Annotated in this window: 38 protein-coding genes and 3 pseudogenes (1 of these 41 cut by a window edge); 15 read left to right on the top strand and 26 right to left on the bottom strand. The window is 65.3% G+C overall.

Annotated elements, in window-relative coordinates; translation table 11 throughout:
- Window positions 1-155 precede the first annotated feature (155 nt).
- From AB4Z48_RS28030 to AB4Z48_RS28020, 3 genes are all read left to right on the top strand, one after another.
- Window positions 156-1,073, top strand: coding sequence for a tyrosine-type recombinase/integrase (locus tag AB4Z48_RS28030; RefSeq protein ID WP_441620016.1), 918 nt, complete (start codon window positions 156-158; stop codon window positions 1,071-1,073).
- 96 nt (window positions 1,074-1,169) lie between these two features.
- Window positions 1,170-1,610 carry an HU family DNA-binding protein gene (locus tag AB4Z48_RS28025; RefSeq protein WP_441620014.1) on the top strand — a complete coding sequence of 147 codons (441 nt, stop codon included), beginning with the start codon at window positions 1,170-1,172 and terminating at the stop codon, window positions 1,608-1,610.
- A 448-nt stretch (window positions 1,611-2,058) separates the two neighbouring features.
- Window positions 2,059-2,724: a hypothetical protein gene (locus AB4Z48_RS28020; protein ID WP_441620012.1), complete on the top strand. Its 666-nt coding sequence runs from the start codon at window positions 2,059-2,061 to the stop codon at window positions 2,722-2,724.
- 576 nt (window positions 2,725-3,300) lie between these two features.
- Here the strand turns inward: AB4Z48_RS28020 and AB4Z48_RS28015 are convergent.
- The 12 genes from AB4Z48_RS28015 to AB4Z48_RS27960 all read right to left on the bottom strand — a co-directional run bounded on the left by AB4Z48_RS28015 (window position 3,301) and on the right by AB4Z48_RS27960 (window position 28,636).
- Window positions 3,301-4,320 carry an IS30 family transposase gene (locus AB4Z48_RS28015; RefSeq protein ID WP_441620010.1) on the bottom strand — a complete coding sequence of 340 codons (1,020 nt, stop codon included), beginning with the start codon at window positions 4,318-4,320 and terminating at the stop codon, window positions 3,301-3,303.
- Window positions 4,321-4,505: 185 nt separating this feature from the next.
- Window positions 4,506-18,203 carry a filamentous haemagglutinin family protein gene (locus AB4Z48_RS28010; protein WP_441620008.1) on the bottom strand — a complete coding sequence of 4,566 codons (13,698 nt, stop codon included), beginning with the start codon at window positions 18,201-18,203 and terminating at the stop codon, window positions 4,506-4,508.
- Between the two features lie 185 nt (window positions 18,204-18,388).
- Window positions 18,389-19,372 (bottom strand): FecR family protein, encoded by a 984-nt coding sequence (locus AB4Z48_RS28005; protein WP_441620006.1) that lies wholly within the window; start codon window positions 19,370-19,372, stop codon window positions 18,389-18,391.
- A gap of 91 nt (window positions 19,373-19,463) precedes the next feature.
- Window positions 19,464-19,976 carry an RNA polymerase sigma factor gene (locus AB4Z48_RS28000; protein WP_441620004.1) on the bottom strand — a complete coding sequence of 171 codons (513 nt, stop codon included), beginning with the start codon at window positions 19,974-19,976 and terminating at the stop codon, window positions 19,464-19,466.
- The gene (locus tag AB4Z48_RS27995) at window positions 19,973-20,557 is read right to left on the bottom strand and encodes a secretin and TonB N-terminal domain-containing protein (RefSeq protein WP_441620002.1); all 585 of its coding nucleotides are present in this window, start codon (window positions 20,555-20,557) and stop codon (window positions 19,973-19,975) included. The genes AB4Z48_RS28000 and AB4Z48_RS27995 overlap by 4 nt, the downstream gene beginning before the upstream one ends.
- Window positions 20,558-20,887: 330 nt before the next feature.
- Window positions 20,888-21,466 (bottom strand): YbjN domain-containing protein, encoded by a 579-nt coding sequence (locus tag AB4Z48_RS27990; RefSeq protein ID WP_441620000.1) that lies wholly within the window; start codon window positions 21,464-21,466, stop codon window positions 20,888-20,890.
- Between the two features lie 40 nt (window positions 21,467-21,506).
- Window positions 21,507-22,247 (bottom strand): hypothetical protein, encoded by a 741-nt coding sequence (locus AB4Z48_RS27985; protein ID WP_441619998.1) that lies wholly within the window; start codon window positions 22,245-22,247, stop codon window positions 21,507-21,509.
- A gap of 10 nt (window positions 22,248-22,257) precedes the next feature.
- The gene (locus tag AB4Z48_RS27980; protein WP_441619996.1) at window positions 22,258-24,027 is read right to left on the bottom strand and encodes a putative porin; all 1,770 of its coding nucleotides are present in this window, start codon (window positions 24,025-24,027) and stop codon (window positions 22,258-22,260) included.
- A 41-nt stretch (window positions 24,028-24,068) separates the two neighbouring features.
- Window positions 24,069-24,779 (bottom strand): energy transducer TonB family protein, encoded by a 711-nt coding sequence (locus AB4Z48_RS27975; RefSeq protein WP_441619994.1) that lies wholly within the window; start codon window positions 24,777-24,779, stop codon window positions 24,069-24,071.
- Between the two features lie 6 nt (window positions 24,780-24,785).
- Entirely contained in the window at window positions 24,786-25,196 is a 411-nt protein-coding gene (locus tag AB4Z48_RS27970; RefSeq protein WP_441619992.1) for an ExbD/TolR family protein, read from the bottom strand.
- A gap of 15 nt (window positions 25,197-25,211) precedes the next feature.
- Window positions 25,212-26,981: a DUF2341 domain-containing protein gene (locus AB4Z48_RS27965; RefSeq protein ID WP_441619990.1), complete on the bottom strand. Its 1,770-nt coding sequence runs from the start codon at window positions 26,979-26,981 to the stop codon at window positions 25,212-25,214.
- Between the two features lie 86 nt (window positions 26,982-27,067).
- Complete coding sequence (locus tag AB4Z48_RS27960; RefSeq protein WP_441619988.1) at window positions 27,068-28,636, bottom strand: ShlB/FhaC/HecB family hemolysin secretion/activation protein; 1,569 nt, start codon at window positions 28,634-28,636, stop codon at window positions 27,068-27,070.
- A 330-nt stretch (window positions 28,637-28,966) separates the two neighbouring features.
- On the opposite strand from AB4Z48_RS27960, the gene AB4Z48_RS27955 reads away from it, so the two are divergent.
- Entirely contained in the window at window positions 28,967-29,323 is a 357-nt protein-coding gene (locus tag AB4Z48_RS27955) for a hypothetical protein (protein ID WP_441619986.1), read from the top strand.
- A gap of 128 nt (window positions 29,324-29,451) precedes the next feature.
- Here the strand turns inward: AB4Z48_RS27955 and AB4Z48_RS27950 are convergent, their stop codons facing one another.
- Window positions 29,452-30,627 carry a M20 aminoacylase family protein gene (locus AB4Z48_RS27950; RefSeq protein ID WP_441619984.1) on the bottom strand — a complete coding sequence of 392 codons (1,176 nt, stop codon included), beginning with the start codon at window positions 30,625-30,627 and terminating at the stop codon, window positions 29,452-29,454.
- A 178-nt stretch (window positions 30,628-30,805) separates the two neighbouring features.
- On the opposite strand from AB4Z48_RS27950, the gene AB4Z48_RS27945 reads away from it, so the two are divergent.
- Window positions 30,806-31,276, top strand: a complete 471-nt coding sequence (locus AB4Z48_RS27945) for an Lrp/AsnC family transcriptional regulator (RefSeq protein WP_441619982.1) — start codon at window positions 30,806-30,808, stop codon at window positions 31,274-31,276.
- Between the two features lie 30 nt (window positions 31,277-31,306).
- Here AB4Z48_RS27945 and AB4Z48_RS27940 read toward each other — a convergent pair.
- The 3 genes and pseudogenes from AB4Z48_RS27940 to AB4Z48_RS27930 form a co-directional block, all read right to left on the bottom strand.
- Window positions 31,307-32,751, bottom strand: a pseudogene (locus AB4Z48_RS27940) (APC family permease).
- A gap of 104 nt (window positions 32,752-32,855) precedes the next feature.
- On the bottom strand, window positions 32,856-34,079 hold the full coding sequence (locus tag AB4Z48_RS27935) for a diaminopropionate ammonia-lyase (protein ID WP_441619980.1): 1,224 nt from the start codon (window positions 34,077-34,079) through the stop codon (window positions 32,856-32,858).
- 23 nt (window positions 34,080-34,102) lie between these two features.
- Entirely contained in the window at window positions 34,103-35,377 is a 1,275-nt protein-coding gene (locus AB4Z48_RS27930) for a Zn-dependent hydrolase (protein ID WP_441619978.1), read from the bottom strand.
- Between the two features lie 336 nt (window positions 35,378-35,713).
- Between AB4Z48_RS27930 and AB4Z48_RS27925 the strand changes: the two genes are divergently transcribed.
- The 3 genes from AB4Z48_RS27925 to AB4Z48_RS27915 are packed head-to-tail and all read left to right on the top strand — an operon-like array spanning window position 35,714 to window position 37,951.
- Window positions 35,714-36,859 carry a cupin domain-containing protein gene (locus AB4Z48_RS27925; protein ID WP_441619976.1) on the top strand — a complete coding sequence of 382 codons (1,146 nt, stop codon included), beginning with the start codon at window positions 35,714-35,716 and terminating at the stop codon, window positions 36,857-36,859.
- A 2-nt stretch (window positions 36,860-36,861) separates the two neighbouring features.
- Window positions 36,862-37,413, top strand: a complete 552-nt coding sequence (locus tag AB4Z48_RS27920) for a hypothetical protein (RefSeq protein ID WP_441619974.1) — start codon at window positions 36,862-36,864, stop codon at window positions 37,411-37,413.
- Window positions 37,364-37,951, top strand: coding sequence for an FAD-dependent monooxygenase (locus tag AB4Z48_RS27915; RefSeq protein ID WP_441619973.1), 588 nt, complete (start codon window positions 37,364-37,366; stop codon window positions 37,949-37,951). Before AB4Z48_RS27920 ends, AB4Z48_RS27915 begins: the two co-directional genes overlap by 50 nt.
- A gap of 275 nt (window positions 37,952-38,226) precedes the next feature.
- Here the strand turns inward: AB4Z48_RS27915 and AB4Z48_RS27910 are convergent, their stop codons facing one another.
- From AB4Z48_RS27910 to AB4Z48_RS27890, 5 genes are all read right to left on the bottom strand, one after another.
- Window positions 38,227-39,180: a tripartite tricarboxylate transporter substrate binding protein gene (locus AB4Z48_RS27910; RefSeq protein WP_441619971.1), complete on the bottom strand. Its 954-nt coding sequence runs from the start codon at window positions 39,178-39,180 to the stop codon at window positions 38,227-38,229.
- Window positions 39,181-39,240: 60 nt separating this feature from the next.
- On the bottom strand, window positions 39,241-40,143 hold the full coding sequence (locus AB4Z48_RS27905; protein ID WP_441619970.1) for an amidohydrolase family protein: 903 nt from the start codon (window positions 40,141-40,143) through the stop codon (window positions 39,241-39,243).
- Window positions 40,144-40,153: 10 nt separating this feature from the next.
- The gene (locus AB4Z48_RS27900) at window positions 40,154-41,122 is read right to left on the bottom strand and encodes a Bug family tripartite tricarboxylate transporter substrate binding protein (protein ID WP_441619968.1); all 969 of its coding nucleotides are present in this window, start codon (window positions 41,120-41,122) and stop codon (window positions 40,154-40,156) included.
- Window positions 41,123-41,183: 61 nt separating this feature from the next.
- Window positions 41,184-42,071 (bottom strand): isocitrate lyase/PEP mutase family protein, encoded by an 888-nt coding sequence (locus AB4Z48_RS27895; protein ID WP_441619966.1) that lies wholly within the window; start codon window positions 42,069-42,071, stop codon window positions 41,184-41,186.
- A complete protein-coding gene (locus AB4Z48_RS27890) occupies window positions 42,068-43,240 on the bottom strand; it encodes a TauD/TfdA family dioxygenase (RefSeq protein ID WP_441619964.1) in 1,173 nt (390 codons plus the stop codon). The genes AB4Z48_RS27895 and AB4Z48_RS27890 overlap by 4 nt, the downstream gene beginning before the upstream one ends.
- A 106-nt stretch (window positions 43,241-43,346) precedes the next feature.
- On the opposite strand from AB4Z48_RS27890, the gene AB4Z48_RS27885 reads away from it, so the two are divergent.
- A complete protein-coding gene (locus AB4Z48_RS27885; protein WP_441619962.1) occupies window positions 43,347-44,246 on the top strand; it encodes a LysR family transcriptional regulator in 900 nt (299 codons plus the stop codon).
- Window positions 44,247-44,413: 167 nt separating this feature from the next.
- Here AB4Z48_RS27885 and AB4Z48_RS27880 read toward each other — a convergent pair whose 3' ends face one another.
- The gene (locus tag AB4Z48_RS27880) at window positions 44,414-44,845 is read right to left on the bottom strand and encodes a hypothetical protein (protein ID WP_441619961.1); all 432 of its coding nucleotides are present in this window, start codon (window positions 44,843-44,845) and stop codon (window positions 44,414-44,416) included.
- A gap of 179 nt (window positions 44,846-45,024) precedes the next feature.
- Between AB4Z48_RS27880 and AB4Z48_RS27875 the strand changes: the two are divergent.
- A pseudogene (locus tag AB4Z48_RS27875) lies at window positions 45,025-45,273 on the top strand (transposase); the annotation flags it as partial.
- A 241-nt stretch (window positions 45,274-45,514) separates the two neighbouring features.
- Here AB4Z48_RS27875 and AB4Z48_RS27870 read toward each other — a convergent pair.
- A complete protein-coding gene (locus tag AB4Z48_RS27870) occupies window positions 45,515-45,637 on the bottom strand; it encodes a hypothetical protein (RefSeq protein WP_441619959.1) in 123 nt (40 codons plus the stop codon).
- A gap of 66 nt (window positions 45,638-45,703) precedes the next feature.
- On the opposite strand from AB4Z48_RS27870, the pseudogene AB4Z48_RS27865 reads away from it, so the two are divergent.
- From AB4Z48_RS27865 to AB4Z48_RS27855, 3 genes and pseudogenes are all read left to right on the top strand, one after another.
- Window positions 45,704-45,886, top strand: a pseudogene (locus tag AB4Z48_RS27865) (LysR family transcriptional regulator); the annotation flags it as partial.
- A 903-nt stretch (window positions 45,887-46,789) separates the two neighbouring features.
- Window positions 46,790-47,074, top strand: coding sequence for a type II toxin-antitoxin system Phd/YefM family antitoxin (locus AB4Z48_RS27860; protein WP_029049528.1), 285 nt, complete (start codon window positions 46,790-46,792; stop codon window positions 47,072-47,074).
- Complete coding sequence (locus tag AB4Z48_RS27855; protein ID WP_441619957.1) at window positions 47,074-47,409, top strand: type II toxin-antitoxin system RelE/ParE family toxin; 336 nt, start codon at window positions 47,074-47,076, stop codon at window positions 47,407-47,409. The genes AB4Z48_RS27860 and AB4Z48_RS27855 overlap by 1 nt, the downstream gene beginning before the upstream one ends.
- Before the next feature lie 118 nt (window positions 47,410-47,527).
- Here the strand turns inward: AB4Z48_RS27855 and AB4Z48_RS27850 are convergent, their stop codons facing one another.
- The 3 genes from AB4Z48_RS27850 to AB4Z48_RS27840 all read right to left on the bottom strand — a co-directional run bounded on the left by AB4Z48_RS27850 (window position 47,528) and on the right by AB4Z48_RS27840 (window position 49,419).
- The gene (locus AB4Z48_RS27850; RefSeq protein ID WP_441619955.1) at window positions 47,528-47,863 is read right to left on the bottom strand and encodes a hypothetical protein; all 336 of its coding nucleotides are present in this window, start codon (window positions 47,861-47,863) and stop codon (window positions 47,528-47,530) included.
- A 396-nt stretch (window positions 47,864-48,259) separates the two neighbouring features.
- Window positions 48,260-48,382: a hypothetical protein gene (locus AB4Z48_RS27845; RefSeq protein WP_441619953.1), complete on the bottom strand. Its 123-nt coding sequence runs from the start codon at window positions 48,380-48,382 to the stop codon at window positions 48,260-48,262.
- Between the two features lie 134 nt (window positions 48,383-48,516).
- Window positions 48,517-49,419 carry a LysR family transcriptional regulator gene (locus tag AB4Z48_RS27840; protein WP_441619951.1) on the bottom strand — a complete coding sequence of 301 codons (903 nt, stop codon included), beginning with the start codon at window positions 49,417-49,419 and terminating at the stop codon, window positions 48,517-48,519.
- A gap of 122 nt (window positions 49,420-49,541) precedes the next feature.
- Between AB4Z48_RS27840 and AB4Z48_RS27835 the strand changes: the two genes are divergently transcribed.
- Entirely contained in the window at window positions 49,542-50,810 is a 1,269-nt protein-coding gene (locus tag AB4Z48_RS27835; protein WP_441619949.1) for an alpha-hydroxy acid oxidase, read from the top strand.
- A 40-nt stretch (window positions 50,811-50,850) separates the two neighbouring features.
- On the top strand, window positions 50,851-51,049 hold the start of the coding sequence (locus tag AB4Z48_RS27830) for an RraA family protein (RefSeq protein WP_441619947.1). Its footprint extends 479 nt past the window's final position; 199 of the gene's 678 nt are visible here — the first part of the coding sequence; it begins with the start codon at window positions 50,851-50,853; its stop codon lies off the right edge, out of view.

Below are 51,049 nucleotides of genomic sequence, written 5' to 3'. Positions count from 1 at the left end.
GGCCCATACGCTCCCCTACCGACGCTTCGCCTACCACCTCGCGGTGGCCTGCGCACGGCTCGGGGCCGATGTGGCTCGCTATTCCTTCATCGTAGTGGACTTGCACCACCAACTCCTTGCCGGTCTCCCGGCGCACTCAGTATATAAATGCGGTCATGACACCCGTCGACAGCCTCTGGCTCACCAATCCCACCCTCGCCTACGCCGATTGGCAGCGCCGCGAGGCGTCGGGCGCGGACCGGCGCCCTTTCGCGGCCCGCTCGATCATCCAGCATCAGGCCATGTTCGAGCATTTTCGGCGCCATCTGCTCGACGTCGACACCACCGTGGCCACGTTCGGCCCAGACCATATCGATACCTTCTGGCAAGCGCCCGACCCGCGCGGCTACAGTCCCGCCACGCGCATGCGCTACTTGAAACTGCTGGACCGCTTGTGTCGCCACCTGGTTGCCATCGGTGTGCGCAAGAGCAATCCAGCCCGCCAATTGGTCCGCGACGGTCATTGGCCGAAGGCCGAGCCGGACCCCATCTACTTGCCAGAGGAGGCGGACGCCCGCCTGCAGGCGTGGGTGCAGCCCCACGCCGGGGATGACCTGGCGGCCTTGCGCAACCGCGCCATCGTGGCACTCTTCCTCGGCACCGGCGTCACGGCATTGGAAGGCCGCACGGCCCGCCGGGAGGACCTGCAGCCCGATGTTGCCCCGCCCTACCTGCGCGTGCCAGCCCACGGCGCGCGTGATACCCGCACGATCCCTCTCGCCGCATTCGCGGTGCCGATCCTGACCAAGTGGTGCATTCGCCGGCAGACCCTTCCGGTCCTTGGCGACCTCGTGTTCTCACTCCGGGCCAGCGGCGAGCCGATCACGGATATGAGTCTTGGCAAGATCGTGCGAGCGGCGCTCGTCGCGATCGACTTCGAAGCGCAAGACATGAGCCCGCGGGTGCTGCGCAACACCTACTGCCGCCGGCGGCTACTTGCCGGGCGCGACCGCAATGAAGTCAGCAAGCTGCTTGGGCTGGCCAGCACGCGAACCTGTGACCGGATCAGGGCTACCATCGGCGCGCAGTTGTAATCGTTGGTTTCACGCACTCGCACACACCGCATGGAATTTGCTATTCTCGCGGACGCCTCTACGGCAACATATCAACGAGCAACCACGAAAGAATCCATGGCAACCAAAGCAAAAGCTGTCGTAAAGACCCCGGCCAAACCTGCCGCCACGAAGGCAGCAGCGCCCACCAAGAAGGCGGCGGCCGCACCGGCGAAGAAAACCACAGCGGCTGCACCGGTGGCAAAGCCGCTGAAGGAAACCTTCACCAAGGCGAGCTTGCTGGCCCACCTGGTCGCCCAGACCGAGCTGGACGCCAAGACCGTCAAGACCGTGCTGGCCCACCTGGAAAACACGGTCCTGAGCGCCGTGCACAAGAAGGGCGCGGGCGAATTCACGCTCCCAGGCCTGCTCAAGGTCGTGGCCACTCAGGTGCCTGCCACGAAGAAGCGTTTTGGCAAGAACCCGTTCACCGGCGAGGATCAGTGGTTCGCAGCAAAGCCCGCCACCGTCAAGGTGAAGGTCCGCCCACTGAAGAAACTGAAGGACGCCGCCCTGTAAGGCGTACCAGCCTGCTGAACGAATGGAGCCCGCGAGGCTCCATTTTTATGGATGCCCGGCAGGGAAAAGAATAGGCCCTTACGTGGCGGGGCGAAGGGTGGGCGCAGGGTGGACAAACGCAGCAGACGGCTGAGGCCGGCCATTAGCGGCCTTTCGAACAGTTACTCGAAAGCGGTCACTGACCGAAACAATTTGTCCCTGCACAGATACCCATGCGAAATATTGTTCGCCGCCTTTGGTATACTGACGCAGGCTCCGGCAGATTAACGCTGTGTACGGGTTTCAGTGATATAGCCTGACGCTGCTCACGCAAGAGTTGAATAAACTCTGCATCGATCTTACTCGTTTATCTGCAAACGCATGACGCCGGGCCAATCTTTTCGTAGCGCCTTGTGCATAAATCAACGCAAGTCAGTTGACTTAATACGTCAGACCAATTTTAAATGTCATGGCATTTGAAAAAACCGTAAAAGACCAAATTTCCCAATACATTGGCGCGCATATCGCCGATGAGGCTTGGCATATATCCTACTTTGACTTCATTGGTGAAGCTAACTTAGCCAAGCGGCTCGGTGAAGAGTTCATCTCAACGAGATATATTTATAAGCTCTTAGAAGGTTTGGAAGCAAATGATTGGCTTTTGCGAGCACAAATCAGGAATCAAGTTTTGTCTTACGCGTCGATCTATGAAGCAGTAATCCATCACATCCTGTTCGATGTTCTTTCAACAGAACCTTCAGTGATCGGTCTTACTGAGTTCCCGACGAAGAAGCGAATATCAATACCTCCCGCAAGTATGACAATCCTTGAGAAGCATCTCGAGCACGACGGAAAGAAGATTATCCCGACGTACGACGCCATAGGTCGAACAGACGAGTCGAAAGTCCGCTTCGATAAAAAGGCAGAGTGTGCGGAAACACTTGGCCTGATAGATCCATGGCTAAAAGATGAGTTGATTGAATTCTACGAGGCACGCAACGCGATTCACATTCACGCCGAAATTCGCAAGTCTCTCGATTATCAGCTTGATCTTTCCAAGCGCGCCTACATGCGCATGCAGCCATTCAAAGAGCAACTTACGGCGGGATTGGCGAATCGTGGACTAGTGGTCTAAGTTTCGGTTCAATCAACGCAACATTGGCGATGGCTTCGCCATTTTCCTCTCCAGCGTTGGCGCTCTCTGCGCTTCTCGCTCCCGCGCCGGCTATGGGCGCTTAGATCCGCATTTCCTTCTGACCAACGGAAACTATCCCTTGCGCCAGCGGCACGCCGCTGGCTTGCCAGCGCCGGAGCCCGACCAAACAACGGTCGTCCGCTGACCTAGCGGCATCAGCATCAGTTTGTGAATAATATTAATTCGGACGACCAAGGCATATATTCATTGTTGGATTAATCAGGAGGATCCTTGATCTACTATTGTGACCACTGTGAAAAGCATACCAACTTCCATCCATTGCAAGTGAATATTCTTCCCGAAGAAGGCCCTTCTGAATAACATACGTTCGCAAAGTGTGATGTTTGCAATAAGCCAGCGATATTTCTCCGTGAAGACGTAGGCGATGGATTCGAGAACGACTTTTACTATCGGCTATATCCGTCACATGACCGTCATATAGGCTTTCTGCTCCCACATGTTGTGCGTACTTCGTACGAGGAGGCAGTCAAATGCGAAGGGGGGCGGTCTCAAGAGTCAAGTGCAACGTTTAGCAAATCCAGCGATTTCCAATTCCTTGGCCATCGCTTCCTCGGGTGTATCCCAGCCAAGCGTCTGACGAGGCCGGCCGTTGAGCAATTTGGCAATGTCGTTGAGCTGGGTCTGTGTGACTGCCGATAGGTCGATGCCTTTGGGCAGAAACTGGCGCAGCAAACCGTTGGTGTTCTCGTTGCTGCCGCGCTGCCAAGGCGCATGCGGATCAGCAAACCAGATATCTAAACTCAGCCGCCTGGAGAGTTCGACATGGCAGGTCATTTCCGTTCCGCGATCGTAGGTCAAGCTCTCGCGCAGAAAGGCCGGCAGCTTCTTCATTTGGCGCGTGAAGCCCTCCAGGGCGTCCTGGGCCGTGCAGCCGTCCATACGGCACAGCACCACGAAGCGCGTCTTGCGCTCAACCAGCGTGCCCACGGCGGAACGATTGAACGCGCCCTTGATGAGGTCGCCTTCCCAATGCCCCGGCAACTGCCGCAGTTCAATCTCCTCGGGCCGGTGAACGATGCGCAGGGCCTCGGGCACGAATCCGCCGCCAGCAAGCGTGGTGCGTCGGCGTCCACGCACGGGCTTTTCCTGGCGCAATGCTTCGATCATCGCCTGCTTGAGTCCACCTCGCGGATGGGCGTATATCGCGGCGTAAATCGTTTCGTGGCTGACGCGTTGGTCGGGATCGTCGGGATACATACAGCGAAGTCTGGCAGCAATCTGCTGCGGCGACCAGCGCCAGTAGACCAACCGGTCATGCACATGCTGATACAGCGCGTTGCCGGCAAGCAGCTTGCGGCGACGCCCGCAACCTCGACGACGAACACGGTACGCCGACGCCGCACGCGTCGCATCATAGTGCGGTACAGCCGTATCGCGGTTGCGCGCCAGTTCACGCGAAACAGTCGAGGCACTTCGCCCAAGCAGTCGTGCGATCACTCTTGTGCCGCTGCCTTTCCGATGCTCGATCATGATGACCGCGCGTTCCTCTGCGCTCAGATGCTTGTACTTCGTCATCGCAACACCTTACTTGATTCAAGGTGTTGCACTTGAAGCTAGTGTAGCGTTCTGTAGCTTGCAGCCTGCCTCTGCGCTTTAATCGTTCAATCAGCCGTTGGGCCCGACAGGACGGGCCCAACTCGGAAGCACCGGTCACGAGCGCTCTAAAATTCCACGCCGTGGGAAAGGTGGGAGCGTTTCCCTCAGGGCTGTCGCAGGCTCCTTCGTTCCGTCGGTGTCAGCTGGCTGAGCGCCGCCTCATCGAGATTCATCTGCCCAAGTACCTGCACGGCAGCCTTGTAGTCGTAGGCCGGTGACTGCAGGCTGGCGCCTTCCCTGGGCCGGGCAGTCCCCTCCGCAGGCTCGTTGCCGGTGGACAGCACGCGCACCGTGAATACCGATGGCATGGCCTGACGCGCGGCCGACCGCTCGCGCTGCACCGCCTCCTGCGCCGCGCTCGCAGCCTGCGAAGCCGCGGCGCTGGCGTTGGTCAGCGCGCCCACGTTGACAGCGGCCACCACGGGGATGCCGGTGGCCTTGCCCTGCACCTGGATGTTCTCGGCGTTCACCACGCGCAAGGCGGCCAGGTTGACGTTGCCCGAGACGCGGATGCCCGCTTCGCCCGCGTCGATGGTGCCCAGCGGCGCGATCAGGTCGATGTCGCCGGGCGGCACCTCGGCGATCGGGTTCAGCGTAGCGATACCGGCGCCGGTGTTCGGCGTGGTCGGAGACAGCGTCACGCGGCCATAGTCGTCGTAGATGCGACGCTGCGACGTGTAGACCACGGTGGACTTCGAACCGCGGCCCGCGTTGATGTCGCCCTGCGCCGACCAGCCCAGGATATTGCCCCCGAACGTGGTGAAGATACGACTCTGGCCCAGCAGGATGCTGTCCCGCGCATACATCTGGATCTCGCCCGAACCCTGCGTGAGCACGCCCGAGCCATCGCCCGGCACAAACCCGCCATCCACCCCCACCAGCGTGCGGCCTCCCGGCGTGAGGATGCTGATGTCGCCGCCGAAGTCGGTGTGGATGCCCGAGTCGAGCACGTCGTAGTAGTGCACGCCCGCAGGATTGCCGAGCGCCACCCACTGGGGCCGGCTCACATAGGTCACGCCGGCCGCGGGCCTGGTGGTGACCGCCGGCTCGGAGCTGCCGGGCAGGTAGCGATAGTACTTCGCGCTGCTGAACATGGTCAGGTCGCCGTCGTAGTCCGGCTGGCCGCCCTGCCCACCTTGGCCATCCCGCGCCGGCAACAGCGTGGCAATCGCCTCGCGGCCGCGCAGGTAGCTGCCGGCGCGCGGGCCATTGGTGTCGTTGTACTCGCGCCCCGACGCCTTGAGTTCGGCGTAGTAGACGTTGCGCAGATACGCCCGCTGCTGCTCGGGCGGCAAGGCGGCAAAGAACGCACGCGCATCGGTCGTGGCGGCATCGAAATGCAGGCCCAGCCCGTTGCGGCCGCCGAATCGGTCGGTCAGCCAGTTCACCAGATAAAGCTGGCTGGCCAGCCCGTACTCGCGTTGCAGGTCGCGGTTGGCCATGTTGGTACCCGTGGCCTGCGTCTGCTGCCGTGCGCGATCGATATCGGCCTGGCGCGCGGCCAGGAATGCCGGTGCGCCGGCCTCGTCGCCGTGGTAGCCGAATTCCATGCGCAGCCAGTCGCTCAAGGTCAGGCTGCCGCCATAGATCGTCACGGCCTTGCCTGGCTGGCTGGCCAGCGCGCGGCCCGGATCTGCCTGGTTGGCCGGATCGAGGTAGCGCGCGGCAAACGCCTGGAAGCCCAGCCCGTCGAGCCCGCGCGCCCCCACGCCTGCGGCCACCGCGATGCTGGCGCCGCTGGAGCGGTCGCCCGCCTGCACATTGACCACCGGGCCGAGGCTCTTGAGTTCGCCCTTGTCGGCCAGGTAGAGGTCGCGTCCTGCCGTGATTTCCAGCAGGCCCGGGCCTGCCACGTAGAACGTGCTGCCCAGGATGTCGCGGCCTGCCGAGATCACGGAGACGTCGTCGGCGTTGTTGTGCACGATCAGGTTGCCGCGCACGGTGCCGGCGCTGTACCGCATGGGGCGCAGCGGCGAATTGGGCTGGCTGCTGTAGAACTGACCGAACCAGCCGAGTGCCTGCTCGGGAACCAGCTCGGTTGAGCCGAGTTCCGTGCCTGCGTTGACGATGTCGCGTCCTGCCCGGATGGCCACGGGGCCGCCACCTTCGTACCACGTCGGCAGGATGCCGCCCGCAGAGGTGATTGTGCCGCGACTCAAGATCGCACCGGTACGCAGGCCCACGATATCGCCTTCGTTGGCGTAGAAGCGCGCGGGCGGTTGTCCGGTCCTCGCATAGCCCGAAACCGTGGGCGCGGTCAGGCTGAACATCGGGAAGACCTGGCTGGGGCCAAGGCCTGCCCCGAACAGCACGCTGGGCGCCAGCCCATTCACGCTGACATTGTTGGCCGTGTAGCCGCCAAACCATGCCTGGCCCACCACGCCGGCAAAGCCGGGGTTGAACGGACTCGGCAGCGCCGTCGGATCGGCACCCGATTGCGTGACCGAATAGCCGCCGGCATAGATCGAGTCGCCGGCCAGCAACTCCAGCGCGCCGGTGCCCGTCACCGCGAAGTGCGGGCTGACCGGGGAAGGCGCCATCACCAGCCCCACCGGCGATTGCACCGGCTTCTGGGTTGTCGAATCCCTCGTGCCGGAACTTGATCCGCCGTAGTAGAGACTGCCGTTCGGTGCGGCGGCGCGCAGGATCGATGGCATCACGAAGCGGCCATCGGTGGCGCTGTGGTTGCCGCCGCGGAAATCCATCCACGCCATCGACGGCGTCAGGTTGCCGCCGGCGCTGAGCAGGTCGATGGCTGTGGACGGCGTCCACAGCGAGAACCAGCTCCAGCCTTCACCGGCATAGGACGCGCCATCGAGCGTGAATGGCGTGCCGTTATGCACCTGCGTCACGCGGCCCGGGTCGGCAACGCCGCCCACGGCCACATCACCGCGCGCATCGATGCGCACGCCCGCGTCGCCCGGCACCAGCACCGGCCCGCCGCCGGCGATGGCCGAGGTCGACACATACGGCTGGTACGCGCGCGATTCCTTGCCGTCCGATACGTCATAGCGCAGTTCGATGCCGCCCAGCGAGCCGGTGGCCACACGCATGGCACCGCGCAGGTTCGTCATGACGCCGGTCAGGTTCAGCCGCGCATTGTCGTAGCGGGTCTGTGGCGTCTCCCCGTCCGGCGTGTCCCTCGGCGAACGCACTTCCGCCACGGGGTTCAGCCCCCCGCCAATGCGGATGTCGAGGTCGCCGCCGCCGGTCAGGGTGAGCTGGCTGCCATCGGCCGATACACGGCCCGTGCTGGCCACCGCCAGGTTCAGGCCCTGGCTGCGCGACAGGATGCCGGACGCATTCCCCATGCGGGACTCCAGCATGCCCACGTCGCCACCGGCTTCGAACACCAGGTTGCCGCCACCGAGCGTGCCGATGCCGGTGAAGCCCACCAGGAACGGCGTGTCGCTGTGCTTGGCACTCCCCCCTGCAGCCACGGGGACATAGGTGCCGAAGTTGACCCACCACGCGGTCGGCAAGCCTTGGCCCGGCTGCGCGACGCTGCCCGTGCCCTGCCGCCACATCCAGTTGCCGACGGCGGACGTGTCGTTGTGGGCGCGCATCACGCCCAGTACGTCGTCGTTGCGGATCGAGTCGCCACCGCCGCCGATGGTGTCGCCCCGAACGTCGCCGCCCGCGCGCACCAGCACGTTGCCACCATGCTCCGGATACCAGGCCCGGTAAAGGCTTTGCGTGCCGCCGTTCACAAAGGGTTCGAGGAAGGCGCCCTTCGCACCCAGCACCGTGGTGCCGATGCCGTTGGTCCCGACCGAGCGGGCCTGGTTGTACGCGGCATCGACACCGATCGACTGCGTGCCCGCCGTATAGACGCCAAACGGCGACGACATCGTGAAATTGCCGGCCGACAGCACGTCGAGGTCGCCCGTGCCGGTACGCAGCACGCTGAACAATTGCTGGCGTGCCGGGGTATTCCTGTCCTCGTATTCGGGTGGCGTGCCGTCGGCGATCTTCTTTACCAGTTCGCCCAGGCCCCAGTTGTTCATGTCCAGCGCAGCGGCTTCCCCGCCCCAGACACTCAGATCGAGCAGCGTGCCGGGCTCGTAACCGAGCATCGCGGCGCCCGCCTCCGTCCAGACGAGCTGGGCTGGCAGGCCGGTACCCGGCTTCAGCACGGTATCCGGGGCCAGGCCATAGTGCGTGTCGGCCAGCAGCACGTGGCCGTTGGCACTGCGCGGCAGCAGCGCACGCGTATCGGCGGCTTCCAGGTCCGCACCCGCCACCAGCCGGATCGACCAAGATTGCGATCCCGGTGCCAGCATTGGCGCCAGCGCCCAGTTGCGGCCCTGGTTGCCATCGGCATCGGCTGCACGCATCTGCACGCTCTCCACGTCGCCGGGCAGCTTCACCACGGTTTCGCTCGGGATCATGGCGCCCTTGCGCAGCGTCAGCGCGCCGGCAAGCTGCACGCCGTTGACCGCGGCGAAGGTGTCGCCGATATCCTTGATCGCGCCATCGGGGAACGGCAGCGGCACATTGGCCGGCCACAGCATGGCCGCCACGCGGGCGGCGGTGGGCACCCGGTTGCCGGCATCGAGCTGCATGCCGCTGGCCAGCGTCAGCGCCTGCGACAGTACCGTGCCGGCGGCGTGGATCACGTTGCCGTTGCTGTCGCGTACAGCGCCACCGAGCACCGTGCCGGCCGGCAGCACCAGATCGGCGGTCAGCGTGGCCCGCGTGGCCAGCTGGGTGCCGGCGCGCAGCGTCATGGCCTGCATCGGCAGCGCATAGTTCAGCGTGTGGCCGGACTGGAAGAACGTGCCGTCGGCCAGCGTCACGGTGCCGTCGGTCGGCACGATGATGTCGCCGCCCCATGGAATGCGGCCCTTGACCAGGATCCAGCCCTGGTCGTCCGGCGTGGCCTTCAGCACCGAGCCGTCGAAGCCGTCGGTCAGGCTGCCGAAGATCTTGAGGTTGCCGCCCGCGCGCAGCACCAGCGCGCCCGCCTCGCCCGAGCCGTACACGCCCGTCATCCGCGAATGCGGGTTGACGCTCGTGTAGCGATAGCCGGACAGGTCGATATCGCCATCGATATGGAGATCGCCGCCCGGGGTGGCGCTGGCGATTTCCACGCCGGGGCGCAGATGGAACGCGTCGGCGTACTGGCGCAGGCCAGCCAGCTTGCGCGTCATCAGGTCGCCATTGGCCAGCGCGTGGCCCATGAACGCCACGCTGTCGTCGTGCAGGTCGTTCAGGTAGCCCTGCGTGATCGACTGGTAGTCGCGGCCATCGGGGGTGCCATCCTTCACCAGCGGCGCGTTGTCGTAGCGCTGGAAGGCGTTGACCGTGACGCTGCGCGCGCCATCGATCCGCACATTGCCCGAGGCGTCGATATCGACATCGCTGCCGCGCGCGCCGCCAATACGGCGGGCGCTCAGTTCCACCGTGCCCAGCGCCAGCGGCGTGCCATCGGTGCCGGCCCGTACGTCCATGCGCGCGCCATCGGCCAGCAACAGCGTGCCGTTGCGGCTGTCGATCTCGATGATGGCGCGGTTCGGCGCCTCGATGACCTGGCCGTAGCTGTCCTTGCGCAGCATGCGGCCATGCGCATCGAGCACGGCACTGCTGCCGATGGTCACGCCATCGCGCGCGGCCAGACGAATGCTGCCCACCTGTTCGCCGCTGGCATCGACCGTGCCGTTGACCAAGAGGCGACCACCATCGACCGAGACGTTGATCTCGCGCGCCTTCAGTTCGTCGCCCACGGTCAGGTCGCCCTGCTTGACCTGGAAGCTGCGGCTGCCGGTCATGTTGCCGTCGTTCAGGCGCTGGTTCAGGCCCGTGAAACCGGCAATACGCTGGCCGCGAATATCGGCGCCACCTGCCGCGAACGGCACCCATGTGCCACCTGCATCGTAACTGCCCGTGCTGCCGCCGACGAATTTGCCCTGCAGGTCGATCGTGCCCGCACCTTCGCCCAGCGCGATGGCCGTGAACCTGCCCGCGCGGTTTTCCAGCGCGGAGACGTCGATGCGCGAGCCGGCCGCCTGGCTGATATTGCCGCGCTGGCTCTCCAGCATCACATCGCCGCCCCAACTGTATTTGCTGACGTCGTAGAAGTCGAGCTTGCGTCCGGCCAGATCCAGTTGTGCACGGTCACCGAGCACGAGGTCGCCCTGCGCGGTCACCGACAGCTTGCCGCTCGGCAGCGCCACGGCGCTATCCAGCGTGACGCTGCGGCCTTCCAGCTTCAGTTCCGCGCCGAGCGCCGCCACCAGCGCCTCATTGGACAGCGCCGGCGCCGCAGCACCCTGTGGCGCGCTGACGACGATGTCGCCACCCGCGCGCAGCCGGTTCACCGAACCGGCGTGGCCGGTCAGCAGCGGCGTGTCGATGCGCAGGTTGCCGCCCGTGTACGCGTAGCCGTTGGTCGCGTCGTCCCACGCGCCACGCGACTGATAGACCGCGAGCGTCCCGCTGTTGTTGGCGGTGATGCGGTCGTTGGCCTTCAGGTTCACTTCGCTGAAGCCGAGCGCCAGCCGCTCGAAGTCGTGCACGCTGTCCACGCGCACCGACGGGGCAAAGCCAAACTCGATCTCGCGGGCATCGATGGTCAGCTTGCCCGAGCCGGTGCCAGCGCCGCCGGTGGCCACCTGGCCCGGCGCGTTGCGGGCGCCGTTCCACACCAGCACATCGGTCTCGATGCGCGCTTCGGCATTGGCGTCGCCGGCGCCATAGATGGCCGGCGTGGTCAGCACCAGGCGCTCCAGTGCAGACTTGCGGGTCACCGGGTCGAGTGTCGACAGCGTGATCGAGTCGTGGAAGTTCACCGCGTCGCGCGCAGTCAGGATCAGGTTTTTCAGCGCCGGGGCGCCGGTGCTGGTATCGCCTTGCAGCAGGCGGTTCAGCACATCCTGCGACAGCCGCAAGCCCGGCGGCAGCGCGCCACGCGTGGCGGCCGCCGCCAGCGCGGCGTCGCTGCCCACGTTGATGGCACCCACGGACAGCGACAGGTTGCGCGTACCGTAGCGCGCCGTATCGCGCAGCTCGAACGCCTGGTCCGTGACCGCGGCGATGGTGCCTTCGGAATAGAGCTGCGCCGCGCCTTTGCAGACCACGCCGGCCGGGCATGCGCCGATGTCGATCTTGCCCGGCGCGAAGCTGCCGCTGGCCGACGGCGCCAGCATGTCGATCCAGCCGTTGGACACCGCCAGTACCGAACGTTCGCCCGGATCGTAGACGTAGCCGTGGGTCGAGTCCCACGCCACCTTGCCCCGGCCCAGCGTATTGATGCCGGCGCCCTGTTCGACAACGATTCCGCCGTTCCTGTCGTTGGTGACCAGGAACACCTCGGGCGCCTTGAGTACAGCGCCGCTGCGCAGCACGATGTCGTAGGCGTTGTTGGCGAGGAAACCCAGCACATTGTTGCGCTGGCTGCCGCTGTTGTTGCCGATGACCTGCGGCAAGGCCCCGATGCCAAGGCGCGCAGCGCCGATGGCGTTCAGGTCGTCCGCATACAGCGACACCGGGATGCGGCTCGAGGCGCCCCACGGCGTGGGTTCGGCGCCCGGCCCCATGATTTCATAAGAGCCGCCGCCGGCCAGCACCAGCGCACTGCCGCCCAGCCCGCCTGCCGGCGTGTCGTACCGCGTGGTGCCGTCGAACTTCAGCGCCGGCAGGTCGCCGATCGCACCCTTGGCGTTCGCGCCGATAAAGTACAGCGCCAGCGTCTTGGCATCGCGCTCGATCAGCGAACGCGGCACGCCGCCGCGTTCCGCTGCCGCCACGGCGAAGTCCGCATAGCTGGTTTCGTTGTACTGCGAATAGCGGCGCAGCGTGTCGGCCGAGGTGATGATGGCCTGCGTCGGCAGGGCATCGCGGATGCCGGTATCGATCGTGCTCAGACGCACGCTGGCGGCATGCGAACCATTGCGCATAGCCAGCGCGCCTTGCGCCGACGGCGACGCCAGCGACGCCAGCGCCGGACTGGCCGCACCGTTGAGCTCGACGCGAAACGCGCCCGGCAGCAACGCGTACGTGGACGGCAGCAGCGTGTAGGTGCCCGGCGGCAGGCCCGGCACGCCCGCGCCGATGGTGATCTGGCGGCCGATGGCCGGATCGCCGGCACCCTTCTCCGCGATGATCGGCGCATAGCCGGCCTGCGCGCCGGGGACGATGGCATAGACGGGATTGGTGGACAGCCCCGGCAGCTTGAAGCCGCCGTTGGAGCCCACCTGGATCAGCGGATACATGCGGGCGTCGGTGGAACCGCCGCGCCCGCCCAGGAAGGCCGCGCCCGTGAGGCTGCCGCCACCGCTCATGTCCAGCACCGCGCCGTCGCGCACGTCCACCGCATGGCCAGTCAGCGTGATGGTCGGACCCGTGCCCACGAGGTCATAGGCCACGTCCTTGCCGTTGTACAGATAGCTCAGCCCGTCGAGCGTGCCGCCATACGGCATGGCCAGGCCCTTCGCACTGACCGACGTCACGCTGCCGGGCAGCAGGTTGATGGTGCCGGTCTCCCCGCCGTATTCGCTGGAACCGAAGCTGACCCGGCCCAGCGGCGCACGCACCACGCCGCTCTGATTGACGGTGGGGCCCGCCAGGCTGATCGTGCCGAAGACCGAATACGGTTGGGCAGGTTCCGCGTCGGTCGTACGCTCGATATTCAGGCTGCGGGTGAGGTCCGTACGGCGCGACAGGTTGCCCCACTCGTCGATATAACTCGTCACCCCGACCACGACCTTGCCGCTGTCGTTCGACGCGGGATAGATCTGCGAAGCGGCGAGCGTCAGGTTGCCCGGCACATACAGCTCCGCGGCGCCGGACATCCGCAGGTCGGCGCGGCTGCGCAGCGTGATGTTGTCGAACGCATTGCGCTCGACCTTGAGCGGATCGCCGTTGTTGACGACGATCTCGCCGCGTGTGCCGACCAGCATCGCGCCCRTCAGGTCGAGGAAGCCCGCGTCCACGACAAGGCTCGTGCCGTCGGCCACCAGCGGCACGCCCAGCGTGCCACCCACGCCGCTGGCGTTGCGCGAGCCAACCACGGCATTGGGCATGATGGTGTTGTCGACCTGCCGGCGCGTGGTGCCGGCAAGCTGCACGTAGGGCGCCGCCAGCGTCACGCGCGTGGCCGGATCGGCATTGGCCGCCAGGCCGATCGAGCTGGCCACCAGGCGCAGGCTCTGCTCCACGCTCAGGTCGACCGGGCCTTCGAAGCTGATCATGCCGTTGGCCAGCAATGCCACATTGCCGAAACCGCCGGCGTGGATGCGATCCACGCCGATGCGGCCCCGGCCATAGGCCAGCGCATCGGCACGCGCGCCGGCCACCAGGTCGCCGGGCAGCAGGCTGTCGCCCTGCAACCGTGCCAGGATCAGCTCGCGCGGCACGCGCACGGCATCCTCGATGTTCGCACCCTTGTACGTATTGCGGTCCACGCCCAGGTACACCGGCGTCTCCAGCGCAACGGCCAGCGTACCGCCCGCCGCACCGGCCCCGGCGCCCATCGCGCGCAGGTCGCCATCGATAAACACGCCGCGCATCGAACTGAGCGCGATAACGCCGCCATGGCCCGGCAGCGTGACGCGCCCCTGACCCGGCACATCGATATCCGCCGACGCACCGGAGGCGTCGATGCGCGCACCGGGGCGCACCACCACGAACGCGTCCGCCGCATCCACCTCGCGCGCGCCCGCCTGATAGGGCGCGCCGATCTCGATTGTGCCGCCACTCGCCGCCACGCCATGGCGCCGGCCCTGGCCGTCAAACGCCGTCACGGCGCGCCCCGCGGCATCGAGTACCGCATCGCTGCCGATCCAGATCGACTTGGCATCGGCCTTGCCGCTCGGCGTATCGGCAGCGCCCTGCCCCAGCGGGGTTTCGAGGATGGCGATCCTGCCGCCCCACGCGTTCAGCGTRCCATCGACCGTGATCTGGCCATTGCCCTGCACGGTAATGGCCTGGCCCGGATCGACCGTGACGGCGCTGCCCTTGCCGATCACCACCGGCGCGTGCGAATAGACGTTGCCGCCGGTCAGCACCAGGCCGGCGCCACGGCGCTGCGTCAGTACGCCATCCTCGGGGTGTTCCTCCCAGACTGGTGCCAGGTAGCGCTGCAGCACGTTGTCCGGCGGCGACCCCGTCGGGGCGGCATGCGCGGCCACCATGTCATGGCGCAGCACCGGCATGTTCACGTCGATCCGCGCGCCTTCGGCCACCTGCGCGCCCTGCTGTCCGATGATGTCGTAGTGACCGAAGCCGGTCTGGAACAGCTTGTCGCCCAGGACCAGCAATGGCTTGACGGCAACGTCGGTCACGAAGACGGCACCCGCCGGCAAACGGTCGCCGGCGGCGAGCGTGACCCCCTTGGAGAACGGCGTGCCGGCCTTGAACGTGGTGCTGAACTGGGCCACTGGCATGCCATTGGCGAATACGCCAGCCGGCACCACATAGCCAGGAGCCATGTCTTCCTGCGTGCTTGTCAGCACCGTGCCAGCCGGGACGGTCTGGCCCGATACGTAGAACCTGCCCGTATTGTCGTAGACCAGGAAAGACCGGAAGCCGATGCCCGGCGGCACCACCCAGTTGCCGAGCAGCGTCACGGGGTTGTCGCGCGATAGCGCGATCTTGCCCGGTGCCGCGTCGCCCGGCATGACGCGGCTCGACGTAAACGTGTAGTCCACCGGCAGCACCGTGCCGGCCGGCATGGTGAAGTCCTGCGCCAGCGTCAGCTGGATCGCCACGGACTCGCCGGCCTTGAGCACACCCTGCTCGGCCAGCAGCCCGCCACCAATGGCCACGCCGATGCCCGAATCGATCTTGAGCGTGCCGCCGCCGCGCACGCCGTAGCCGCGCAGTTCGCCGTCCATGCGCAGCGTGCCCGACCCCACGCCATCGAGGTCATACTGGTTGGCCAGCAGCGAGATATTGCCGCCGCGTCCACCAGTCAGCGAACCCTTGGGCTGCAGTGCCGCCCCGGACGAGACGTCGAGCACACTGCCTTTGCCGAGGTCGATATCGCCACGCGTGCTGATGAGGATGCTGCCGCCATTCACGTATGGCAGGCCACTGATGTCGTCGGCGTTGGTACGCAGGTTGGTCCAGACGCCGCTTGCATCGAGCGTGACGCCGTCGGCCACGCCGACCCTGGCCGGGGCCGTTGTCGAAATCGGCAGCGCAGTCCAGGCCGCTGCGTTCGGCTGGTAGGTGTCGACGATATTGCCCAGCGCGATCGTGCCGCCGCGCGCGGTCAGGTCCGCGCTGGCCGCCACGTCCGCCGCGTGCAGCGCCAGCGTGCCGCCATGGGCCACGGTCAGCGGCGCATCCACCGCAATGCCATCCTTGGCATAGACCTTCAGCGCGCCAAGCTTCTGCGTATTGAGCCACTCGCCATCAAGCCGGATACGGCCGGCCAGCGTGTCGGGCAGCGCATCGTCGAGCGACAGCCCTTGCGCAATGCGTTCCACCGTGCCGATCTCGACGCGCCTGGCCACCGCCACTGGCGAGTCGCGCAGCGTGCCCGACGCGGTGTCGTACACGGGTACCACCTTGCCGATCACCAGTGCGCCGGCCATGGGCGCGGCGAACTGCGACTGCCGGTAGCCATCGAGCCCGGCGTCGCGCGCCTGGCTCTGGCGCGCGCCCTGGTACACCGTGGCCTGGATATCGCCTTCCATCACGGCGGCGCCGGTGCCGACCACCACGCGGCCCGCATCGCGGCCCACGGTGTAGCCATTCTCCAGGCGACGATCCGGCGCGATCAGCGGGCTGTTGAACTGCTCGGCGGCCGTCTTGCCCCAGCGCTGGTGCTCGCTTTCGTAACCGCGGTACAGGCCCTTGTAGAGCACGTCGGCGGGCGCCTTGTCGAGGTTGTAGAGACGGCCATCCTCGCCGCGCAGCCAGCTCTGCCGGATGGTGCCGGTCTGCAAGTCCAGCGAACCGCCCGACACATTGACCGACGAGCCGGCCTGCGAGACCAGCGCGCCGCCATCGAACAGCACCGTGCCGCCCAGCGCGGCCCATTCGCCGATGCCATGGCCGCTGGTGCTCAGGTAGCCGCCCACTTCGAGCAGCCCCCCGCCCGTGTACCAGCGATCGGTGGTGTAGCCATTGGTGCCGGCCGCCACGCGCACCAGGTAGCGGCGGTCCACCCACATCGTGGTGTTGTTCAGGGTCTTCGAGTCGCGATTGCCGGGCGCGTCGCGCTGCTCGTTGCCCTGGACGTTGATCTCGACGTTGTTGGCGGCCATGGCCACGTTGACGCCAACCGCGCCGGCCACGTCGAGGATGGCGCGATTGGCCAGCTGCGTACGGCCCACGGCGTTGACGCTGATCTGCCCGCCCGTGGCCAGCGTCAGCGAATCGCCATCGAACAGCACGTCGCCCGCCGAGGCGATCTGCACCAGCGACTGGTCACGGCGGTTGTAGCCGCCCTCGCTGGCCGTGGCGGAGTCGCGCAGCAGCGCATCGCGCTGGACGTCGAGCGCCGTGGTCGTGCTCTCATCGAGCGCGATGACGCTGACACTGCCTGGCGCCAGCGTCACGCGGCTCTTGCCGTCGCCTTCCGCGCGCAGGTGAATGGTGCCGCGCGTATTGACCGACGTCGTACTCACCAGCACGCCCGTCTGTTCGACGGTGTGGCCCTTCAGCGTGATATCGCCGGTGGCCGCCTGGATCAGGCCGGTGTTGCTGACACGGCCCGCTTCGCTGCCCGCCAGTCGCAGCACATCGATCTCGTTGCCGCGCGTGGTGGACGTCTGGTTCGTATCGGTGCCGAAGCCGCGGCGGATGACGAAGCTGTCGCCTGCCGCCAGCGCGGTCTGGCCGCCGGGCGTCGTGATCGTGCCGTGGTTATGCGCCTCGCGCCCCACAAGCAGCACGTAGCCGCCACCTTGCGTAACGGACTCCGGCTTGCGCGTGGCAATGCGTGCGCCGGCTTCCACCACCACATCGCCGGTGGCCTTGCCGTTCGTCACGGCGGTGGGCGTGACCGACAGGTCGTTGGCGAACGTCGGCACGTAGCCAGTGCCGCGCGACTCGCTGAACAGGCCGCGGCCGAACTGGGCGTTGGTCATGCCGGCGGCGGCCGCCACGAGGTTGCGCGTATCGACCTGGCTCGTGCCGGTAAAGACGATGCCGTTGCGGTTCACGATCATGACCGTGCCGTCGGCCTTGATCTGCCCCTGGATCTTGCTGGGGCGCGCCTGCGGATCATTGACGCGGTTCAGCACCGCCCAGTCCTGCTTCTGCTGGAATTCGACCGTGGTGTTGCGGCCGACGTTGAACGTTTCCCAGTTCAGGATGGCTTTGTCGGCGGTCTGCTCGATGGTGACCTGCGTGCGGCCATCCGCCGTCTTCTGGGTCGGGTTCTTTGCGTTGAGCCAGCCGGCGGTCAGGCTGTTGGTGTCCACCTTGAGGCCGCCTTCGGCGAGACCGTCCGGCACCGGCGATTGCTGCTCGGCGGCCTGCCGTGCCGCCGCCTGCGTCGCCTGCATGGCCGCGATGCCCTGCGCGGCCTGGCCGAGATTCTGGATCGAGCGCTGCAATTGCTCGCTGGCGCGCTGCTGCTGCGCATTCGGGCTGGTCAGCGCCGCTGCGGGCGTACCGTTCGGCAGCCGGCCCGTGGCGGTTGCCGTGTCCTGCATCATGTTTTTCTGCGCCATCCACGCGCGGCTGAACGCCTGGTTGGCATGCGCGTGGCCCCAGAATCCGCCGGCCGCCACCAGCAGGGCCACGGTGCGGGCCAGCGGTCTTATCGTCGGCACCCGGGGTACCGTCATCGTGATCCTGCCTTTGTCCTGCGCCAGCAAGGTCTTCTGGTAAACGCGCTTCTGCATGGTGCCCCGATCCCGTCAAGCAAGTTTGCGGGCCAGTGCGCGTCGTCGTTCACGCGCCGCGTCGCGGCCCTGTCGTCATTGCCATCGGCGGCCCATGCCGCCGATGCTCCTGGGAACTAGACCCTTTTGCCCGTGCGGATCGGCAATGATTTCCTTGAAGATTTGGTGACAGGACCGCGACGGAATCAAGACAGCAGCACCACGCCGCCGGGCAGGTGGCGTGCGCTCAGGCCAAACGAATGCTGGATCTGCGCAATGGCCTTGTCGAGCGCATCGAGCTGGAAACGCCCGGTCACCGGACGCGTGGCCAGCTGGCTGGCCATCAGCACCAGCTTGCCGGTGCGGTAGCGATTGATTTCGTTCACCACGTCCCCGAGCGGAGTCTCCGCAAACCGCAGGAAGCCTTCGCGCCAGGCCGGCATGCGCGCGGCGTCGAGGTTGACCACGCGCGCCAGCTTGCGGTCGTCATAGGACACCTGCTGCCGCGCGGTCAGCGTCACCGAGCCGGACGGGTGCGCCACCTGTACCAGCCCCTGCACGCAGGTCACGCAGACCTGCCCGGCGACGTGGCGCACCTCGAAGCGCGCCCGCGCGCCCACCGCACGGCCGGCACCGGCCGAAACCGCGAACGGCAGCCGGGCGTCGGCCATGTCGATCGCCGTTTCGCCCGCAATCAGGTCGATGCCCGCCACCCGGCCACGCTGGCGTAGCGCGATGCTGGTGCGCGTATTCAGTTCGACGCCGACGTCGTCGCCGAGTGCCAGATGCCGCTGTTCGCCGGCCACGGTGCGATAGTCGGCACGCATCTCGCGCGCGGACGGCCACAGCCCCAGCGGCGGATAGATCATCGCGGCCGTCGTAGCGGCGACGGCACCCACGGCGCCACCCAGGAAAGCACGGCGCTGCCACTGCACGGGCGACGCCTGGATCTCCGGGCGCGACGCCAGCGGCTTCTCTGCAAGCAGCGCTTCACCGCCCTGCGCCAGCAGCTGCCATTGGCGTTGCGCCGTGGCAAATGCGGCCGCATGGGCGGGATTGGCCCGGCACCACTGGCGCAGCGCGTCGCCGTCGCGATGGGTCATCGGGCCGGCACTGATGCGCCGCACCCAGCGCATGGCCTGGCGTTCGATCCGGGTAAGGCGGCGTGGCCGTTGGAGCAGGCGGTTCATGGTGGGAGTCATGGCGTCAGGCGATGTTGCCGAGCAAGCTCGCATGACATCAAGACGGTTCTGGCACGCCGGATCGGCACGATTTCTTCGCTCATGCCTGGTCCATGTGCGCGACGCAGTACTCGTGCGCCCGCTTCAGTTCGAGACCGATCAACCGGGCGGACACGCCAAAGCGCACCGCCGCCTCCTGGTTCGACAGTTCATCGACGCGCACCGCCAGGAAGATCGCACGCCGGCGCGGCGGCATTTTCTCGATCAGCCTGGCCAGCGCCTGCACCTCGCCGCGCGCCGCCACCGTCTGCGCCGGTCCCGGCGCCGGATCGGCAATCTCCAGCATCAGCGTGTCCAACTCTTCCGCGCTCATGAAGCGACGGTCGCGCTGCAGGCGGTCCAGCGCCAGGTTCGTGGCCATGCGCATCAGGTAGGCCGCCGGGCTGGCCACCGGGCCATTGGCATCGTTGCGGTCTTCCAGATGCACCCAGGTGTCGTGCAGGGCATCGCTGGCCAGCTCCGCCGAGCCCAACCGCCACGTCAGGCGCCGCTTGAGATCGTCGTAGCGTTGCGTCAGCAGGTCGCGCAGGCTGGTGCGGATGGTCTCGCTCACTGAACGCTCCGTGGCGCATCGCAAGGCTTGGCGCAGGTCTCGCCCGGGGGGCATGCCACGGGCCGCACCAGCAGCACGAAAGGGTTCTCGGGATGCTCAGGCGCGCGGCCGATATCGGTCTGGCGCAGCGCATCGACAATCGCGGCATCGCGACGGGTGTCGCCCGTGCTGTCCAGCAAACGCGCGCGCTGCACGCGGCCGGCGCGGTCGAGGCGCACGGACAACGCAAGCCGGTAGGTGCCCAGCGCCAGCGCGGGCCGCGCGCACAGCGTCTGCCGTACCCGCGACTGCACCAGCGCGTCATAGGGTTGGCGGGGCACTGCGGCACCTTGCGCATCGGCGGTGGCCGGCGTCTCGCCCGTGGGGGTCAGCACGAAGGCGTCGCCAGCCGTGGCGCGGGCCGTCAGGCCCGTGCCTTCCAGCAACCGGTGCAGCGCCTGCGCAGGGGGCATCGCACCTTGCACCGCATGCGACCAGCGTCCATCGGCCAGTTCGGACGGGAAGAACACCGACACACTGGTCTGTGCGTCGTAGCGTGCGAGCGCCGATTTCAACGGCTGCGCCGGCAGGTCAAAGGCCATGCCAGTCTCGCCACGGGCCACGCATGGCCACGCCAGGCTGGCTGCGAGCGCGATGGCCGCGACGCGCCCCGACCTTGCGTGCGCGCGGATGGAGGCTGGCAGACATGCCATGAAGATCGAATGACCTGTTCATTGGGTGCGGGCCGGTCAGGTGCAGGGTGTGGTGTCCGGTCAGAGCCTGTGGATGCGGCCGGACCTGCCGGCGCAACACCGCTGCAGAGCGTATGAAGGTTGCGTGACATCGCCATGACAAAAAAGAGAACGGCGCGCCGAAGGGATCCCCGGCGTGCCGCCTCATCGGGTCACAATGAATGGAAAGCGTTCGGTGCCTCAAGCCTCGGCAATGGCAGTGGCAGTGGCAATGGCAGATTCAGCGGATGCAGCGGATGCAGCGGATGCCTCCGGGGTGGCCGCCGGGTTGACGTCATCCTGCCGGGCCTGCGCACGGTAGTTGCGCAGATGCAGGAAGAACTGGCCCATCACCTGGATCCAGACCTGCATGGCCACCGACAGGTAAGCCTCGGTCACGCCGCCGGTGACCATCACGTCCATCTCGAGCACGAGGAAATCACCGTGGGAGGCGATGCGCGCAAAGCGGCGGCTGCGGTGCCATTCGTTCAGCAACGCATCGGGAAGCTGGCCGCCTTCCACGCGCAGCGGGCAGCTCAGCGTGAAGTCGAGATACTGCACGTTGCTTACGCGATTGCCCCACAGCACCTGGAAGCCCACGCCATGGCTGGCGCTGTGCAGGCGCGCGGTGCCGTCTTCCTCCGCGAGGTTCACGGCGCAGCCGGCATTGCGGATGGCGTCGGCCACCTGCCCGGCGGTGACATGGGTCAGCAACGCGGGCGTTGCGCTATCGGCGGACGTGGTCTCTGGCGCGGCGTCGAGGGGGGTGGCTTCGGTCATGGGTACTCCTTGTTCGCGGATCAGGTTCGGGGAATCGGGGTTACTGCTGTTTGGGGGCGGCGTCGGACGGCACGGCGGCGGTAGCAGCCGCGGGTTGCGCCGGCGCTTCGGCGGACGGCTCCACGGCGCGGACATCGAAACGCCCCTCGTAAAGCTTGTCGCCGTAGTCCTGGGCGATCTGTTCGTAGCGCACACGGCTTTGCGCCGCGAACGGCTGACGCGCGGCCAGCACGGTGGTCATGTCCACGGTCTCGTACGCATGCAGGATGTCCTGCCCCACGCTGTAGAGGCGGGTATTGGCGCTCTCGCAACGCTTGAGCGCCGCCTGTCGCGCGCCGGCCTCGGCCACGAGGTTGCGGCGCTCGGCCTCCAGGCCCCGTGCCATGCGCAGCAGTTCGTCATAGGCCTGGCGATACTGGGCGATCTGGCTGCTGGCCTTCTCGACCACGCCCTGCGTCTGCAGCTGGGCCTGGCGCGCGCTGCCGGCCAGCTGCTCGCGTGCGCCACGCTCGGCCGCAAGCTGTGCGCGGGCGGCGTCTAGTTCCTTGCGCATGGCCGCCACGTCGCCACCACCGCCGCCACCACTGGCAGCGGCGGGGGGCTGGCCGGCCTTCAGCATCGCCAGTTCGTTCTGCGCCTGCTGCAACTGCGTGGTCGTGATGCGCAGCTGGTTGCGCAGGCGCTCTTCCATGCTGGGCGCCTGTTGCGCGTAGGCGCTGCCTGCCACCAGTGCGAGCAGCGGCAGCAGGCCCCGGATACGGCGGAAGGGGGTTGGGAACACGTCATCCTCCTCAGAAGCGCGCATTGAATTCGAACTGCAGCGTGTCGATGGCCAGCGGCGGGCCGAAGACTTCCTTGGTGGAAATCCAGCGGCCAGTCACCCATGCGTTCCTGTCCAGCGCATACGAGCCGCCCAGGTAGTAGCCGCGCGCATTGGTGCCGCCACCGTGGAACGTCGAGTCGTTGTAGCCGTCTGGCATCGCATCGGGCTCGATGCGCTTGTAGCCGGCCAGCACGTTCCAGTCGCCGCGTGCCGCAGGCGTCGGCTTGCCGAACGTGGCCTGGAACATGTAGGCATTGCCGCCGCTCTTGAAGTCTTCACGGCTGGTGCCGCCGCTGCCGCCGAAGTTGTTGACGATGCCGCCATTGGCCCGCGCCCACATCGCGCCTTCGTCATAGGCAAGGTTGCGGATGTAGTTGCCGTCCAGACGCAGCCCGTAGCCGGCCACCTTCGTATCCCAGCGCAGGTTCACGTCCATCAGCTGGAACTTCGAGGCCAGGCCGACGTACTGCGGTTGCGGCGTGTTGGCCGGGTCCAGCGGGTTGAGCGCGATATTGCGCAACAGCATCAGCGTGTTGCCCTTCTGCATGAAGGCCGGACGCGTCCAGTCCGTGTTGCAGCCATCAGCGCCCGCGTACAGCGCGCACGGCGACGACACCCGGCCGGTGACGTTGTGGAAGTCGTAGTACGCCAGCGCGCCACGCAGGCGGTTCTCGTTGTTTACCTTCCAGTCAGCGCCGAACTGCGCGCCCAGCAGGTACTTGGTCTCGCTCGACATCTTGTCCTGGCTGTTCGACGGCGCGTTGTCCTTCGAGTACTCCAGCGGGATGAAGCCCAGCGTGCCGAACAGCGTCACGTCGCGGTTCGGCAATGTCTTGTCGAACTGCGCGGCGATACCGTCGAAGTTCAGGTCGTACGAGAACAGCGTGTCGGTGGAGACGAACGGATTGCCGAAGCGGCCGCCCGTCAGCTTCATCCACTGCGTCGGCTGGTACGACAGCCATGCCTGGTCGAGCCACACATCCTTCTTGGCCAGGCCGCCGCCCAGCGTCTGGTTGGTGGAGACCGGGCTGTTGTCATTGCCCGTGGCAAGGCGCACGCCGGCCTTCACGCTGTCCGTCACGTCGGCCAGCACGCCCAGGCGGGCGCGGGCGCGCCACTGGTTCGGCCGGTTCTGGCGCGTATTGAGCAGCGGCGGCAGCGACAGGTTGGTGTTCGGGTTGACGTCGAAGCCGTTGCCCGAATTGATGGCGGCCCAGTCGATCTGGATATCGCTGTTGCCACCCGAGTAGAAGCGCGACTCGTTGCGCAGGCGCACGTCGCCCTCCACGCGGATCCGCTTGGTCCATTCCGGTGTTTCGTTCGGCGCGGCCCAGCCTTCGGCCTTGGCCTGGGCCATGACCTCGCCCTTGACCTCGTCGCGGATCTGGTCGCGCACGGTTTCGGGGATATACGGCACGCGGACTTCGCCGGGTACGGCCGCAGTCGCAACGGACCCTGCGGCGGCACCGGCTGCCACGCCCGCGGCGGGCGCGGGACGCTGCACCAGTTGCGTGGCCATGGCTTCGGTCTGGGCCTGGGCCAGCAGCGCCTCGCCGGTGTTCTTGTCCAGCGCGCCGCTCTGGATCAGGCCACGGATCAGCTTGATCATGGCGCTTTCGGACGGCGCGGCGTCCTGCGCATGGGCAGTGCCAGCCGTGGCCAGGCAGGCCATTGCGACAGCCAGCGCCAGTACATTGGCACGCACCGCATGGCGCGGGGAGTGAGCGAATGGTTTCATCGTTCTTTTCAGGATGCTGTTGGGATGAAGGCAGACATGCGCTACGGCCGCCGCCCCTTGATGGACAGCCGCATCGGGAAGCGCAGCGATGCAGGCGGCTTCTCGTCGGCACGGAAATCACGGACCATGGCCAGTACCGCGTCGTCGGAGTCGGCATTGCCCGAGCCGCCCACCAGTTGCACGCGGGTGACACGGCCATCCGTGTCGAGCCAGATTTCGATGCGGATGTCGTCGAACGCCAGCTGGCGCGTGCGTTTGTCGCGCACGAATGCCTGCTGCAGGGCGCCGGAGACATAGGCCGAGTACGAGCGGCTGCCCAGGCCGCCGCCGCTGCCCGTCATGCCGCCACCGCCGCCGGCCTGGATGCCGAACGCATCGTTGCCGGCCTGGGCGGCGCCGTCGATGGTGACGGCCTGCCCCAGGTCCTGAGACGGGCTGGGCGGGGCGTCATCCTGCGGGGCCTCGGTGGGCTCGGCGGGCTTCGGCTCGGGCTCCACCACCTCGGGCTTGACGGGCTCGGGTTCGGGCAATTTTTCCGGTTCGGGCGGCGGCGGGGGCGGCGGGGGCAACACCAGCATCGGCGTGCCGGGCACCTCGCGCCGCGTGGCGGCGGTGTCCGACAGCAGATGCCAGAACAGCAGCACCACCGCACCGAGCACCAGTGCACCAGCGCCAAACCCGCCCCAACGCCGCCACAGCAGCGCGGCACGGCCGCCGGGTGCCAGCGAGGGTTCGTGACGGTTCACGCTCATCGCTCCTCAGGCCGGCTTGCCGGTCACCAGACCGATCTGGTTGAGATCGATCCGGCGCAGCAGGTCGAGCACCTCCACCACCCTGGCGTACTGCACCGACGCATCGCCGCGCACGATCACCGGAAAGTCCGGCGTCAGCGCCTTCTCGGTACGCAGCCGCTCTTCGAGCTCGGGCAGCGACACCGGATAGGCGTCCAGGAACACCTGGCCGGCGTTGTCGATCGTGATGGCCTTGGTTTTCGGTTTTTCCAGCGCCACCGACGCGCTGGCCTTCGGCAGATCCACCTTGATGCCCGGAATGCTGGCGTTGCTGGTCAGGATGAAGATCACGAGCACCACCAGCAGCACGTCGACGAACGGCGTGATATTGATGCCGCCGCTGCGCTTGCGCACACCGAACCTGTTTGCGTTTGCCATGATCGCGGCTCCGCTTCAGGCGCGTTGCAGGACGGGCGCGTGACGGCCCTCGCCCTGCTCTTCGGCCAGGCGCGTGGCGAATTCGTCCACGAACACGGCCATGTCGGCGGCGATGGCGTCCGAGCGCGAGGCCAGCCAGTTGTAGCCGAACAGCGCGGGAATGGCCACGCCCAGGCCGGCAGCCGTACACAGCAGCGCCGCCGCCATGCCCGGTGCCACCGAGTTGATGTCCACCGCGCCGGCCATGGCCGCCACCACGAACACCAGCATGATGCCGATCACCGTACCGAACAGGCCCACATAAGGCGCGCCCTCGATCGTGGTGGACAGCCAGTTCATGCGGCTTGCCATGCGTTCGCTCTCGCGCACCATCACGCCATCCATCGATGCGCGGATGGCGCCGATCGTGGCGGCCCCCACGGCGCTGGTGTCGTAGCCCATCTGGTGACGCCGGTGCAGCTCGTCCACGGCTATTTCATAGAGACGCCACAGCGACGAATGCTGCTTGACGTCGGCCGTGACGCGGCCCGTCTTGGCCAGGTGATCGAGCGATACGCGCGAGGCTTCGCGGAACTGCGCCATGAAGGCCACGTTGGCGCGGGCGTTGGCACCGAAGGCGCGGCCCTTGGTGATCATGATGGTCCACGAGGCGGCCATCATCAGGCCCAGCAGGCCCACGACGACCCAGGCGTCCAGCGGCATGGCGGCGAGGATGTAGCCGAAATGGCTCTTGCCGGCCTGCTGCTCGTCCGGGCCGAACGCCGTCAGACGCGAATCGGCGCCCTGCGACACCGCATCGGCCAGCAGCATGGCAGCGGGACGTGCCACCTTCGACACGCGCACTTCGTCGATCGCACCCGGCAAGCCATGCGCGCCTTCGCTGTCGGCACCGATAAAGGCTGGCGAATTCAGCGCCGGCAGCGCGGCCGGGAGCGAGGCGGCAGCCCGGCCACCCACGAACAGCGTCACCGTCTTGCCATCGGCATTCACCGCCACATGCGACCACTGGCCGGCCTGCACCGGTTGCCCCGGATTGCTGCGCTGGCCGTTGACCTGCACGAACGGCACGCCCTGGTCCACGCCAATCAGCAGTTCGCCGGCGCCATCGCGGCGGGCGTAGATCAGTTGCTGTGCGCCGAGCTGGTCGGGACGTACCCACGCCGAGAACGCGAACGTGCCGCCTGCCTGCACCGCCAGCGACGGCGATGCCGGCAGCGCCAGCGAGGCGTTACCCAATTGCGCGCCCTTACCGATGACCGTGCCATCGATGCTGACCACGGCCGTCTGGCTGTTGTTGCCGTACGCCGTGCTGTCGCGCGCCGGGACGCTGCCCTCGGCGAAGTGATAGACCAGCGTGAAGTCCGGATCGAACACGCGCTGGCCGTTGCCCGATGCGGGCGCCTTCGGGTTGCCGTAGTACATCCAGAACTGCTGCTTGCCATTGGCCGCACCGGCGGACACGGCGGGCACATCCACCCACACCAGCGCGATGCCGAGCAGCGGATCGAACTGCTCGACCTGATGATTCAGCACGGTCTTGTCGTCTGCGGCCACGAAGCGGAGATCGGCACCGGTGTCGCTCACGCCCTCGAAGCTGAAATTGCCCGTATGCAGCCGCAGCAGCACCGGCGTGCGGCCGGCGTCGCCGCCGATATTGCCGCCTTGCGGACCGGCGTCGATGGTCACCGGCTTGCGATAGGCCCAGTCTGGCTGCCACCAGGCATGGGCCAGATTCGGCAGGAGCGTGCTCGCCAGGGCGAGCAGCAGGAAGAGGGAACGTCGCATGACAATGGTTCTCCGTTGGCTTTCTTCGGAATGCTGTGTTTGGGGGTGGCGCCGACCGCCGGCCGCGCCACGGAATCAATTGGCGATCAATAGGTGGCGATCACGCTGAAGTTCAGGCGCGGGTCGTAGCGTTCGGTGCGCTGGCCGTTCTTGAGCGGGAAGCCCAGGTCGAGCCGGCCGTTGACGTAGCGCGCCAGCCGGAAGCTCGTACCCAGGCCCACCGACGCCAGCGAGAAGCGGCTTTCCTGCTCGGGCAGCGGATCGCGCAGGCGCAACTGCCCGGCATCGGCAAACGCATAGACGCGCCAGTCCTCCACGGTGCCGCCGAACAAGTCCAGCGGCGGCGTGCGCAGTTCGACCGAGCCCACCACACCGTAGTCGCCCGTGCTTTCGGCCGACAGGTAGCCGCGCACCGAATTCATGCCGCCGGCGGCAATCTGCTCGCTGGAGACCAGCGGCGAATCGGTGATCTGCCCGGCCAGCCGCCAGGCAAGCTGCGCGTTGCCCGCGAAGCTGTAGGTGCCGTTGGTATCGCCCTTGAGCAGCAGGAAGCTGGGCGATGCCTTGTAGCGCTTGTAGTCGAATTCCTTCCAGTCGCTGCCGTAGCCCAGGAAGCTGCGCGTACCGGCCACCATCGCCACGTTCAGGCCATACTGGCCGCGCGTGGTCTGCGTGAAGCCGGAATAGGACAGCGTGATCGGTGCGTACTTGAGCGGCACGGTGTCGCCGGCGTTGCCGAGCCGCGTGACTTCCTTGTTGTCCTTGAAGTCGACACCTAGGCTCAGCGCGTGATACCAGTCGCCGGTGTTCGGCACAGTGTAGGTACCGCGTACCCCGATCGAGTGGCCCTTGCCCAGCACGTTGGTTCCGCCCGTGGTGGCGACGTTGCTGTCGGACAGGTAGCCCGACACCTCGGCGCCCCAGTTGGTGCCGCGAATCGGCGCCAGGTACGAGCCCGACCACACCTGCGTCTGGTTCAGGTCCTGCGGCGAGCCGAAGAAGCTCAGCGAGGCACTGTGCCCCAGCTGCCAGAGGTTGTCATGGCCGATGGACGCCAGCGCGCGCAATTCCCTGGTATCGGCGCTGTAGTCGTTGTTCACGCCGATACTGCCGCGCCAGGGACTGCTGTCCTCGACCTTGAGATCCACGTCCATGGTGCCCGGCAGCGCGCCCTGCTTCACCAGCGGCATGACCTGCCGCTTGCCGCCCCGGTTCAGCTCGGTCAGCTGCGCCTGGGCCAGCGTGAAATCGGGCACCGCGCCTTCGGCCAGCGCCGGCACCTGCTCGCGCACCTCGCGCGGCGACTGGTACTCGGTACCCACCACGCGCACCCTGCCCACGCGGGTTTCGCTCACCTGCAGATAGACCACGCCACCGGTGACCTGCTGCTCGGGCAGATCCACGTAGACGGACTGATAGCCCTTGGCCTGATACGCGGCCAGCAGCGCGTCGCGTGCGGACTCGATGTCCTTCAGCGCGCGCGACGGCCCCAGATACGGCGTTACCGCGCGTTCGATCGTGCGCACGTCCAGCACGGTATTGCCGCGCACCACGTATTCACTGACGTCGACACGGCGCTCCGGCTGAACGTCGGCTCTGCTTTCCGCCTGCACGGCGGCGGCTGCACCGGGCTTCGCCCCGTCGGGCTGCGCCATTGCCACACCCTGTGTCCCCAGTCCAATTACCGCCGCGCACACTGCCTGCCATGGCGGCGACGCGCCCTTCTTCTTCCTGACTCGCATGAGTTGACTCGGCCTTCTTGTATCGATTGCTAGCCCCGCGTGCCATGGTCCCGACCAAGGACAGCACTACTGGGGGCATCACGCCGCGAAACATGATCACCAGTCCTCATGTCAGCGTTACGCACAGATGCCTAGACGGTCAGTAATTGGCAGATATGTCGTTTGTCACGGAAACTTCATGTTCGGACTCGGGACGTGGCACGACACTGACGGCAGACATGCGTGCGTCAGAATGGAGAGGCTATGTGGAAGCGGATTGCGGTGATGGCGATGGTATTCGCCGGTAGCCAGGCATGGGCCGATATGCCGGCCAGCCCGCCCAGGCGGGCCTGTGTTGAGGTTGAAGTCAACGGCGAGCGCGCGCCATCTTATTCCTGCCTGACGCAGGAACTGATGCCCCCACGCAATGACACGGCCGAACAGCGGCAGCTCGGCTCGGAGTCCATCGCAAAGCGTCCGTCCAACCAACTCGGCCTATATAACCGCGCCGCAACGGAACACCGGATGGGCAACACCTTCGGCAGTTCTGTGTTGCCGCAGCGGCCAGCCGGCAACACCCACGGGATGCCCGCGGTGCCGACACCCGCCCCACTGAAGTAGGGATCCGAGGACTGGCCTGGGTCGCAGAGGACGTTTGACGAGGAACAACGACCGTTTCCGGGGCGGAACCGCCTCAGATCGCACGAACTACATGAGCAAAAAACGTCGTCGTTCCAACGCAGGAGCGACTACGAACCTCTTGCGGGCAATGCGAGTCGCGCAACCTCAGCGAAATACCTGGCGCCGACGGTCAGAACATCATCGTTGAAATCGTAGCGACTGTTGTGCAGCGGTACACCTCCCGCCATCCCCGACTCGCCATTACCGATGAAAACGAAAGCGCCGGGCACCACCTGCAAGAATGCGCCGAAATCTTCGGAAATCATCATCGGATCGACCGCACCGTTCACGCGGTCCTCGCCGACAATATTTCTCGCCGCTTCCATTGCAACTGGCACGCACTGTTCCCAATTAACAGTCGGCGCAAACTCGTGGGTGTACTCGAATGTGCATGTCGCACCGTGCATGCGGCAAATACCCTCGCTGATTTCCCGCATGCGGGTTTCGAGCAAAGACTGGACCGCAGGCGTGTAGCTTCGCGTATCGCCCTTGATAATGACATTCGTCGGAATGGCATTGCGAATGCCGTCTGTGATGAACTCGGTGCACGAAATCACCGCTGGCAGGCTGGGGTCGACATTGCGCGCAACGATGGTTTGCAGCGCGAGCACGATTTCCGAGCCGATCACGATGGGGTCGACACCCATATGCGGCCTGGCCGCATGCGTGCCGTGCCCTTTCACATGAATCACGAAATTGTCTTCGCTGGCCATGATGCCGCCTGCACGCGTTGCGATGTTGCCGGCCGCCAGGCCCGGCATATTGTGCGCACCGTAGATCGCCTCGACCGGGAAACGATCGAACAGGCCATCCTGCATCATCGCCTTTGCACCGCGGCCATGTTCCTCGGCAGGCTGGAAGATGAAGCGCACCGTCCCATTGAAGTTCCGACGCTCACTGAGCAACTTGGCGGCGCCAAGAATCATCGCCATGTGGCCGTCGTGGCCGCACGCATGCATTTTTCCTTCGGTCTTCGACGCGTGCGCACGCTCCGGAGCATTCTCGTGAATGGCCAGCGCATCCATGTCGGCGCGAAGCCCAATGACACCCTGACCGCCTCCCGCCTTTAAGTTCGCGACCAGGCCGGTGCCACCTATACCGCGATGCACCTCCATCCCCATGCCGCTGAGCAGCTCTGCGACAAAGTCCGAGGTTCTCAGCTCCTCGAAGCCCGTCTCCGGATGTCGGTGAAGCTCGTGTCGCCATGACATGAGCAGGTCGAGAAGGTCTTTATCAGCGTACATGGGAATGTTCTTTGCGATCGGGGGACCGTTGCATCTTACGAGCGCTGCCCCGCAAGATTCCAGCGTTCTTGTCGGGCAAAATGAAACGTACTTGCGTTGAAGGGTAAGATTTGGCGTCGATCACAGCTATTATTAGGGCGAAAATTGCGCCACGTCAGATTCGTCCAGGAAAGAACTCATGGCTTTGCAACTAGATGCATACGATCGAAAGCTCTTGCAGCTACTTCAGACGAACAACAGGCTGTCACAACGCGAACTCGCCGATGCGGTAAACCTGTCGCCATCAGCGGTGAATCGTCGCATTGCCGCGCTGGAGGCTGACGGAGTCATCATGGCGAACACCTCGGTGGTCGACCCGGCAAGGGTGGGTAAGCCCATTACAGTGCTGGTCCAAGTGAAACTCGAAAGTGAGCGCCTGGACCTTCTTGACGAGGTGAAGAAGCGCTTCGTCGACTGTCCGCAGGTCCAGCAGGTCTACTACGTCACGGGGGACTTCGATTTCCTGCTGGTTCTGGCTGTCGCCGACATGACAGAGTACGAGCGGCTCACGCGTGAGCTCTTTTTTGTCTCCGGCAACGTCAAAAGCTTCCAGACACACGTGGCCATGCAGCGGGCGAAGGTAAGTCTTGGCGTAGCCATTGAATCCTAGGGAAATGCGGCGGGCGAACCCGCCGCATTTCTAGGCGAACTCCCTCGACTCTGCCGCGCTGCTTTCCGACAAGTAAGCGGTTCGGCGGCCGCTTCGAACGCCCCAGCGGTAGAAGACCAGGCCAATTGCGGCAACGACCAACATGTCCCAGCCTGCGGGGATGACTCCCTGCCCGCCGAATTCCTGGCCGCCCAGGTACGAAAGCAGCGCAATTGCAGGCAGATACAAGATAAGCCACCAGGCCGAGCGCAATTCCTCGCCGAAGCCACGCCATCCGGCCTTTGCCTGGTAATAGAGGTATAGCGGCAAGGCTGCGACCATCAGGACGATGACCTGGCCGGTCAGGGGCCACCGCGCCCAGTAGAGGACCAAGGTGGCACAGACGAACGCAAAGGGCGCAATCGGCGACATACCCCGGGTATGCAGCGGCCTATGCATGTCATTGGCATGTTCTCGCAGCGACATCAGACTGACGGGGCCGGAAAGGAACGAGATGACGACCGCAACTGAAATCACGGCGGCCAGGGCACCCCAACCGCGGAAGAAGAACAGGAAGATGAAGGACACCGCCAGGTTGAACCACATGGCTTCGCGCGGCACGCCAAAGATGGGATGGGTGTTGCCAAAGAGCCGGGGCATGGTGTCGTTGCGCTCCATGGCATGGATCATCCGGGCCGTCGTTGCCGTGTAAATTGCGCCGGTTCCCGACGGGCTGATGAAGGCATCCACGTACAGCACCATGGCCAGCCAGTTCAGGTTCAACGCCAAGGCCAGTTCGGCAAACGGAGACGTGAAGTTCAGATGCGACCACCCCTCGCGGATGCTGGCCGGGCTCACCGCTCCAATAAAGGCGACTTGCAGCAGCGCATAGATAAACAACGCCACAAGAATCGAACCGACCACAGCAAAGGGGATGCTACGTGCTGGGTCGCGGGCCTCGCCAGCCAGGCTCACAGGACTCTGGAAGCCGTTGAAACTGAAGACGATACCGCTCGTGGCTACCGCTGTCAGGACCGCCGACCATCCATAGGGCGCAAATGCCGCGCTGGTGCCAATGGCAAAGTTCTCGGTATGGAAGCCCCCCCAGACCAAGCCGACAACCGTTAACGCCGGAACGGCAATCTTGAAGACCGTGATGGCCGAGTTCGTCTTCACGAAGAGCTTGACACCCCAGTAGTTGAGCAGGAAGTAGACGATAACGAGCGCAGCGCTGGCAACCAGGCCAGGCATCGTTAGCTCGCCTTCGGTCATGAGCCCCTGCGCCCATGGGTATGGCCATGAAGCCATGTATTGCACCGAGGCGATGGCCTCAATCGGATGACCACAGCGCCGATGACCCAGGCCAGGATAGCGGCAGGTCCGGCGATCTTCGCCGTGTGCCAAGCACCGAACAGCCAGCCGGAGCCGATGATGGACCCGAGCCCTGTGAACATCAGGGCAATCGGCCCAATACTGCGCTTCTGTGTCGAACTCATTGCTGTCTCCATTTCGTATGGACGCACGTATCCCCGACGATGAGGAGAGCCTCATCGCCGCGGTGTGCGCTTCTTAGTGGGTGATGTGTAGGGTATCGACCGAATCAGCGCGCGAGCCAGGCGGCCTGGCGTGCGAGCACCGATTCATGCGACTCGCCCACCAGTTGCTGGTAGACGGATGGCGCCGTAGCGCCTTCGGTATTGATGAGCAGGACGCGTGAGGTTGCGTCGAGTCCTGCCTCTACGGATAGCGCTGCATTCGCGCGAAGGACGGCCAGGCCGGCCAAGCCTGCGGCACCAGATTCACCGGCGACGACTGGCATGTCACCGGTCTGCTTCCCAGCGAGCTGGTGCATTGCCGTGACCGCATCGTCGTCGGAAATCGTCATGAAGACATCCACGCTGTGCTCGAGGAAACGCCACGCGAGAGGCGACGTCTCGCCACAGGCCAGGCCCGCCATCACGGAGTCGACCGAGCCGGTGGCGTTAGCCGCCTTGCCTTGCAGCGCGCTTTGATACAGGCAATCAGCCTGAACGGGCTCGACGACAACAAACGTGGGACGACTCGCGCCAAAGAACTCCCAGAAATAGCTGGCAATGCCGGCGGCCAGTCCGCCCACACCGCCCTGCAGGAAGACATGCGAGTATGGGGACGGCTGGCCAGGCGCGACTCCTGCCTGCGTCATGATTTCTGCGGCGATGGCGCCGTATCCCTGCATCACGTCACGCGGGATGTCCAGGTAGCCCTCGTAGGAGGTGTCGGAGACGACAGTCCAGTGGTTGGCTGCAGCCAGACGGGCCGCTTCTTCGACGGATTCATCGTAGTTGCCAGCGATTCGCACGATGGTTGCGCCGTATGCCGCGATGGCATCTTCGCGCTCCTGGCTGACATTGGCGTGCAGCACAATCACGCATTGGCAGCCGAAGGACCTGGCCGCAGACGCGAGGGCGCGACCGTGGTTGCCATCAGTCGCACTGATGACCGTGAAGTCCTTCAGCAGGTCTGCATACTTTCCGTCAATCAGCGCCAGCGGCTCCAGGTGCCGCTCTGGGTAGATGCGGAGAATCAGCCGAACCAGGGCAATCGGCGCACCCAGCGCCTTGAAGCTGCCCAGCGGCGAGCGAACCGATTCGTCCTTCGCGCTCAATTGGGCGATGTTCAGGCTGGCGGCAAGCTTGGGGAGGTCGCGCAGCGGCGTGGGGCCGGCGTTCAGTTGGTCCCAGCGAGAGAGCCAGGTGCGGCTGCGCTCGGCTTGCTCGATGCTCATGATGTCTTTGAGCTCGGCGGGATACGCGGTCCGGCGGGCATGCGAATTCTTGGTCAGCATAGGTACTCCGATGGGATGGAAGTTCAGGCCTGAGCTTGGCCGAGGCGATTGAGCACGACGTCGAGCAGTACTTCAGCACCCATAACAAGCTGATCGTCGTCGGTGTGCTCGCGCGGGTTATGGCTGATGCCACCCTTGCTAGGCACGAAAATCATCGCTGCAGGCGCGATGCGGGCGATCATCTGAGCGTCGTGGCCGGCGCCGGAAGTCATGCGCCGGTGAGTCAAGCCAAAGCGGTTTGCCGAAGCTTCGATGCAATCCACGAGGCTGGCATCGAAGGCGACAGGTTCAAAGCGTGCCAACCGCTCGGTGGTGACTTTTACACCCTCCTGTTGGGCCACCTTTTCGAGGAATTCGGCGAAGCGCTGCTCGGCCAGCTTCAAGCGCTCCTCGTCCGCGTCGCGGAGGTCTACTGTGATCGTGGCGCGGCGCGGGATAACGTTGATGACGTTCGGTTGGACGCTCAGGCAGCCCGCGGTTGCCAGTGTTGTGCCACCAGAGTCGCGCGCCAGTTCGCGCAGGAACGTCACCATGGATGCCGCCACGAATCTGGCGTCGTGCCTTAGGTGCGTCGGCGTCGTGCCGGCGTGGTTGGCATTGCCCTGGATGGTCACCTGCTGCCATGAGATGCCTTGCAGGCTTTCGACCACGCCAATCTGGATACCTTCCGCTTCCAGAATGGGGCCCTGCTCGATGTGGAGCTCGACGTATTCGTGTGGGACGATGGCACCCGGCTCCAGGTTGCCGGCATAGCCGATGCGCACCAGCTCGTCGCCGAGGCGCGTGCCGTCCGTGCCAATGGTGTTCAATGCCTCGTCGACCGAAAGGCCGCCTGCGTAGACGAGCGACCCCATCATGTCCGGCTGATAGCGGATGCCTTCCTCATTGGTGAAGGCACCAATCAGGATGGTGCGGGCCGGTGCGACGCCGGATTGCCGATAGGCCCGCGCCACGGCCAGGCCCGCCAGCACGCCGTAGCAGCCATCCAGGGCGCCGGCATTCGTCACGCTGTCGATGTGCGAGCCCATCATCAGCGGAGTCTGGGCGCCGTCATCGGTTGGCGAACGAAGGACACCAAACACGTTGCCGATACGGTCTACGACGACCTCCAGTGCCAGTTCGTGCATCCAGCGGGCAACCAGGTCCCGTCCCGCCTTCTCGTCGTCGGTAAGTGCGATGCGAGTCCGACCACCAGCCTCGCTGTCGGCGCCAATTTCCCCGAGTTCCTTTAGCTGGCGCAGCAATGTGGCACCATCAAGGTGAAGGCGGCGCGGCTTCGGTGTGGTGGTGTTAGACATTCAACGTCTCCAATCCCATGACATTCGTTGTCCAGCGGGCCACTGGGCGCACCGGAATGTCTGCAATGTTAGAGCGTTGCTGCGCAACAGCGTCCCACTTTGCCAGACCCATACGCAACAACCTTGCGTAGTTGGGAAGCAAATCGCAGTGATGCTCTGCTGAAAGGCTCAAGGGCGCGTAGCGGCAGGTCTCTGGCCGCTTCGCCGCTCATTTCGGCCATCGGTAGGAAGCACGGCGAATGACGCAAAAGGGGTCGGCAACCGCCAATGACCGCAGTCGGTCATCGAATACGCTGAGCTAGAATCCCACATCCCTCGCGCCCCATTCTCCCGACGATGAATCCCGGACCGCATGACGTCCTGAGCCGTATCCTTTCCGCATGCAAGGCCGAACGCGCCGTGACGGCAAGTTTCCGGCTCCACGCACCGTGGGCGTTGTACTCGGCCGGCACCGAGGGCGCGCTGATCCGCATGTGTACCGGGCACGGGTACTGGATCTGCGCCGATAGTGGCACGCCTGTCGAGATTGGTCCGCGCGATATCGTCATGCTGCCGCGCGGCACGCCGCATACGGTGTCATCGAAACGGGACCCCGGTGATGGCGTCATGCCCTTCGCCGATCTGCTGAAGGCGCACATGATCGGCCGCCATGGCGGCCATCCGATCGAACTGACATATGGCGCAGACGGCACGGGCACCGCGGACGTCCCACCCACGCAACTGTTCTCCCTTCACCTGTGGATGCCCACGCTTGACGTGGGCGCTATCCCAGCGGAATTGCCAACGCTGATCGTGCTGCGTGCCGACGAGCTTCCGCTGGCGCACACGCTGGCAAACACGATGGAACTGCTGGTGCAGGACTCGCTGTCTCAGCGTCCGGGCTGGCAATTGTCCGCGGCACGCATGGGCGACCTGCTGCTCGTGCATATCCTGGGCGAGTATCTGCGCACGCCCGCCGCCGCGCGCCAGGGCACGCCGAACGTCCTCGACGACCCCGGCATTGCGCGTGCGGTTGCGGCCATGCACGAGGCGCCGCAACAGGACTGGAGCATCGGCCAGCTCGCCGCCGTGGCATACCTGTCGCGCACGGTGTTCGCCGAGCGCTTTTGTGCGCTGCTGGGCGTGCCGCCGATGCAGTACCTGAGTGCATTTCGCATGAACCTGGCCGCCGAACGGCTGCGCCAGCCGCATGTACGGATCGCCGAGGTCGCCGAAGCGACGGGCTATGCCCAGCAATGCCACCTCCTTGTTTGCCAGCGAGGGCGATTGAGGGGAATTATTGGGCGGTGGCCATGCTGTGCTCAACCTCCGGAACGCCGGATTCGGGCACTGATCGTCCGGATCTGCAGCGTGTGGCCGCGCGGAGGCGTCAGGGCGCCGATGCGTCGCGCCGATATTGGGTGGGCGATACGCCAATCCAGCGTTGGAACGCGCGTGAGAATGCTTTCTCGGATGCACTGGCACAGGCTGGTGTGCGGGTGACGATGCTAGAGAAGCAGCAGGAATGGCGATTCCAAAGTTCCGGCATCTTTATCTATCACAACGGACTTGCGGCGCTCGGCAGCCTCGGGGTACTGCCGGAGATCGTGTCGAGTGGCTTTGCCATTGCCGATGGCCGGAATATCTACCTGGACGAGCGCGGCCAACCGATCACCGAAACTTTCTATCCGTCCCGTCATCCGGACATTGCGCCGATCGTCGGTATTCGCCGGGCCGAAATGCACCGCATCTTCGCTAGCCGACTCGATGCGCTGCGCGTCGATATCCGCTTGGGCACCACCGCTGTCCGGATCGACCAGAAAACGGCAGAGCACGTCACCGTTGCACTCTCCGATGGCACCTCGGGCCAATACGATCTTGTGGTCGGGGCGGAAGGCATTCGCTCGGAGATCCGCCGCCTGGTCGCAGGCCCGCTGGAAGGTCTATACCGGACTCGGCGTCTGGCGCAGCGTGCACAGGCGACCGAAGGACCTCCTCGAAAAAATCATGATGATGGGTACCGGCAAGCGGCTCGGCATCATGCCGATCAGCGATGACCAACTGTACTTGTTCGGCACGCTGCCTGAGCCCGCCGGGCAATGGTATGAGCGGACCGATTGGCCGGCGCTGATGCAAGCCCGTTTTGCGGAGTTCGGCGGCCCGGCGCGCCAGTTCCTGGACGCGCTCTCTGCCGACGCCGAAGTGCTCTACACCGCCGTGGAGGAGGTCGCTGCCCCGCTGCCCTGGCACCGTGGCCGTGTAATCATGATCGGTGACGCTGCGCACGCCTCAACACCCTTCATGGGACAAGGCGGCGCGATGGCACTCGAAGATGCGGTGCTGCTGGCGGAGATGCTGTCGCGCGACGTCGACGTGGAGGCCACGCTGCGAGCCTTCGGTGAGGCACGCTATCCCCTATGCAAGTTTGTGCAGGACACCTCGCGTAAAGTCGGCGAGGCCGGGGCACAGGAAGACGCGGCCATCCTGGGGGCGCGCAACGAGACGATGCGGCGCACCGCACAGCGGCCGGTGGACGAATTCTACGCGCGGATGGATGCGCTACGCAGTCAATTGCCCTCGGCGCAGTGCGTCTGACAGAGGGGTACAGCCGCACCTCCCCGCGCAGACTCGAGCTTGCTGTCGTCCTCGCGATGGTGGCCGACGAATTCGATCACCCCGTCGAGGTCACGCATATCTCAGATGCATGCCTACTCCCCAGTCGCTAGCGCAGGCGCAGCAAGAAGGCACCGCTGCCCGAACGGTGGGACAGGTGGGGCGCTGCGAGCGACTGAGGGGCCGAATGGGCGCGCACGTCCCGTTTCCTTGGGGGACCGCGCCGTGATCCGGCGCAGCCCCGTTTCCTTCCGCGCTTAGCCCATGTGTGCGCCGGTGACGGCAACCACCTTGGCCCAGCGCGCGATCTCGCCTTGCAGGAACTGCGTGAACTGGGCGGCGTCGTTGCCCACCGGCGTCAGGCCTTCGCCGGCCAGCCGCTTGCGCATCGCCGGCGACGCCACCGCGGCACGTACCGATTTCTCGAGTTGCGCCACCAGGTCCGCCGGCATGCCGGCAGGGCCAAGCAAGCCATACCACGAGCTATATTCGAAGTTCGGCACCACGTCGGCAATCGGAGCCAACTGCGGGAACGCGGGCAGCCGCTTCAGGCTGCTGACCCCCAGCCCCTTGACCTTGCCGGCCTGCAACAGCGGCTGCACCGTGGCCACATTGCCCAGCAGCAGGTCCGCCTGGCTGGCCACCACGTCAGCCACGGCGGGTGCCGCGCCCTTGTAGGGCACGCTGACGAGATCGATGCCGGCCTCGTGCTTGAGCATCTCGCCAGCCAGGTGGTTGGCGCTGCCAATGCCGGCCACGGCAATGCTGAGCTTGCCGGGCCTGGACTTGGCCAGCGCAATCAGCTCGCGCACATTCTTCACCTCCAGGTCAGGCCGCGACACCAGCAGCAGCGGCGAGGTGGCAATCAACGAGATCGGCGTGAAGTCCTTGAGCGGATCGAATGGCTTCTTGTCGAACAGCGCCGGATTGATCGCATGGCTGGTGTAGCAGAGTAGCAGCGTGCTGCCGTCCGGATCGGCCTTGGCTACCGCCGTGGCGGCGATATTGCCGGCCGCGCCACCGCGGTTCTCGACGATGAAGGCATGCTTGCTGCGTTGTTCCAGTTCGGCGGCCAGCGCGCGCGCCACCAGGTCGGTGCCGCCGCCCGGCGTCGCGCCGACCAGCAGTTTGGTGACTGCTGGCGCGGCGCGCAGGCTGGCGGGCAGCATCGCACCGGCGGCCAGCAGGGCGAGGAAGTCGCGTCGTTGCATGGTTTGTCTCCGTTTCTCTCGTTATCGTCTTGCGATTGGGGGATCGCTTGTGCGCGCGGTTCAGTCAGGAAATCCGTACAGCAGGGCCGGGTTGTCCACCAGGATGCGGCGGCGGACATTGGCGTCCGGCACCCAGCCGGTGAATTCATCGATCAGCGCACCGTCGTCGGGCACCTGCTGCGGCGCATTGAGCGCCGGATGCGGCCAGTTAGTGCCGAACAGCAGGCGGTCAGGCCGGGTCTCGACCAGCGCGGCGACGATCGGGGCCATGTCGGCATGCCCCGGGCCGGCGTCGGAGCGGCGATACCAGCTCGAGATCTTGGTCCAGCAGTCGTCGCGCTCGCGCAGCAGCCGCAGCATGGCCTGGAAACCACGGTTGCCCGGGCCCTCCGCGCCACGCACGCAGCCCATGTGATCGAACACCAGCGGCACCGGCAGCCGCATCAGCTGCGGCTCCAGTTCGGCGATCTCGTCGGCATGCAGCACATGCACCTGCACGTGCCAGCCGAATGGGCGGATCCGTTCGGCGAAATGGGCGATGGCCTGGGTCCCGCCATAGCCTTTCACATGCGTGGAGACGCGAACGCCCCGCATGCCGCCGGCATGCAGGGCCTCGATCTCAGCCGGGGTAATGTCGGGATGGAGCCCGGCCACGCCGCGCGCCCGCTGCTGGCCGATCGCCGGGATGACGTCCAGCGTAAGCCGGTTGTCGGCGCCGTAGACGCTGGCGCTGACCTGCACCGTGCGCGTCAGGCCGACCAGCCGGCACATCGCGAGGTATTGATTCAGCGTGGCGGGCGCGGGCGTGTACGAGCGCTGCGCCACCAGCGGATAGATGCGCGGATCGTCGTAGACGTGGCAGTGGCAGTCGGTTGACCCGGGCGGCAGCACCAGCGCAGGGCGCGATACCTGCACGCGCGGTGGCAGGCAGACCGGCGGCTGCGTGTCGATTGTCTCGGTCATACAGCCCCTCCTAGTTCGACACGGTGATATGGGCGTCGCCGATCACCTGGCTCCATTTGGCAGTCTCCTGCCGCAGCGTCTTGTCGAAGTCCGCAGGCGGGCCAGCCTGCACGTCGGCGCCAAGCTCACGGAACTGCCTGGCCGTACTGTCGCGCGCCAGCGTCTTCTGCAGCGCCGCGTTGACCCGTGCCAGCACTTCCGGCGGCGTGCCCTTGGGGAACATCAGTCCGGTGGTGGTGGCGGCCTCGAAGCCGGGCAGGCCGGCTTCGGCCAGCGTGGGCAGGTCCGGCATCAGCGAAGAGCGTTGCGCGGTGGTCACGCCCAGCGCCTTGAGCTTGCCGGCGCGGATCTGTGTCAGGGTGGAGGCGAGCTGGTCGAAGGTCAGGTCGACGTGGCCGCCGAGCAGGTCGGCCACCGCGAGGCTGCTGCCCTTGTAGGGCACGTGCAGCAGTTTTGTGCCGCTCTGCTTCTGGAAGTATTCACCGGTCAGGTGCGCGGCGGTGCCAACACCGGCAGTCGCCAGCGTCAGCTTGCCAGGCCGCGAGCGCGCATAGGCGATGAAGCCGGCCAGCGTGGTGGCCGGCACCTTGGGGCTGACTACCAGCACCAGCGGTGCGCGCGCAATCGGGCCTGCCGAAACCAGGTCGCGCTCGGGTGTCAGCGTGGCGGCGGGATTCAAGGCCTTGAGCGGAGCCAGCGCACCGGTGGACGCGAGCAGCGCGGTGTAGCCGTCGGGCGCGGCGCGCGACACCGATTCCGCGCCGACCAGGCCGGCGGCGCCGGCGCGGTTCTCCACCACCACGGTCTGGCCGAGCGATTCGGACAGGCCGGCGGCGACGATGCGCGCAGTGGCGTCGATATTGCCGCCGGGCGGGAACGGCACGACCAGCTTGATGGGCTTGTCAGGGTAGGCGGCGGCCGCGGTGGCGGCGACCGCACAGAGCATGGCGCCAAGGAAAGCGTGCAGGCGGTTGGTCATATTGTCTCCCCCAATGTCGTTCTGGGTCTGGTAATGGGTGCGGCGGGACGGCCCGGATGGGTCAGTCGTCCTCCGCATAGCGGCGGCCGGCATCGAGTAGTTGAGGCGTGCCGATCAGCCGGTTCAGTGCGTCGAAGTCGTTCATTTCCTCCATGAAGGCGCGCGTGCTGCCGTCGGCCCTGAGCCCGGCGAAGTAGCGCTGCAACTGGTGCGAGGCGAAGCGCACGGTGCCGCCCGGGTATATGACGATGCGGTACCCGCGCTCGCCCAGCTCCGACGCGCTCTGGATCGGCGTCTTGCCGCCCTCGACCATATTGGCCAGCATCGGCACGCGCGCGGCGAAGCGGCCGCAGACGCTGTCCATATCGCCGGCCGACACCACGGCTTCGATGAAGAGCGCATCCACGCCGCAGGCGAGGTAGGCCTCGGCGCGTTCGATGGCGGCGTCCAGGCCTTCTACGGCGACCGCGTCGGTGCGCGCGAGGATCAGCGTGCCTTCATCATGGCGCGCGTCCAGCGCGGCCCGCAGCTTGCCGCACATTTCACGCACCGGCACCAGCGACTTGCCGGCCAGATGGCCGCAGCGCTTGGGAAAACCCTGGTCTTCCAGTTGGATCATCGCGGCGCCGGCGCGTTCGAAGGCGCGCACGGTGCGTTGCGTATTGAGCGCGTTGCCGTAGCCGGTGTCACCGTCCACGATCACCGGCAGCGACACGCGATCGGTGATGCGCGCCAGCACGTCTGCGGTCTCGGTGGCGGTGGTCAGGCCGACGTCGGAACGGCCCAGGAGGGTGTAGGCGACGGCGCCACCCGACAGATACAGCGCCTCGAAACCGGCCTGCTCGGCCAGCAGTGCGCTGAGCGCATCGTAGACCCCCGGCGCCAGCACCGGCTCGCGCCGGCGCAGGCGCTCCTTCAGCGAAGGCACAGGCTTGGCGGCGGCGTTCATGCGGCAGCTGCCTCGGATGCGCTGGCACCCTGCCCGGCCAGGATGCGTGCCATGTCTTCCTGAATCAGTTGCGGACGCCAGGTTTCGAACAGCATGCCGAGCGCGGCCGCCTGACGTTTCTCGTAATCCAGGAAGGCCTGCGTGATGGCGCTGCCACGCACGCCGCCGCGCACCGATCCGGCACGCACGTCGCCGTAGTACTCCTTCCAGTCCTCGGGCAGCGGTTGCGAGCCCGGCACGGCCAGCCACAGGCGGAACAGGTGACGCTTGCGGTCCGGCTCGTCATGGTCTTCGAACGGCGTGCGCGAATGCAGCGTGACGTAGTTGTTCAGCAGCTGCATGTCGCCTTGTTCCAGCTCCATGGTGAAGCAGAGCTCGTCGCTGGGCATCAGTTCGTCGAGCAGGTCCAGCGCCTCGACCTGTGCCGGCGTCAGGCGCGGCAGTTCCGGGAAGTCGCGCTGGGCAGCGACGGTGTTCTTGCGGTTGGTGCGCGCCGAGAAGAATTCAGGATGGCTGCCGAAGATCGCGCAGCGGTAGTACGGTGGCTGCGACGGATCCTGTGTGCTCTGGTAGCTGTGGAAGAACGGGCCCTTGAGCACCGGGATCAGGTCGGGGCGGCGCCGCTGCACTGCCTCATACAGTGCAATCGAGCTGATCACCTTGCTGGTGCCGCCGGACCTGGCCGTGCGGCGGCACAGCAGGCCCACCACATCGCAGGAGTCCTGGTGGAAGTCGAGCCCGGCATTGGTGTTATAGCCGCGACCGCCCTTGACCTTGTACTCGCCGCCCTCATTGCGCACGTCGTTCATGAACTGGCTGGCGCGGTTCTGCGTGCGGCCCACGCCCATGTAGAGGCTCATGCCCCAATAGGCCAGGCGCGCTTCTTCCTCGTTCCACTCGTCGACGGGGAAACCCTTGACCAGGCACATGCCCCAGCCGCCCTGCGTGATGTCGATGGCCCGCTCGAGCACGCCGCGCGCGGCCTCGTTCAGCGGGAAGTCGGCCTGTTCCATGTCCAGCAGCGGCTTGCCCAGCGCCCTGGCATGGTCGAGCGCGTCGCGCATGCCCTGGATCTCGGCCTCGGTCATGCGCAGGATCCAGCTACGGTCTTCGCGGGCCTGGCGGGCGGTCCAGGGCAGAGGGCGTTGGGATGTGGCGATGGCTGACATGTCTGGGGTCTCCTCCGTTTGTGTGCGTGACGTTGGAAGCCAGTCTATCGATGTCGCCTATCATTAGAAAAGCGAACATATTTGAGTTTCTTCGTAAGAGTTTTTGATGAAGATTGAGACCTTCCATACCCTTGAGGCGGTGCTGCAGACTGGCACCTTTGCGGGCGCAGCCCGCCAGGCCAACGTCACGCCAAGCGCCGTCAGCATGCAGATGAAGCAGCTCGAGCTGTATCTGGGCAAGCCGCTGTTCGATCGCTCCGGGCTGCAGGCGCGGCCGAACCAGCTTGCCCACGAGGTGGCCGACACCCTGCGCCAGGCGCTGCAAGGCCTTGAGGCGTTGCGGGCCGGCGGCGGGCTCGTGGTGGAAGGCGTGGTGCGGCTGGGGGTCATCGAATCGCTGCAGCCGATCGTGCTGCCCGGCATCGTGCGCTATGTCCGGGAGCGCCATCCCCGGCTCGAACTGCGCCTGGTGCGCGGGCGCAGCAGCACGCTCACGGCCTCGGTCAAGGCCGGGGATATCGATGCAGCACTGGTGGCGCAACCGCCATCGGGCGGCTCGGCCCGGCTGCGCTGGACGCCAATGTTGCGGCGCGAGCTGGTGATGATTGCACCGCCCGGCGCGACCGAGACCAACGTGGCGTCCCTGTTCCGCCTGTACGACTGGATCCGCTATGACCGCAATACCGTCTCGGGCGCGATGGCGGCGCAATTCGTGCATGCGCACGTGTCCGAGATCCGCGGCACCCTGGAATTCGACAGTGCGCCGGCCATCGTGGCAATGGTCAGCGGGGGGCTGGGGGTGTCGATCCTGCAGGGCCCCGATCCCACGCTGGTGCAGAACTACCCCGTGCGCCTGGTACGGCTGGGCCGCGCGGCGCCGGTGCTGACCTTGTCGATGGTGACGCGCAAGGGCGATGACGATAACCGCTCGGTGGAGGCGGTGCGCGATGCGATGCGGCTGACGCTGGGTGCCTACCAGCGCCAGCAGGTGGCCGGGCGGCACTGAGGCGCGCCGGGACCCGTCTCATGAATGTCCGCTTAGGGTCCCCGCCATTTCGACAGGTCTACCGCGCGTTCAGCCGCTTTTCTGACAAGGCGTCGAGTCGGATCACGAGATCGACGCCGCTTTCCATGAAATCGATCGGTAGTCCGCCCCGTCGAACTTCCGCCAGGTCACCCAAGCATCCGCAACAGATCGGTGTATGAGACCAGCTTGCGTTTCTCATTGGAAAGCGTCTTTCGTTTGGGCGCCGGGCGGGTTGGTTGGCCGCGCTCAAACTTGGCGGCGGCGCGAGCGCCCTCGCGCGCGTAGGTCCGCGCGGCCTTGGCTTCCGCCTTCAGGCGTTCGGCTTCTAGCCGCGCAGCAGCGCGTTCCTCCCGGACAACATCCTGCACGGCCGACATGATTTCGGCTCTTAGCAGATCGCGCCTTTGCTTGGCAGCGGCACGGGCAGCCTGCAATTGCTCTTTCCTCTGCCGCAGCCAGTCTTTCCGGTTGACCGGTGCAGGCCTGGCCTCTGGCGGCACGCTCAGGCGCAAAGCCCTGCTGATTGCAACTCTCTCGGTCCGCAGCGTCCGCCGCGTTTCCTGCTTCGCATCACTCACGCTGCATCACTCCCAGCATCACATAGATGCGGTCCATGCGTCACCAGTTGAAGTCCATGAACTCACCCGGCCAACCTTACCATAGGACGCCATTTCGGGCTTGGATGACGGAGGCTAGACATCGGCAAACCGCGGCGACCGGCGGTTCCCGGCCTCGGCCATTCGTCCGCCGAGCTTCCGATGATCAAATCAAGGTCTTGATCGGCATAGGGGGCGGCGGCTACCCGCCGAAGGTGGCGCTGTCGAATCTCGTCGCGTCGCTGAAGGGCGTGTCATCACGTATGCTCCGACAGCAGTTTGGAGACTTTCATCTGTGGCTGAAGCGGCGGGGCGTGTTGTGGTCGCCTTCCTATATCGCGTCATCGTGCGGCGGTGCGCCGATAGATATCCTTCGGCAATACATTGAGGAACAGCAAGCGCCCTACTAGGACGCCTGCGGCGTCCGTGCTCTCGACACCGGACTAAACTCCGGGGCTTCCCGCACATCTGGTGAGCGGTCACGGGCCTGAAAAGTGAGGGCGCAACTGGTTCTAGTATTTCCCCCTCAACATCGCGCCGTGCCATCCAAGTTACGTTAAAATCACTTAAATGCGCGCCATTGGACAGGCGCAATCATTCGCTTGGCGTTGTCTGCCGTGTTTGCACGGCGGCGGCGCAGAAACATGCTCATCAGCGCGCGAAATCTCCGGTTTGCGACAGGTCTGCTCGCTTATCCAGCAGCGATTCCCACGGTACGCCAGCGTCCCAGCGCTCCACCAACAGATCGATGAAGGCCCGGATGCGTGGGGACATGTGTCGCTTGCTGGGATAAAGCACACGGATAGGGTCGGGTTGGGGACGATAATCCTCCAACACCTCCACCGCGTTGCGTCTTTGCTGGAAAGTGGCGAACTTGTGGAGAAGATGACGACCGATCCGCGCGAGCCGACCGTGTCGTATGTCGCGTGGCGCAGTGATCGAGAAGGACGCGCACTGCAGTGGTGGCTGGAGAAGTTGCGGCAGCCCCGATTTGCCGGGCGCTTGCTGCGCGGGACGGCATGACAGGCGCAACAACGATAGTGATGCGATATTCTGGACCGGCGGCTGACAAACACCGCGCGGAATGGCTGAAACCGGTCTTATGACGCCAGTCGTCAGCGCAGAGCGAGACTCCCGCGCACCAGGTACGCGTGACGTCTGCTCATCCCCAATAACTTCACTACGGCGTGATATTCCCGGCACGGGCTATCGCCTTGTTCGCTTCGATGCCCTCGTTCACAGCGGCGGCGAAATCTCGGCCGAACAAATTACCAGGCGTGGAGGACTGCTGCTCGCGCGCGTCACGACGCGCCAGTAGCCATCGAAGTGCTTAAGCGGCACATTTCCAGCCGGTCGCGGCGCGCCCGCGAGAAACCAACGCGAAATCTGCCGCTAATTGGGAGTGAGCGGGCGGCATATTTTCACCGCGCAGTTGAGACGCGGAAATCGCTAACGCTTTCGAGTAGCGAGGCGAGGTGACGAATCGTCGACTCAGCCTGCCGACCAGACACCAGTTGGACGTTGATCGGCATGCCTTCTCGGCTGGTGGCCGAACCGGATAGACAAGCCCGGAAGACCCGTCACGTTCCATTACGAAAGATCGGTCGCTTTGTCGATAACGAGCCTGTACTGGAACGAAGCGCCGGTGAGCGGTCGCTTGCAGGCCAATCCAACATTGGAACGTAGGCTCAATGACTCATGTGGCTCGGACACGGCGGGTCGCCGTCTATATCGCCGCTCCCCCAGCGGTAGGCGTTACAGCAGTGTCCGGACAACTTCCTGCGGAATGTACTGAGCGCGCAGTCGCCTTCCGAGATCATGGTCGCCCTCGGTTGCGCGGCAGGGTACAGGGGGGCGGGCGAAGTTGACGGAAGACTGTTAATGGACTATATTCGGTCTACCCATGCCATCCACAGGAGCCGTGCGATGCGAATCGCCGATCACGTCAAGCCGATCAGCTATCTCAAGAGTGAAGCCGCACAGATCGTCAAGGACCTCGCTGAATCCGGTGAACCGTTAATCATCACCCAAAACGGCGAAGCCAAGCTTGTTGTCCAAGACGTACGCAGCTACGAATCCGACCGGCAGACATTGGCCCTGCTGAAGATCCTGGCCCTTGGGCAAAAGCAGATCGAGCAGGAAAAGTTTTCCGACATCGATGATGTGTTCGCAGAACTGGACGAACTGGACCGACAAGAGAAGCGGCGCTGATGGCCTCCAAATTGCTGCGGGCGAAGCTTCTCGACAGCGGTAAAGCCGAACTGAGGCGGGTGCGCCGCTACGTTGTGGACGCATTTGGAATGACCGTCTGGGAAGACTCATATGCTCAGATCCAGGCGTCCATAACTCGCATCCGGGAGTTTCCGGAATTCGGTCACATTGTCGATGAACTCAGTGGGCTAACCGCGAACAGGTTCCGCGAAGTGCATTGCGGAAAGAATCGAATTATCTATGAAGTCAGGGACGACACCATTTATGTGCACTTGATCATAGATCAGCGTCGGGATCTAACTGCCCTGCTGCAAAAGATCATCCTGCATGTGTGAGAAGAGACGATCGGCGTCGCGATCGGTTGGTATGGATTATTTTCCCTGAGTCGAAGGCTCACCGCTACAGAACGGTGAGGCTCTCTTTTTCAACTAGCCAAGGCAAAGGCCAATCACCCTAGTTGGGCCGGTCGAAAAACGACGAATTTAGTGGGGCTTTCAACAGGACGGGGCCGATTGGGCGCGACAGAAGCGTCGCCACGGCGCCGCCCACATGCCAGCCATCCATCTCGGACTCGTAGTGGTTATGCACCAGTCGATCCAGGCATAGCACTTCCACGCCGTCGGCGTTCACCGTGCCAAGCACTTTGGCTACCGTCAACCGACAGCTGCTGCCCTTGCGCTTTACCATCACAATGCCGTCTCCAACGGTGATGGCGTATTCGCCGACTTTCACCGGGAAGAAATGACCGTCAAAAAGCTGACCTGAACCGCGCCTTTCTCGACGTGGCATTCGGCGAGATTCGTCGCCAGATCGAACAAGAGCGTGTGGTATGGGACAACGCTAGTGACGGCGGATCGCTTCTTTCCTAGCTCAAAGCGTTGCCCATGCTGCGGTGAGGTAAATTCGGCTTTGGCGCTAAAGGATCGAGAGGCTTCGGCCTGGGAAATGCGTACCCGTTTCTGCGAGGTCACGGAAGTGTGCTCGCGGTCCGAGCCTGCCGCACCAGCAGGGTGTTCATCACCGAATACCAGGGAAGGCCGCCTGCATCGTGAGAAAGAAGTAGTGGTCATCCTGGAAGCCGTAGGCCACGCGCTTGACCACCTTGATCCGGTCTCGAGCTCGCAGGCTGTATTCATATTCATGACCGCTGCACGTAGCCGGGCACATCCGTCAGGGCCGCGCCGATCAAAGAATTGGGCGGATGTCCTCGCGCGAACGCCCATGCTCCACCCACAGCACCCGCTTGCTCGACCGCTCGCCAATGACCGTGGCGTAGCGGCGTCCATTCTGAATGGCAAACTCGTGCATGGCGAGAACCGTGACGCCGCTCAGGTCCGCCGGCCCCAGTTCCTACTCGAAGTGGCGCTGGTCATGAAGAGAGTCTCTTCAGAACCCTTTTCACCACCGGGAATTACCGTGCTCAGATGTGGCAAGCACTGTGCCTAGACGAAACAACGTGGAGCTTGGAAATCGATTACGCCACGGACAATCTCGCGCATCGCCAGAATCAACGGCCGGGTGTCATCACGGCGCCACTGCACTGCATAGTGAAGCGGCTCCAGAGCGTCGCTATCCGGCAAGATTCGGAGTGCTCCCCGTTCGACAAGTGCGTCAGCCCACAACCTCGGAACGAATCCGAAACCGAGCCCTTCAACCAGCATTCCAACGACAGCGCCCCAGCTATTGCACATCAGGCGCCGCCCGACCATGAGCCCACGGCGCGCCAGCCATTGGTCGAGCACTCTCGTCCCCCCGGCACCAACGGGGAGCGTCAGCAACGTCTGCGCTCCCATGAGCACCCGCGGTTCGTCAGTGCCGGCCATCTGGAGGAACGACTGGCTAGCGACCCACGCAAAGTCCACCTGACCAATCCTCTCGGCTGCCAAGCTGCTGCGGGTGGACGGCCCGGCGAGAACGCCGATATCCAGCTCCCCGTCATGGAGGCGCTGCTCAAGGACCTGCCCGATATCGAGATGGGGCTCCAGCAATAGGCCCGGGTGGCGTGACGACACTTCACGCACGAGCTTGGGCAACCAGGTAAGTCCGCTCAACTCGCCCAAGCCGATACGGCATCGTCCAATCAAGCCCTGACGCTGCCCCGCCGATTGCCGCAACTCTGCGGCGGCGTGCAGCATCGCGCGAATCTGCGGCAGCATCTGCTCGCCCTGGACGGTCAGCTCGGCGCTTCGCCCGCTGCGGTCGAACAGCGCTACGCCCAATGACGCCTCCAGCTCGGCAATCCGTTTTGAGAGAGACGAGACCGACAGGTGGACGCGCTCCGCCGCCACCGTGAAGTTCACGCAGGTTGCCGCCCAGTAGAAAGCTTCGAGTTGCTTAAGCGTCATGGCAAGTCCCAACGACCGATGGTCGATATTTTCCAAAAAGCGAAATTATATCTTCGTTATTTTTCGCTTTTATCGTTGCGTGCAGGTTGTTAGATTTGCTCCAACCTATAGGAATCGCTCCCATGTCAGCCGCTCCCCTCGACGAGGCCGCACAGACTACTGCACTTCAACCCGGTGGCAAGGATACGGTTGAAGCAAGTGACCACGACATCGCCTGGCTGAAGCAGCAGGTGTTGTCGCTGAAGGACTTCGAGCCGCTGGCTCGCAAGCGGCTGCCCAAGCCGCTGTACGCCTACGTAAGCGGCGCGGTCGAGGACAACATCTCCCTGGGTCAGAACCGACGGTCGTTCGAGGAAATCGCACTGCGACCACGCGTGCTGGTCGGCGTCTCTACGCGGGACCTGAGCTTAACCTTGTTCGGCCAGCGATATGCCGCGCCATTCGGTCTCGCACCCATGGGCATCTCCGCGCTGTTCGCGTACCGCGGGGACGTCATCATGGCCCAGGCAGCTTGCCAGGCGTCCGTGCCGGCCATCATGAGCGGTTCGTCCCTGATTCGGCTCGAAGAGGTCATGGAAGCCGCTCCAGGGACCTGGTTCCAGGCCTACTTGCCCGGTGACATGCGCCACATCGAAGGCCTGCTTGCGCGGGTTGAAGCGGCCCGGGTCGAGACCCTCGTCATCACAGTGGATACGCCCGTGGCGGGCAACCGCGAAAACAACGCACGCGCGGGCTTTTCCACGCCGCTACGGCCTAGTGCAGCCCTTGCCTGGCAAGGAATCACCCATCCGCGCTGGCTGCTCGGCACCTTCGCCCGAACCCTGCTGCGCCACGGCGTGCCGCACTTCGAGAACGCCTACGCCCACCGCGGTGCACCCATCGTCTCGCGCGACGTGCTGCGGGATTTCTCGGACCGCGCCCATTTCACCTGGGACCACCTGGCGACCATCCGTCGCCGCTGGCGGGGGCAGCTAGTCGTCAAGGGCATCCTGACCGCAGAAGATGCGCGCCTCGCTCATCAGCACGGCGTCGACGGCATCATCGTGTCCAACCACGGTGGCAGACAGCTTGATGGCGCCATCGCTTCAATGCGAGCCCTGCCTGAAATCGTCGAGGCTGTCCCGCAACTGCCTGTGATGCTCGACAGTGGCGTGCGTCGCGGCACCGATGTCATCAAGGCACTCGCCCTGGGTGCCCGCTGCGTTTTCATTGGACGACCGTTCGCCTATGCGGCGACGGTCGGTTCCCGCCATGGCGTTGCACATGGCATCGACCTGATGCGAGCCGAGATTTCTCGCGACCTGGCCATGCTGGGCATCACTCGCGTGACAGATGTTGATGCGCATTGCATCCAGCGCCCCCTTCTTAACCGAGTTGCAACTTCCAATTGATTCCAACAGGCCCTTCACGGCCGACACAGGAGACAGAACAATGACTTCGCCGCATGGTTTTCGCATCCACCCGCGTCCCGCACACCTTGTCAGTTCCTCGCTGATGGAACGGTACCGGAATTTCCCCGTCGCCAATGTCAGCGACGCGATGAGCCGCACGACCGGAACCAGTCAGCTGCGCCCGTTTCACCGCCGCGATGGCAACCTGGTCGGACGAGCGCTTACCGTTCGCACGCGTC

It is taken from the genome of Cupriavidus sp. 2TAF22, assembly GCF_052115045.1.
GTDB lineage: Bacteria > Pseudomonadota > Gammaproteobacteria > Burkholderiales > Burkholderiaceae > Cupriavidus.
The sequence above is the reverse complement of the archived record's forward strand: the minus strand, read 5'-3'. Positions and strand labels throughout refer to the sequence as shown.

Bases quoted from the DNA above. Each gene is read 5' to 3' on its own strand.
- AB4Z48_RS28015 (WP_441620010.1), bottom strand. From the start codon at position 4,320: ATGACGAAGTACAAGCATCTGAGCGCAGAGGAACGCGCGGTCATCATG.
- AB4Z48_RS27870 (WP_441619959.1), bottom strand. From the start codon at position 45,637: ATGTCCCCACGCATCCGGGCCTTCATCGATCTGTTGGTGGAGCGCTGG.
- AB4Z48_RS27925 (WP_441619976.1), top strand. From the start codon at position 35,714: ATGAATCCCGGACCGCATGACGTCCTGAGCCGTATCCTTTCCGCATGC.
- AB4Z48_RS27895 (WP_441619966.1), bottom strand. From the start codon at position 42,071: ATGAACGCCGCCGCCAAGCCTGTGCCTTCGCTGAAGGAGCGCCTGCGC.
- AB4Z48_RS27920 (WP_441619974.1), top strand. From the start codon at position 36,862: ATGCTAGAGAAGCAGCAGGAATGGCGATTCCAAAGTTCCGGCATCTTT.
- AB4Z48_RS27840 (WP_441619951.1), bottom strand. From the start codon at position 49,419: ATGACGCTTAAGCAACTCGAAGCTTTCTACTGGGCGGCAACCTGCGTG.
- AB4Z48_RS27915 (WP_441619973.1), top strand. From the start codon at position 37,364: ATGATGATGGGTACCGGCAAGCGGCTCGGCATCATGCCGATCAGCGAT.
- AB4Z48_RS27975 (WP_441619994.1), bottom strand. From the start codon at position 24,779: ATGAGCGTGAACCGTCACGAACCCTCGCTGGCACCCGGCGGCCGTGCC.
- AB4Z48_RS28025 (WP_441620014.1), top strand. From the start codon at position 1,170: ATGGCAACCAAAGCAAAAGCTGTCGTAAAGACCCCGGCCAAACCTGCC.
- AB4Z48_RS27860 (WP_029049528.1), top strand. From the start codon at position 46,790: ATGCGAATCGCCGATCACGTCAAGCCGATCAGCTATCTCAAGAGTGAA.
- AB4Z48_RS28005 (WP_441620006.1), bottom strand. From the start codon at position 19,372: ATGAACCGCCTGCTCCAACGGCCACGCCGCCTTACCCGGATCGAACGC.
- AB4Z48_RS27970 (WP_441619992.1), bottom strand. From the start codon at position 25,196: ATGGCAAACGCAAACAGGTTCGGTGTGCGCAAGCGCAGCGGCGGCATC.
- AB4Z48_RS27835 (WP_441619949.1), top strand. From the start codon at position 49,542: ATGTCAGCCGCTCCCCTCGACGAGGCCGCACAGACTACTGCACTTCAA.
- AB4Z48_RS27845 (WP_441619953.1), bottom strand. From the start codon at position 48,382: ATGCACGAGTTTGCCATTCAGAATGGACGCCGCTACGCCACGGTCATT.
- AB4Z48_RS27850 (WP_441619955.1), bottom strand. From the start codon at position 47,863: ATGCCACGTCGAGAAAGGCGCGGTTCAGGTCAGCTTTTTGACGGTCAT.
- AB4Z48_RS28020 (WP_441620012.1), top strand. From the start codon at position 2,059: ATGGCATTTGAAAAAACCGTAAAAGACCAAATTTCCCAATACATTGGC.
- AB4Z48_RS27910 (WP_441619971.1), bottom strand. From the start codon at position 39,180: ATGCAACGACGCGACTTCCTCGCCCTGCTGGCCGCCGGTGCGATGCTG.
- AB4Z48_RS27905 (WP_441619970.1), bottom strand. From the start codon at position 40,143: ATGACCGAGACAATCGACACGCAGCCGCCGGTCTGCCTGCCACCGCGC.
- AB4Z48_RS27900 (WP_441619968.1), bottom strand. From the start codon at position 41,122: ATGACCAACCGCCTGCACGCTTTCCTTGGCGCCATGCTCTGTGCGGTC.
- AB4Z48_RS27955 (WP_441619986.1), top strand. From the start codon at position 28,967: ATGTGGAAGCGGATTGCGGTGATGGCGATGGTATTCGCCGGTAGCCAG.
- AB4Z48_RS27930 (WP_441619978.1), bottom strand. From the start codon at position 35,377: ATGTCTAACACCACCACACCGAAGCCGCGCCGCCTTCACCTTGATGGT.
- AB4Z48_RS27945 (WP_441619982.1), top strand. From the start codon at position 30,806: ATGGCTTTGCAACTAGATGCATACGATCGAAAGCTCTTGCAGCTACTT.
- AB4Z48_RS27935 (WP_441619980.1), bottom strand. From the start codon at position 34,079: ATGCTGACCAAGAATTCGCATGCCCGCCGGACCGCGTATCCCGCCGAG.
- AB4Z48_RS27980 (WP_441619996.1), bottom strand. From the start codon at position 24,027: ATGAAACCATTCGCTCACTCCCCGCGCCATGCGGTGCGTGCCAATGTA.
- AB4Z48_RS27960 (WP_441619988.1), bottom strand. From the start codon at position 28,636: ATGGCGCAGCCCGACGGGGCGAAGCCCGGTGCAGCCGCCGCCGTGCAG.
- AB4Z48_RS27855 (WP_441619957.1), top strand. From the start codon at position 47,074: ATGGCCTCCAAATTGCTGCGGGCGAAGCTTCTCGACAGCGGTAAAGCC.
- AB4Z48_RS28030 (WP_441620016.1), top strand. From the start codon at position 156: ATGACACCCGTCGACAGCCTCTGGCTCACCAATCCCACCCTCGCCTAC.
- AB4Z48_RS27885 (WP_441619962.1), top strand. From the start codon at position 43,347: ATGAAGATTGAGACCTTCCATACCCTTGAGGCGGTGCTGCAGACTGGC.
- AB4Z48_RS27995 (WP_441620002.1), bottom strand. From the start codon at position 20,557: ATGGCCTTTGACCTGCCGGCGCAGCCGTTGAAATCGGCGCTCGCACGC.
- AB4Z48_RS27890 (WP_441619964.1), bottom strand. From the start codon at position 43,240: ATGTCAGCCATCGCCACATCCCAACGCCCTCTGCCCTGGACCGCCCGC.
- AB4Z48_RS27950 (WP_441619984.1), bottom strand. From the start codon at position 30,627: ATGTACGCTGATAAAGACCTTCTCGACCTGCTCATGTCATGGCGACAC.
- AB4Z48_RS27990 (WP_441620000.1), bottom strand. From the start codon at position 21,466: ATGACCGAAGCCACCCCCCTCGACGCCGCGCCAGAGACCACGTCCGCC.
- AB4Z48_RS27965 (WP_441619990.1), bottom strand. From the start codon at position 26,981: ATGCGACGTTCCCTCTTCCTGCTGCTCGCCCTGGCGAGCACGCTCCTG.